Genomic DNA, 56,301 nt, shown 5'->3' on the forward strand with positions numbered 1-56,301 from the left:
CGGTGATCGCAGAGCGCACCGAATGGATCAACGCGTCGGCATTGTTGCGGGCCTGCACCAGCTCATGGAACTTCTTGTCCTCCTCGCGATGCGATTCGGCGTCCTGCACCATCCGCTGGATCTCTTCGTCCGACAGGCCCGAGCCGGCCTTGATCTCGACCTTCTGCTCCTTGCCCGTCTTCTTGTCCTTGGCATTCACATGAAGAATGCCGTTGGCGTCGATGTCGAAGGAGACTTCGATCTGCGGCATGCCGCGCGGCGCGGCGTCGATGCCGGCCAGGTCGAAGCGCGCCAGCGACTTGTTGAAGCGCGCCTGTTCGCGTTCGCCCTGCAGCACGTGCACCGTCACCGCGGACTGGTTGTCGTCCGCCGTCGAGAACACCTGCGAGGCCTTGGTGGGGATGGTCGTGTTCTTCTCGATGATCTTGGTGAACACGCCGCCCAGGGTTTCGATACCCAGGCTGAGCGGGGTCACGTCGAGCAGCAGCACGTCCTTGACGTCGCCTGCGAGCACGCCGCCCTGGATCGCCGCGCCAACGGCGACCGCTTCATCCGGGTTGACGTCCTTGCGCGGTTCCTTGCCGAAGAACTCGCCCACCGCCTGCTGCACCTTCGGCATGCGGGTCTGGCCGCCGACGAGGATGACTTCGCTGATCTCGCTGGCGCGCAGGCCGGCGTCGTTCAGCGCGATGCGGCACGGTTCGATGGTCTTCTTGACGAGGTCATCGACCAGCGCTTCGAGCTTGGCACGCGTGAGCTTGATGTTCAGGTGCTTCGGGCCCGAGGCATCCGCCGTGACGTACGGCAGGTTCACTTCGGTCTGCTGCGCCGAGGAGAGTTCGATCTTCGCGCGCTCGGCGGCATCCTTCAGGCGCTGCAGCGCGAGCGGATCCTTGCGCAGGTCGATGCCCTGGTCCTTGAGGAACTCCTCGACGAGGTAATCGATGACGCGCTTGTCGAAGTCTTCGCCGCCGAGGAAGGTGTCGCCGTTGGTCGAAAGCACTTCGACCTGCATTTCACCGTCCACCGAGGCGATCTCGATGATCGACACGTCGAACGTGCCGCCGCCGAGGTCGTACACGGCCACCTTGCGGTCGCCGCCCTTCTTGTCCATGCCGTAGGCCAGCGCGGCCGCGGTGGGCTCGTTGATGATGCGCTTGACGTCCAGGCCCGCGATGCGGCCGGCGTCCTTGGTGGCCTGGCGCTGGCTGTCGTTGAAGTACGCCGGCACCGTGATCACCGCTTCGGTGACCGTCTCGCCGAGATAGGCCTCGGCCGTCTTCTTCATCTTCTCCAGCACGCGCGCGGAGATCTCCTGCGAGGCCAGGCGCTTGCCGTCGGCGGTCGCGACCCACGCATCGCCGTTTTCATGTTCGACGATCGAATACGGCACCAGGCCGATGTCCTTCTGCACCTCGGCGTCCTTGAACTTGCGGCCGATCAGGCGCTTCACCGCGAAGAACGTGTTCTTCGGGTTGGTGACCGCCTGGCGCTTGGCCGAGGCACCCACGAGGACTTCGCCGTCCTTGGAATACGCAACGACGGACGGCGTGGTGCGATCGCCTTCGCTGTTCTCGATGACGCGCGCCTTGCCGCCTTCCATGATCGCCACGCACGAGTTGGTCGTGCCCAGGTCGATGCCGATGATCTTGCCCATGTCCTAGCTCCCTCAATCAATTTCGAATGTCGTTGGCGGTGTTCCGCCGGAATGCCTGCGATGTAAGGGCCGCCGCCGTGGCTTCAAGAGGCGGGGCGATCGCGTTCGTTCAGTCGTGTCGCGCGACGACGACCAGCGCGGGGCGCAACAAGCGTTCGTTGAGCACGTAGCCCTTCTGGAACACCTGCGCGACCGCACCCGGCGGCAAGGCGCCGGCTTCGACCATGCTCATGGCCTGGTGGCGTTCGGGGTCGAAGGCGTCGCCCGGCTGCGGGGCCACCTCGATGAGCCCGTTGGTCTCGGCGATGCGATGCAACTGGCGGAGCGTGAGCTCCATGCCCGCGCGCAGCGGGTCGGCCTTCTCGGCGGCGGCGAGGCCCGCCTCCATGCTGTCGAACAGCGGCAGCAACTCGCTGAGCAGGCGCTCGTTGGCGAACTTGCGGGCCTGCTCGACATCGCGGGCCAGGCGCTTGCGCTGGTTGTCCAGGTCGGCGCGATCGCGCAGGACCTCCGCGCGGAGCTGTTCGATCTCGCCCTTGAGCGCTTCGAGCTGGTCCTGCGGGGTGTCGCCGTCGAGCGCGGCATCGGCGCCCTCGGCGCCGGGGTCTTGGTGCTGGTGGATCATGCGTCGGTCCGGTTTACGGCGGCATCCAACCGCCTGAACCCCAGCGATGCGGGCTGCCCCGGACCCTTTCAACCCCCCGGGGGCTGATCCAGTGCGGCGCCGAGCACATCCGCAGCCGCCTGCACCACCGGGATCACGCGGTCGTAGGCCATGCGCGTGGGGCCGATCACGCCGAGGACCCCGAGCACGCGCCCGCCGGCGACGTACGGGGCCGTGACCAGCGAGACCGATTCCAGCGGGGCGATGCCCGACTCTTCCCCGATGAACACCCGCACGCCCGGCGCCCGGGCCGTGCGCTCCAGCAACTGCAGGATCTCGCGCTTGCGGGCGAAGGCTTCGAACAGGTCGCGCAGGCGGTCCAGGTCGGACAACTCCTGCAAGCCCATCAGTCGCGTCTGTCCGGCGAGCACCACGTCGTCACCGCCGCCGGGCACCAGGGCCTGCTCGGCGAGTTCGACGGTGTGCGCGAGTAGGGTTTCCATCTCGGTGCGCGCCGCGCGCAGTTCCTGCAGGAGCGTGGCGCGGATGTCGGCGAGCGGACGTCCGGCGAAATGTTGGTTGAGATAGTTGGCCACGCGCTCGAGCTCGATGGCGTCGTAGGCGCGGCGCGTGTGCAGGATGCGGTTCTGCACGTCGTTGTCGGCGAACACCAGGATGGCGAGCACGCGTTGCGCGTCCAGCGGGACGAAGTCGATGTGGCGGAAGGCGAACTGCTCGCGCTTGGGCACGCCGACCACGCCGACGAAGTGCGTCATCGCCGACAACAGTTCCGATGCGCTGCCGAGCAAGGCCTGCGTGCCCGAGCCGGTCGGCAGTTCCTGCCGCAGGCGCGCGACCTCGCCCTCAGGCAAGGGCCGCACCTGCAACAGCGAATCCACGAACACGCGATACCCCTGCGTGGTCGGGATGCGCCCGGCGGAGGTATGCGGCGAGGCGAGCAACCCGCCCTCCTCCAGGTCCGAAAGGATGTTGCGGATGGTGGCGGCGCTGATGTCCAGGCCCGCGTGGCGGGCCAGCGTCTGCGAACCGACCGGCTCGCCGTCGCGGATGTAACGCCCGATCAGCGTCCGCAACAGCTGGCGGGCGCGCGGATCGAGCTCGGCATCGGGTTTCCTGATCGCCATGAAACGGTACGCTATCACCATGCTCAGCCATCTCGCGATCAAGGACTTCGCCGTCGTCCGTTCGGCCGAACTGGACTTCGGTGCCGGCCTCACCGTCATTTCCGGCGAAACCGGCGCCGGCAAGTCCTTGCTGGTCGACGCACTCGGCTTCCTGTCCGGTGCGCGCGCCGACAGCGGCGTGGTGCGCCACGGCGCCGAACGGGCGGAACTGGTGGCCGTATTCACGCTCGACGACGCCCCCGCCGCCGCCGAATGGCTACGCGACGCGGAACTCGACGACGAGGAAGGCGCCTGCCAGCTGCGCCGCACGCTGCGTGCGGACGGTGGTTCGAAGGCGTGGATCAACGGGCGGCCCGCGACGATCGCGCAGCTCACCGAACTGTCCGGTCACCTGGTCGAGATCCACGGGCAGCACGAACACCAGGCGCTGATGTCGCGGACGAGCCAGCTGGCCTTGCTCGATGCATTCGGGCGGCATGACGCGTTGCTCGCCGACGTGCAGACCGCCGCGCGGAACTGGAATGCGCTGGTGCGCGAGCGCGCTGCCCTCGCCCAGCGCGGCGATCCGGCGGATCGGATTGCATTCCTGCAGCATCAGTTCGACGAATTGGCGCGGGATGCGATCGAACCTGCAGCGTTTGCGGAGTTGGTGGCGACGCACAAGCGGCATGCGCATGCAGCCGGGTTGATCGCGGCCTGCGATACGGCGTCCGCGCGGTTGGGCGGCGACGAAGGCCCGGCGCTGGGGCGATTGTTGCAGCAGGTGCGCAACGAGCTCGCGCGGCAGGCGGAGCATGAGCCGCGGCTGCTGGAGATCGACGCGATGCTCGACACCGCGGCGATCCAGATCGATGAAGCAGCTTCGTTGCTGGAACGCGTGCGCGCGGACCTCGACGTGGACCCGACAGCCTTCGACGAGCTCGATCGCAAGCTCGGGCGGATGCATGACCTGGCGCGCAAGCATCGGGTCACGCCGGATGGACTTGCCGCGCATCGCGATGCGTTGGCGGCGGAGCTCGAATTGCTGCGTGGTGCGGGTGAGCGTGTGCGCGTGCTCGACGGTGAGATCGAAGCGGCGCGTTCGGCGTGGGCGAAGAAGGCGCAGGTGTTGACGAAGGCGCGCAAGCAGGCAGCTGCGTCCTTGTCCGCCTCGACCACCGCGCTGATTGGTGAGCTCGGTATGGGCGGCGGCAAGTTCGACGTGGCGCTGGAAGCCAACGGCGACGGCGATCCGGATCCGCAAGGCGCCGAGCGCGTCGAATTCCTCGTGGCAGCGAATCCGGGGCAACCGGCACGTGCGCTGCGCAAGGTCGCCTCCGGCGGCGAACTCTCGCGCATCTCGCTTGCGATCGAAGTGGCCGCATTGGGACTCGATGCAGTGCCGACGATGGTGTTCGACGAAGTCGATTCCGGCATCGGCGGCGCAGTCGCCGATATCGTGGGCCAGAAGCTGCGCGCCCTCGGTGCGAAGCGACAAGCCTTGTGTGTCACCCACCTGCCGCAGGTCGCGGCGCAGGGCCACGCGCACTATCGCGTGAGCAAGGCCTCGGGCGATGGCATGACGCAGAGCGCGGTGTCGAAGCTCGGCGCGAAGGATCGCGAAGAAGAACTCGCGCGCATGCTCGGCGGCGTGGATGTCAGTAAGGAAGCGCGGGCGGCGGCGCGGCGCTTGTTGGCGGACGTCGACTGATCTTCCTGGGGCCGCGACGAATGGCATTTTCCCGTAAGCCACGCTCGACGATCGACACCATCGCGCTCGTTGCCATCATCGCCGCGCTCTCGATCGAGCTCGTCGGTTACGGGTTGGCCTGGTCCGCGACGGCGCGCTGCGCAGACGCCCTTTACGAGGAAGCCAGCGCACAGGATGTCCGCGGCCGCACCCTCCACGGCGATCGCGTGTTGCTGACACGGGACGCCGTGCACGCGCAGATCACTGGGCCGTTCGAAGTCACGGCATGGATTTCGATGCCCCGCGACCTGCATGCGACGATCTACTCGAAGCGCTTCCGCATCTGGCCGTGGGGAACGGATGCGCAGAAGACGGAAGTCTTGTACGCGGTGTGACTTGCAGCAGGGAGAACATCGATGCTCGTCGAATCCTGCATTCCCGTCGTTCCAAGCGCCGACCTCGAAAAGAGCCTTCGCTTCTGGGCCGATGGCCTCGGCCTGACCATGGATCGCCCGATGCGCAAGGACGGCCGTCTGATCGGATGCATGGTGCACAACGAGCGCCTGTCCTTCTGGCTCAACCAGCGCGCAGGCACGCCGATCAAGCCCGACGATTACCACGGACTCAGCTTGTACTGGTCGCCCGGCGACCTCCATGCGATCAGGGAGCGGCTGTTGCGGCTGGGTTTCCAGGCCTCCGGGATCGAGGATCGGGATTACGGGCAGACGGAGTTTTTCGTCGTGGATGACGACGGCTATACGCACTGCTTTGGCGTCGCTACGTCCGACCTCGTCAATACACGGCCCGCGAGACCGGCGTAACGTTGCATCCGACCCTTCCCCCCAAGGAGATCGCGATGGACAGGACCATGAAGGCCGCGGTGGTCCGCGCATTCGGCCAGCCGCTCGTGATCGAGGAGGTCCCCGTCCCGCGGCCCGGGCCCGGCGATGTGCTGGTGAAGATCGAAGCCTGCGGCGTATGCCACACCGACCTGCACGCAGCCGAGGGCGATTGGCCGGTGAAGCCGTCGCCGCCTTTCATTCCCGGCCATGAGGGCGTGGGCGCGGTGGTCGCGGTCGGCGCCGGCGTCAGCCACGTCAAGGAAGGCGACCGCGTCGGGATTCCGTGGCTCCATTCGGCTTGCGGCTACTGCGAACACTGCCTCGGCGGTTGGGAAACGCTGTGCGAGCGGCAGCAGAACACGGGCTATTCGGTCAACGGCAGCTTCGCCCAGTACGCGCTTGCGAACGCGGGCTACGTCGGCCACCTGCCGAAGGGCATTGGTTTTGTCGAGATTGCGCCGGTGTTGTGCGCCGGCGTCACGGTCTACAAAGGCCTGAAGATGACCGATACGCAGCCCGGCGATTGGGTCGTGATCTCCGGCATCGGCGGCCTGGGTCACATGGCGGTGCAGTATGCGAAGGCGATGGGCCTGAACGTGGCCGCAGTGGACGTGGACGACGACAAGCTCGCACTCGCGCGGCACCTGGGCGCCACCGTGACGGTCAACGCGCGCAGCACCGATCCGGCCGCATTCCTGAAGAAGGAAATCGGCGGCGCGCATGGCGCGCTGGTCACCGCCGTGTCGCCGAAGGCGTTCGAGCAGGCACTGGGCATGATGCGACGTCGCGGCACGGTGTCGCTGGTGGGCCTGCCGCCGGGCAGCTTCCCGCTGGACATCTTCGGCATGGTGCTCAACGGCATCACGGTGCGAGGCTCGATCGTCGGCACGCGACTGGATCTGCAGGAGTCGCTGGAGTTCGCCGCGCAGGGCAAGGTCGCCGCGACCGTTGCCGCCGAGAAGCTGGAGAACATCAACGACATCTTCGCCCGCATGCACAAGGGTGAGATCGAGGGGCGCATCGTCCTCGACATGGCGGCGTAGCCCGCGCAGCGTTGCTCATCCCGCAATGGCCGAGAGAGTGTGCCGCGCGATCATCAGCTCTTCGTCGGTGGGCACGGTCCAGGCCCGCGTGCGCGAACCGGCGGCCGAGATGCACGGGCCTCCGGCTTCGTTCGCTTCGGGATCGAGATCCACGCCCAGCCACGCCGCGTCGCGGCAAACGCGCTCGCGAATCACGGTCGAGTTCTCGCCGATGCCACCGGTGAAGACGACCGCGTCGAGTCCTCCGAGCGCGGCCGCAAGCGAGCCCAACTCGCGCCCGATGCGGTAGACATAGAGATCGACCGCGCGCTTCGCGCCCGGTTCGGCGGAGGCGAGCAGCGTTCGCATGTCGCTCGACACGCCGGAAACACCGAGCAGCCCCGACGCGTTGTAGATCATCTTCTCGATGGCGCGCGCGTCCATGCCCCGCTCGTCCATGAGGTAGAGGATCACGCCCGGGTCGATGGAGCCGCATCGCGTGCCCATGGGCAGGCCGTCGACCGCAGTGAACCCCATCGTGCTCGCCACGCTGCGCCCCGCCTGCATCGCGCACATGCTCGCGCCGTTGCCCAGGTGCAGCACGACAGTTCGGCCCGCAGCGGCGACCGGATCGACATGCGGCAGCCGCGAGGCGATGTACTCGTAGGACAGCCCGTGGAAGCCGAAACGGCGCACGCCCTCGACGTGCAGCGCGTACGGCAGCGCGAACATCTGCGCGACCTCGGGGATGGAACGATGGAAGGCCGTGTCGAAGCAGGCGACCTGCGGAAGATCGGGGCGCGCCGCGAGCAGCGAGCGAATGGCCGCCAGGTTATGCGGCTGGTGCAGCGGAGCGAGGGGGATGAACGCGTCCAGGCGCGCAAGAACGTTGGCGTCGATGCGCACCGGCGCGGCGAATTCCATTCCGCCGTGCACCACGCGATGGCCCACTGCGAGCAAGGGTTCGTCGGGGAGTTGCGCGCGCACGAAATCGACGACGTGGTGCAGCGCCCCTTCGTGGCCGAGCGCCGTGCCCTTGGGCCATGACTTCGTCCCGCGCTCCGCGCCCGCGGCATCCCGCGCCTTGAAACGAGGCTCGGTGTGGATCGACTCGATTTGCCCGCGCAGTGCGGGCTCGAGGCCCTGCGCACGATGGAAGTAGACGCAGAACTTGAGGCTCGAGGAGCCCGCGTTGACGACCGCGATCGCGCCGGTCATCCGCTCACCGCGCGCCCGGCGTCGAGGCGTCGTGCATGCGCGAGGCGTACGGCCACGGCGCAGGAGGCAAGGCGCGCGGTGACCGAGTCCGCGCGGCTGGTGAGGATGATCGGTACGCGGGCGCCCAGCACGATGCCGGCGGCGTCGGCGCCGGCGAGGAAGGTGAGGCTCTTGGCGAGCATGTTGCCCGCCTCGAGATCCGGCACGACCAGCACGTTCGCGCGGCCGGCCACGGGGGAATCGAGATTCTTGATCTTCGCCGCCTCGAGGTCGATCGCATTGTCGAGCGCGAGCGGCCCGTCGAGGATGGCGCCGGTGATCTGGCGGCGATCCGCCATCTTGCACAGCGCCGCCGCTTCCAGGGTCGAAGGCACGTCGGGGTTCACGGTCTCCATGGCCGAGAGGATCGCGACCCGTACCTCGGCGACGCCGAGCGCATGCGCGAGGTCGATCGCGTTCTGCACGATGTCCACCTTCTCCGCGAGCGTCGGCGCGATGTTCACCGCCGCATCGGTCACGATCAGCGTGTCCTCGTGCCCCGGCACGTCCATCACGAAGCAGTGGCTGATGCGCCGCGCCGTGCGAAGCCCGGTTTCGCGCTTGACCACCGCGCCCAGGAGCTCGTCGGTGTGGAGGCTCCCTTTCATCAGCGCCTCGGCGCGTCCCTCGCGCACCAGCGCGACGGCGCGCACCGCCGATTCCACGCTGTGCGGGCTGTCGACGATTTCGATGCCGTCCAGGTGGAGGCCTGCCGCCTTCGCAGCGCCGTGGATGCGTGACTGCGGACCTACGAGGATCGGCGCGATGAGGCCGAGGCGGGTTGCGTCGATCGCGGCCGAGAGCGAAGACGCGTCGCATGGATGCGCGACGGCCGTGGGCATGGGCGGGAGTGCACTGCAGCTCTCGATGAGCTGATCGTATTTGCGCTTGCGGGTCTCATTCATGTCTTCCCCTTCCGGCGAGTGGGTCACTCCTCCATCAGCGGTCCCATGCGGGAGTGGATCAAGACCAGGACCTGCCTTTGGGGCGATCCCTCGGGATAAGACTCAGCCAATGAGGCCAAGTGCTGCAGGAAGGCGGGCACCGCAGGGGAAGGCACCGTGTACGCCGCAACTGCGGTAATCGCCTCGACAAGTGCTTTGGCGACGTCGTCCAACTGTTCGGTGTGGGGCATGGTCGTTCCTCCTTGTACGGAGTGAACGCGACCACTCGCTGGGTATCGGCCAGAATCAAGCCGAACCGCGGAGCGTCGTTGCGGGCGGGAACGGAAGCGCTATCAGCGTTCAACAGCATCGTTCCCGCTGTATCGCCGCAGCGGCGATCGATCTCCCACGAACCAGATGTGCCCGAATGGGTCCACCAGACTGCCTTGGCGATGCGGGCCCCACGGCATGTCGTGCACGCGCGCCGGATACGTGCGGCCGACGGCTCCGGCGGCGATCGCGCGACTCAGAAATGTATCCGGATCGTCGCAAAAGACTTCAACCCGGACCGATGGCATTCCGAGTCTCGCGGGATAGTCCCAACCGTTATTCGCCGGCTCACCGAGAAACACCGGCGCGCCCGCGATCTCCAGGCCGACGACCGAACCGAGGTTCCATAACTCTTCCGCATCCATTGCGTGGCGATACCACGCCGAGGCTTCCGCCGCGTTCGGAACGGCGAGCATGACCGAGATGATCGCGTCGTTTGGCTGCACCGTTCGAGCCTCCCAATCAAAGCTTCAACGTCCTTCGAGAAGCAATCGACCACCACCAAGCGAACGCAGCACGCCTGCAAATCGCGGTGTAGGACCGACACGCACTCGGTTGTCGCGACTGCAGGGCGGCCATGGATGGCCACCCGGGCGGAGCTCCGGTTGCATGGATGCGGCTTGTAGGCGCTCCGACAGGCGCGATAACCGAGGGCGTGGCGGTCCGCCCCCTCCGGAGCCGAGGCTTTCACCGCTCCAGAAAAGAAGGCCACCTCACGGCGGCCTTCCAATCGTCATGGACATTCAGGCCCGTTGTACGACAGCGCCGACGGATTGGCCATCGACGAGATCCCGTTGCTCGTGTCCGTCAGTTTGATGTTGGTAAACACCACGGAAACAATGCTCGCAGACTGACCCTTCGGGCAGACCAGCGAGCTTTCCGGCGCCGGAATGGTCATGTCCCCGGTGATCTTCCCATTCTTGTCGACCGAGAAGGTGCTGCTGACGTAAACGTTGTGCAGCACGTCTTCCTTGGCGCAATGCTTCGGGCAAACCTGGCCGACTTTGACGCACTGATAGCGGGCGCCGGCCGTTGCGCTCGCGACATAAGTGATGCCGTTCCCGGTGTTGCCGAGCCCGACTTCCGACCAATTCACCACGACATGCGGCGAGCCGAGCCTCGCGCTTGGGGCGCGCAGGAAATGGGTGGCGGCCATCGCCGCGGTCGAGACGAGGGCCAGGGCGAGCAGCCATAGCGTCCGTTTGATGTGCATAGGGTTCTCCGTTTGCCGCAGGCCGGGTCAGGTCGGAGCCAGGAAACGCGACGGCTCCAACTAACCCAAACGGAGTAATCCCCCGTTCCGGCTCCCCCGAACGGGTGGGGTTAACCAGACCTCACAATCAGCGAAGCCCTTCGTCCACCACCGCATCCTCGGCCACGCGCACTTCCAGCTTCGCGTCTTCAGTGAGCCGCCCCGTCTTCCAGGACCCACGCGCGAACCAGGCAAGCGACACCAGCGCAATGGCGATGTTGGTGACGGGGAACGACCACCAGATGCCCGTCTCGTGCAGCGCCGTATGGCGCGACAACACGAAGGCCAGTGGAAACTGCAGGACCCATTGCGACACGATGGCGAGCACCATCGCCATCAGCATGTTGCCCGAGGCGCGGAAGGCGGAGACGACGCACAACTGCACGCCCATCGCGCCCCAGGCCAGGCACATGATCCGCACGAACGCGGTGCCGGCCTCGATCACGCGCGGGTCGCCCGGGATGAAGAACGCCACGACATGCGGCGCGAATGCGAAGACGAGGACGCCGGCCACCGACAACACGGCGAACGACAGGCCCGCACCCAGCAGCGTTGCGCGACTTGCCCGATCCAACTTGCCGGCGCCGATGTTCTGCCCGGCCAGCGTCGAAACGGCCATCGCGATGCCCATCGCGGGAATCGTGATCACCTGCAGGATGGTCGAGCCCACGCCGTACGCCGCGATGGTCACGGTGCCGAAGGCCGCCACGAGGAACTGCATGAGGATGAGGCCGAAGCCGCGCGTGGACAGCTCGATCGAGCCCGGAAGGCCCAGCAGGAAGGCCCGCTTGACGTAAGCCAGGTCGATGCGGAAATGCGAAGGGGCGATGTGGATCCCGTGGCGCCCCCCCAGGAAGATCACGATGCCCGCAGCCGCGGCGATGGCCTGCGTGACAAGCGTCGCGAGCGCCGCACCCACCACGCCATGGCCCTTGATCGGCCCCCAACCAAAGATGAAGAGCGGATCGAGCACGAAATTCAACGCGACGGTTGCGAGCACGATCAGCAGCGGAATGCGGACCTGCCCCACGCCGCGCATGAGCGATTGGAACATCGCGTACACGAACACGAAGATGATGCCGATGAACGACACGCGCATGAAAGCGAGCGCACCGCCGTAGACATCGGCCGCGACGCCGAGCAAACGCAGCAGGTGCGGCGACAACGCGTAACCGATCGCACCGAGCACCACGGAGGTGAGCGCCACCATGATCATCGTCTGCGCCGCGACGTGGTTGACCATGTCCTGCCGCCCTGCCCCCATGTACTGCGCGGTCAGCACCGCGCCGGCCATGGCGAGCCCGGAGCCCATGGCGATGACGAGGAAGGTGACGGGGAAGCTGACGGAAACCGCAGCGACCGCGCTCGCGCCGAGGCGGCCGACCCAGAACGCATCCGTCAGTTGGTAACCCGTCTGCGCGATGTTGCCGAAGATGATCGGAATCGCGAGGACCGTCAGCGCGCGGGTGATCGATCCTTCGAGGAACAACTGCCGGCGATCCTTGCTGCCGGCATTGGGGCCGCGCGTTTCGGTAGGCATGGGAGAGCGCTGCGATGCGCGCGACAAGGCGTGGTGCGCCAGTGTCCGCTATCGCCCAGTCGGCGTCATGCGAATAAATTCACCAGCGCGTCAGATCACAGTCCGTTGACTTCAGTTGTCGAAGAAAACGGCAAAGCCGACGCCGCCTTGCCAGGTATCGGCATTGCCGCCCAGGCGATGACGAACACCGATGTCGAGTTGCACACGCGGCGTCGCCTGCCAGGTCAGACCAGCGCCGCCCATGCTGCCATCACCGATCCCGTCAAGGTGTTGTGCCGCAAGTTCCACGTACATGCCCAGCGCCGGGGTCAATGTCCAGCCGTCGTTGACGGCCAGCAACTGACTATCGGTGTCTCCCTGCACCGCTTCCGCGTAAAGGCCGAGCGAATGATCCGCGCTGCGCTGCCAATTGACGCTGGCCCCGAGCAGGTATTGGTTTCGTTCGGCGCGAAGTGCCCGCGCTCCGTCGGTGAACTCAACGCTGCCAAGCAGTCCCCAGCTGACATCACCCGTCGCGGCCGGTGCGAACTTCATCGCCAGCGACGTATCGGAACGGCCATCCATGGTGGGGCCTGGTCCTTCGAGTCGATTCCAACCCGTGCCGAGTTGCAGTTCCAGCGAATCACCGATGCCTAGTCGAAACAGGGTATCGGCGCTGTACAGCGAGATGCCGTCAGCACGAGTCCAATCGGGCAGCCCCTGTTCCAGCGTGAAACCGCCGGGTTGAAGTACGGCAGGCGTGAACCCCAGGCCAGGACGGTCGTATCCGGGATTGTCCGCAGCCCGCGCCAGCGCGGGCGTGATCACAAAGATGCCAAGACACAGAGTCAAGGCAGAACCCAGGATTCGATTCCCCCATCCGGTCAAGCGCATGATTCCTCCGACCACGCGTATCGTTTCATGAGGCCTGACTGCTGATTGGACGGACCGCGAGGTCCGGTTATACAAGCAGGACCTGCCAAGCATCCGCTTGGGGTCGTTAGCGGTCACTCAGGGGCGCGGAAGTCGCCGAAGAGGACCGGCGGACGTTAGCTCAGACGTTAACTACCGCGATGCCCGTGCGAAGGACCAGCGTTACGCCAACCACTACAAGCGTCGCGGGTAGCATCAGGGTTTTTCAATACGTCTCAGGGCTTCCCTTGAACGGGTCTTGGCCGTAGTGCTCTTGCATGTAGCGCCGTGCACTCTCCTCGCAGTCATATCCACCGAATATCTCGCGCCATCGCTTTAGCTCGCCAAACTTGTTGGTGTGGACGGGGCCTTCAGCGTCAACCCGGAAGCGTGCCCATTTGCCGTTGACCAAGCGCAGATGGCCCTCCAACGACCAACCGGGTTTGGCGTCAGGCAACGCAATGCGCTTGTGGTCCATGTCGACTCCGCCTTAGATGGAGAGTCACTGTCGCACACCGAATGTCCGCTTTGGGTCGAAAGCGGTCACTGAGGCCGCGAGTCCAAACGCATCAACCCTTCCGCCAAACAAGGCAGCGGTTGTTCGCCGGCATTGCCACGTCGTCGACGGCGTGCAAATCGGCCTGCGTGGCGAGTGCCTGCACAGCCTCGATGTCGCGGATCCCGGAGCGAGGATCGCGCGCTTTCAACCAAGCGTCGAAGTCGCGGTTGCTCTCGCTGGTGTAGTGACCGCCCACATTGAAGGGGCCGTACACGACGAGCATGCCCGCAGCACCAAGCACCCGCCCGACGCCGGCGAAGAACGCCTCGACACCGGGCCAGCCGACGATATGCAGGATGTTGGCGATGAACACCGCTTCGTAGGGACCGGTCGGCCACGGCCCGCTCACATCAAGCGCGATCGGCGGCGGCGTGTTGGGAAGGCCTGCCTCGTCCAGCCACATCCGGATGCCGGGCAATTGCACGGCGAGATCGGCGCACTGCCAAGTCAGCCAGGGCATCGCGGCAGCGAAATACACAGCGTGCTGCCCGGTGCCGCTGCCCACCTCGAGCACGCTGCGGCGGTCGGCGAACTGCGTCCGCAGCACCGCGAGGATCGGATCACGGTTGCGCTCGCAAGCGGGCGCGAAGGGCTTGGCGTCCATGCCGAGAGCATGCCGCATCTGCGGTGATCCCGCTGGCTGCATGGCGCACCCGCTCAAGGAGGTCTACGACATCCTTCAGGACATCCGCGACCTCCTTAAGGAGGTCCGGGACATCCTGAAGGACATCGGCGACATGCTCGAGGAGGTCCGGGACATCCTTGAGGACATCGGCGACATGCTGAAGGAGGTTCGAAACATCCTTAAGGACATCGGCGACATGCTTCAGGAGGTCCACGACATCCTGAAGGACCTCCGCGACTTCCTTAAGCACATCCGCGACATCCCGAGGCATGTCCAGGACATCGCGCGGACGCTGCCTGTACAACGCGGGACTGATCGCTCGCTTCCTGCGCCACCGTCCGATATGCGTGCACGCGAGGACGGTTCACGCTGAATTTCGGAGTTTGGAAACTCCCGTTTGAGGCGATGCGGTCAACGTGTCGTCGAACCGGCGTAGATCCATTGCGTCGGGAGGGTGGCCAATACAACACCTCGCAAGGGGAAATACGCCACACCGTTCAAACGCGGTTTCCAACCTCCCGACACCTTGCATCGCCGACGGCGATGCAAGCACTTCATCGGATCACCGGAGGAAGCACATGTCAGACGCCCCCATGCCCACCCACTTCATCCTCACCGACGAATCGCACGTCAAACTGGCGCTGGTCAGCGAACACGTACGCTACATGGCGCGACTCCTGGAAGCAGGCGCCGCCACCAACCTCACCGACGACGACTTGCGCCCGGATGCGATGACATGGTGGATCGACCAGATCGGTCGCGAGCTTGGCCGCATCGTCGAATCGGCCAGATGGACCGGCCTCCCCACCGCGCGCTGAGCTCAAGCCCCGTACCGAAGAGGCCGTTAGTGAATTGCCGTGGAGGACTGGCATGCGAGGGCTTATGTCCTCGGAGCACGGCCATGGATGGCCGTGCGCACGGTGCTCTGTCCGCAGGGATGCAGCTACAGCGCACCGGCCGAGGACATAAGCCCTCGCAGGACGGTCCGCCCACCCGAAGCCGCAACTAAATCAGCGCTTCTTCCGAACGTAGAGCACCAGCGCATGCTCCTCGATCTGGTACCCGTGCCGGGCCGCCACCTGCCGCTGCAGCTCCTCGATCTCCGGGCTCTGGAACTCGATGACCTTCCCGGTGTCGATATCGACCATGTGATCGTGATGCTCCCCACGATCCAGCTCGTAAACCGCGTGCCCACCCTCGAAATTGTGCTTCAGCACCAGCCCCGCCGCCTCGAACTGCGTCAGGACCCGATAGACCGTCGCCAACCCGATCTCATCCCCATGCTCAAGCAACTGACGATAAATATCCTCCGCCGTCATATGGCGGGGACGGGTCTGCTCCAGCAGCTCCAGGATCCGCATCCGGGGATGCGTGACCTTGAGCCCGGCCTTGCGGAGATCCTGCTGTTCCATGGGCGCGGAGTGTATCATCGGCCCCTTCACGCCCCCAGCGAACCCGCCTTTTCCATGCGCAAGCTTGTCCTCGTCCTCGCCCTGACCCTCGCCACCGCGGGCTGCGGCATCCTCTACAAGCAGCCGATCTACCAGGGCAACCTGCTCGAAAAGACGAACGTCGACCAGCTCCAGGTCGGCATGGACAAGCGCCAGGTCATGACGCTCCTCGGTTCGCCCTCGGTCGCCGACCCGTTCCACCACTCGCGCTGGGACTACGTGGCTTCGCAGCGCATCGACCGCCGCGGCACCACGCAGGTCAAAACCCTGACGCTGAACTTCAACGGCGAGCAGCTCGCGAGCTGGGAAGGCGAGTACTTCGGCGAGCAGGACAAGGAACTGGCGGAAGACCTCCGCCGTCGCTTCGGCAACCTGCCGCGCGAGAAGGACAAGAACAAGCGCCACTAAGGCGCGTCGGGTTTCCGCGCCGCCGCGCGCTTGCGGCGCGCGTCCTTCGGGTCCGCCACCAGCGGACGCAGCAACTCGATCCGGTCCCCGTCGTTCAGGCGCGCGTCGCTTTCGGCACGCACGCCATGCAGCGCCAGGCCGTCGATCCCCTGCCCTTGCCGCCATTCCGCCGTGAGCCCGGCGGCGACCAGCGCGTCATCGATCGTCGCCCCCTGCGGCACCGTCACCGCCCATTCCTCGAAGCTGCGCGCACGCGCCAGGACGATACCGATGCGCATGCGCTCACTCCGCGCCGCGGTCGGCGGCGCGCACGAAGTCGTCGACCATGCGGTCGGCCAGCCCCTGGAAGCCAATGGCGAACGCCGGCCCGAGCAACTTGTTGTTCGGCTCGAAGTCGAGCGTGAGCGTCACCTTGCACGCCGACTCGTCGAGCGCATGGAACTGCCAGCGCCCGTGCAGCTTCTTGAACGGCCCGTCCTTGAGCTGCATGTCGATGTGGTGCGGCGGCTTGAGGGTGTTCTCGGTGGTGAACCAGGTGCGCAGCGCGCCGTAGCCGAGGTCCAGCCGCGCGACCAGGCGGGATTCGCCCTGCTCCAGCACCTCCGCCGATTCGCACCAGTCGAAGCGGCGTGGATAGGCGGCCACGTCGTTCACCAGCGCGAACATGCGGGCGGCGGAGTGTTCGACGAGGGCGCTTCGTTGGATCACGCTCATGTCAATGCCGTGCTCATGTAATGCGAGAATAGGACCATGAACAAGAAAGCGGCCAAGGATACGGGAAAGGCGGGCGCGAAGGCCGCGAAAGCCCCGGCGCAGAAGACCATTGCGCTCAACAAGCGGGCCAAACATGAGTACCACCTGGAGGAAAAGGTCGAGGCCGGCCTGGCCCTGCAGGGCTGGGAACTGAAGGCCATCCGGGCCGGGCGCGCCAACATCGGCGAGAGCTACGCGATCGTGAAGGACGGCGAGCTCTTCCTCTTCGGTGCGCAGATCACGCCGCTCATCTCCGCCTCCACCCATGTCATCGCCGACGCGCACCGCACGCGCAAGCTGCTGCTGCACCGTCGCGAGATCGACACGCTGGTCGGCCGCGTGCAGCGCGACGGTTACACGCTCGTGCCCACCGCGCTGTACTGGAAGGGCAACAAGATCAAGGCCGAGCTCGCGCTGGCACGCGGCAAGCAAACGCACGACAAGCGCGAGGCCAGCAAGGAACGCGACTGGAACCGCGAGAAGCAGCGCGTGATGCGCCGGCACAACAAGGACGCGTGAGGCTCAGTCCTCGTCGGGTGGCGGCACCAGCGTAAACGTGAAGACTGCACCGCGCCCCGGGCGACCCGACGCGGTGATCGTGCCGCCATGGCGTTCGACGATGCGCTTCACCGTCGCCAACCCGATCCCCTCCCCCGCATACCGCGCGTCGTCGTGCAGGCGCTGGAACGGACGGAAGAGCTTGTCGACGTAGGCCTGGTCGAAACCGGCGCCGTTGTCGTGCACGTAGAAGGTGATACCGTCGTCTTCCTGCCCGAACTCGACCAGCGCGTTGTCGCGATCGCGGGTGAACTTCCACGCATTGCCCAGCAGGTTCTGCAGCAGGCTGCGCACGAGGACGCGGTCGCCGCGCGCCAGCAGGCCCGGGGCGATGTCGACTTCCACATCGCGCTGCGGTTCCACCGTGCGCAGTTCGGCCACGATGTCCTGCGCCATCTTCGACAGGTCCAGGTCTTCCGGCACCAGGTCGCCCCGCCCCACGCGCGAGACCTTGAGCAGTGCTTCGATCAGCTCGCTCATGCGCGAGGCCGCGTTGCGCACGCGCTGCAGGTAATCGCGGCCGGTGTCGTCGAGCACGGCGGCGTAACGGTCACCGAGCACGCGGCTGAAGCCTTCGATGGAGCGCAAGGGCGCGCGCAGGTCGTGCGAGACGCTGTAGGCGAAGGACTCGAGCTCGCGGTTGGCTTCGCTCAATTCGCGCGTGCGCGTTTCCACGCGGGCTTCGAGCGAACGATTGAGGGCGCGCACGCGCGCTTCGCTGCGGCGCGCCGCGGTGCTCATGCGCGCTGCGAGTCGTTGCGCACGCATCTCGGTGGCCGCCAGCGACCACGCGATGCCGAACAACAACAAGGAGGCCAACAGGCCCACCGCGAGTGCTGTGCTCAAGGGCGCAAGCGTGGGCACCGCCTGTTCGATCGGCGCGGAGGCGAAGTCGAAGCGCCACACGCGCCCGTACACCGTCGCCACCCGCGACTGGGTGAAGGCCGCATCGGCATGTCCCGCAAACCCGGGATCCTCGTAAAGCAGCGCGGGCTGGCCGTGCGTGATGTCGAACGCGCGGAAGACGACGTTGCGCCGGATCGGACGCAGCGCGACGTCCACGAAGCGCTTCACGCGCACCGGGGCGTACACCCAACCGTTCAGGGCCGCGCGTCGCCCCACCGCGGTCGCCGGCGGTGCGCCGCCCTGGTACACGGGCACGTACATCAGGAAGGCCGCGATGTCCGGCGCCAGGTCCTGCACGAGCTTCACGCGATTGGTCACGTGCGGCACGGCATCGAGCATCGCCGACTCCATCGCGGCGTGGCGCACGGGCTCGGCGTACATGTCGTAGCCGATGACGTTGAGGTTCTCCGCCGTGCGCGGCTCCAGGTACAGGATGGGGCCGTAGTACTCGCGCACGCCGCGCGGCCAGACGCTCAACAGCCCGCGCCCCTGCGCACGCGCATCGCGCTGCAGTTCCTCCATGCCGTGGTGGCTCACGAACGCCGCGAAGCCGAGCCCCGCGATGGAGGGAAACCGTTGGCCGAGGTTGAGTCCGTCGACATAGGCGCGCCACTGCGAGGGGTTCGGCCGCGCCACGCTCGCGAACAGGGCCGCGCCGCCGCGGATGGTGAGCTCGTAGTTCACCAGCCGCTGCCGCAGCAGCTCGACCACTTCATCGCAGGAGCCGTCGAACTCCGCGTGCGCGGAATCGATCGCGTTCTGCCGCGCCGCGCGCCAGGCCATCAGCACCAGCAGCGTGGACGCCACCAGCACCAGCACGGCGAGCGCGAAGCCGCTCAGGCCGGGGGAGGCCCGGTCGTCGGCATGGCGCGGAGCACGTGGAGCGAGCGGCGGCATGGTTCAACCATATCAAGGGAGATGGGCCTATACTCCCCCGGTCAGCGACATCGATGTCTCCCGGGGGTGCACTGGCTTCGACGGGGGTTGCGAAATCGCTTGGCGCATGCCGAGGGGGTAGCTTTCCTCGTTAATCCAGCTGCAAAAACCTAGACGCGAACGACGACGTCTACGCTCTGGCCGCTTAAGGCCTAGCCCCGAACCCACTTGTGCCTGTGCTCGTGGATGTAGGGTCATCATCACAGGATCGGTTGGAGTGGCGACCCGTCAGCTCTGACTTAACCTAAAGCGGGTGTGTCCCCTGGTGTGCTTCGCACGTCGTGTTGCCAGGGGCCGAGAACGAACGGCGAGCTAAGCATGTAGTGCCGGGGATGGAGTGCCTTCGGACGGGGGTTCAATTCCCCCCACCTCCACCATTTAGTTGTCCCAGCAAGTCCAACGAAGGCCGGAATATCCAGAGAAATCAAGGGTTCCGGCCTTTTTTGTGTCCTATAAGATGCAATTCCAAGCATTGCAATCAGGCGGTAACTGGCGGTAGGTTTGACGGGAACTCCCCTATCTCGCCCATGGCCTACCGTCATGCTGACGAACGCGAAGATCAAGTCGGAGAAGCCCAGGAGCACACCGTTCAAGCTCGCGGACGGAGGTGGCTTGTACCTTTTGGTCCAACCCAGCGGCGCGCGCTGGTGGCGCTGCGACTATCGACGCCCCGGTACCGGTAAGCGCAACACCCTCAGCCTCGGCACATATCCCTCCACGACACTCGCTGACGCACGGTCGAAGAATCACGCCGCCCGCGCGCAGCTCGCAGCGGGGATCGATCCCGGGCAGCATCGCAAAGCGGAAAAGGAAGCAGGTACCGACCGCGCAGCGAATAGCTTTGAAGTTGTCGCGCGTGAATGGCTCTCGAAGCAGAGGTTCGTGCCGAAGTACGCGATCAAGGTCGCAGCGTGGTTCGACAAGAACGTGTTCCCGTATGTGGGCGCGAAACCCGTCGCCGAACTCACCGCTCCCGATGTCCTTCGTGTCCTGCGACGGATCGAAGAGCGTGGTGCGCATGAGTCCGCGCACCGCATCAAGCAGAACATCGGCCAGGTGATGCGCTATGCCATCGCGACCGGGCGCGCCGATCGCGATCCCACGGCAGACTTGAAAGGCGCGCTCATCCGGCCCGCCGAACGCCACCACGCTGCAATTACGAACCCCAAGGAAGTTGGCGGCCTGCTTCGGGCGATAAATGGATTCACCGGGACGCCGGTTGTCAAGGCGGCGCTGCAGCTCGCCCCGCTGGTGTTCGTGCGGCCAAACGAGCTGTGCTCTGCCGAGTGGTCTGAGTTCAACCTCGACGCTGGGGAATGGGATATTCCTGCTGCGCGGATGAAAACCGGCCAGCCGCACCATGTGCCTCTCCCAGCTCAAGCCGTCGCGGTTCTTCGTGATTTGCACTTGCTCACCGGCCGTGGCCGCTACGTCTTCCCCAGCGCACGAACGCCGTACCCGAACGACAAGCAACGACCGATGACCACGAACGCCTTGCTCGCTGCGCTGCAGCGCATCGGCTACACGGGCGAGCAAATGACCACCCACGGGTTTCGCGCGATGGCTCGCACCCTCCTGGACGAGGCGCTAGGGTTTCGTCCGGATTACATCGAACATCAGCTCGCGCACGCCGTTCGCGACCCCAACGGACGCGCATATAACCGCACCTCGTTCCTGCCCGAACGCCGCAAGATGGTCCAGAAATGGGCGAACTACCTCGACGAGTTGGTGATCGCCGACTAGTGGACCGTCGTCCAATCGAGTGCGGCCACGCGCAACGACGCAAGGCGGTGTTAAGTAAATCTTTCGCGCGGAGTTAAGTACAACTTTGTCGCAATCTTCAGTTCAACCTTATTGCGAACTTCAGTTCAACCTTATTGCGAACTTCAGTTCAACCTACGACGCCCGCCGCGGAGCCGTATTGCCGTCGACCCTGCCCGTCCAAAATGCGATAACTTCGTGTATCGCGTTCACCACATAGCCGATGCCGCCGCACCGGCAATTTGCACGGGATGAAGCATGACGAGCGACGATTTCCCCGAGCCGTTCGCCAAGGTCTTGAGCCTTTTTTCGCCCAGCGTCCTCATCGCCGAGGACGCGATGACGTTTTACGACGCGGTGGACTTGACGGCCCGGCTGAACGAGCCCGATCGCTCCAATGTGATCCACCGATGGGTGCTTGTCGCCTTGATGCGAGCGCCGCGTACGCGAGAGATGTTGATGGAGGTGGCTTGCACGGACATGGAGTGGCTCTATCTCGCGATCAGCATGATGCGTCCCGTCAAGAGCGCGATCGAAGCCATGCCGCGACGTAAGCCCACCCCCAACAACCGTGCAGGCGACACCAAGGCTCGAAAAATGATCGCTTCGCCCAAGCGCGCGTTCGAGCAGCTCCGCAACCGAGTCGTTCGCATGTTGCGTGTGCTCAAGAAGGACAAACTGGTGACGAACCATCAACCCGGTCTGGCTGAACTCCTGCGCAGCGCGGGATTCGTGGACTACGCGGATGCGGTCAAGTCGGTAGACCTGCAACGAAGCCTCAAGGAATTTGAACTGCTGCGCCAGATGCAGCAGCGGGGCCAAAGCCTCAGCGAGTACGTCAGGATCGACGGCCCTGCGTGCATCGAGATTCCCAGACCGGCCTATCCCCATCCAACCGTGATCGATCTGCTGGCGGCCCTCGAACGACACTTCGCTGAAGCTGAAGGTGCTCCCGTGAGCAAGCACGAACCGCGCGGCCAGTTCCTCCGCGAAATCTACGGAGTATTCGCCCGCACCGTCATCGCGGATCGGCGACGGGCATTCCTGAGCCACGTCAGTGATGCGGTTTTCGCGGAGCCCATCGACAAAGCCGACATCCGCACGCTGGTGATGGACTTGCGGGACCAGGAACGCCAGATGGGATCGATGGTTGCTCGCGAGGAGGGGGACATCGCTGCATAGAAAAAGCTGCTTGCGCCCCTCCCCGGTCGTGAGCCGTACTTCCTAGGCTGATTCCGTGTCCAACCACACAGGAATCGCCCGCAATGCACACGCTCCCTGAAACCGGCTACCTCCGTCTGGCCGACATCATCGGCCGACGCGCGACCCCCACCCGTCCCGCAGTTCCCGCAATCGTTCCGGTGAGCGCCTCCACCTGGTGGGCAGGCGTCCGCAGTGGCAGATATCCACAGCCATCGCGTGCGCTGGGTCCGCGGATTACCGCATGGCGCGCCGAGGATATTCGCGCCCTGGTCGAGGCTGCGGCGCCGAAGGCGGCGGCATGAATTTCCAGAGCCCCGATCGTCACCTCAACTTCGCCAAGTCGCTCATCGCCGCCGCACGCGACCAACTGGCACGCTACTTCTGTTGCACGGATGCGCACTCGCCCGACTGCATTGACGGTTCGCTCATCGTGAAAGCAGCCGACCTGTTAGACGCGGCGGCTGATGCGTTGAATGGAGAACAAGGATGACCAGCAACGAAAAACCCGCAGGCGGCAACCTGCGGGTCGTGAATGTCGATGCCGCCATGGGCACGGGGCGCGACACGAGTGAGGGTACTCGTGCGCCGGCAGATTACAAGCAGCACGGGCGCTTGCACGCACCTCCCACCGATCGCTCGGATGGTGACGAAACTGCACTCGCCGATAGCGTCGAATCGGAAGCCGCTCGCGATGGCGGCGTCTCCAACTGCTCGCTCGAAGTCGACCGAGACAGCCGAGACAGCCGAGACATCGAGCAAACGCAATCCGACGAGGTGCAGGACCGTGTCTTCGTGCCGCGCGGTGCCCGGTTCGAGCTGTACGAGGGTGTCCGTGGACTCCAAGACGGGGTGCACTGGATCGGCGTGGAACGCGATCGCAAGGCTGACGAGCTCGTGGAGCTCGATCCCGAGTGGGTGTGCTCGCCGCTGCGGATAGCAGCGACCACCCAGGACGGATCGGGCAACAACTGGGGCCGCTTGCTGACCTTCGTCGACCGCGCCGGCATGGAGCATCGATGGGCCATGCCGATGGAGATGCTGGCCGGGACCGGCGACGCGCTCCGCTCGGAGCTCCTCCGTCAGGGTCTCGAAATCACCAGCAATCCGCGGTTGCGAGGACGCCTGTCGGACTTCATCCAACGTGAGAACCCGAGCATCAGCGCTCGTTGCGTGACCCGGACCGGATGGGACGGTGACGTCTTCGCGCTGCCCGACCGAACCTATGGCGATTGCACGGAAGGGCCGGTCATCTTCCAGACCAGCACGCCGGACGGCATTGCGCTGTCGCAGCGGGGCACGCTCGACGAATGGCGATCGCGAATCGCCCTTCCGTGCGCCGGCAATTCGCGGTTGGTGCTGGCGCTGTCCTGCGCGTTCGCCGGACCTTGCCTTGGTCTTGCGGGCGCCGAAGGTGGGGGCCTGCACCTTCGCGGCAGTTCCAGCGTCGGCAAAACGACGGCGCTCAGCGTCGCCGCCTCGGTCTTCGGCCCTCCGCGCTTCGCCCGCACCTGGCGGCAAACGGACAACGCGATCGAAGGCGTGGCATCGATGCACAGCGATCTACTCCTGATCCTCGACGAGATTGCCCAACTCGATCCGAAGCACGCCGGTGCCTGCGCGTACTTGCTCGCGAACGGCCAAGGAAAGGGGCGCTCGCGTCGTGATGGTTCGCCGCGATCGGCCGCCGTCTTCCGGGTGCTGTTCCTTAGTTCCGGCGAGATCGGCTTGCACGAGTTGATCTCCGAGGTCGGCGGGAAGGTCCGTGCTGGCCAGGAAGTGCGCGTCATCGACGTTCCCGCCGACGCGGGGAGCGGCCTGGGTATTTTCGACCTGCTGCCGGAAGGCATCACCGCCGGCGCGTTCGCGGACCGATTGAAGGCTGCTTCGGCGGATCAGTTTGGATGGCCGTTGATCGCGTTCCTCGAAACGGTCACCGCCGACCTCGACGGTGCGCGAATGGCGATCAAGGCGACGAGCGAACGGCTCGCGCGGGCCTTGGCCGACGAGACTGCGGATGGCCAAGTTCGGCGCGTTGCGCAGCGCTTCGCTCTGATCGGGGCCGCCGGCGAACTCGCAACGGCTTTCGGACTCACGGGCTGGGAGCCCGGGGAAGCGGAGCACGCCGTGGCCGTGTGCTTCAACGACTGGCAGTCGGCGCGCGGAGGAAAGGGTAATGCCGAGCCGGCGGCAATGCTGGCCCAAGTGCGCAAGTTCCTTGAACTCCACGGCGAGTCGCGCTTCACCGTGTGGAATGACCCGTATGCCAAGACGGTGAACCGAGCGGGGTTCCGCAGGCAGACGGCCGACGGGCCGGAGTACTACATCGAGCGCGAGGTGTTCACCAGCGAGGTGCTGCGCGGCTTCGATGCGCGCGAAGCGGTGCGTGTACTGATCGCGTGCGGTGCGCTCATGCCGGACGCCGACGGCGTCGCGACGCGGACGGAACGCTTGCCCGATGATCGCCGCGTGCGCGTTTACCGGATCACGCCGGCGATCTGGCAGGTGGAGTTGTAGGGTCAGGCGCAGAGGCGCCGGGACCGTCTGGTCTCGGTGTCTCGGTGTCTCGGTGGAGAAAAAGAAAATGGCGCGTTCGTCGACCAGCGGAAATCGCGTGCGGTGCGGAGCGCGACGACATCGGGATGGACAACCGTGTGAAGCGCTGAGCGAGCCTGGCAAGCAACGCTGTCGATTCCATGGCGGGCGCTCGACCGGGCCGCGAACGCCAGCCGGCAAAGCGCGCTCGCTTGCCAACTTGCGGCAGTTCCGCTTCACGTCACTTGGGAAACCTCGCGCGTAGGCGCGCGCGTATGAGTTCGGTAAGCGCGAACCAGTCCGATAGCAGCGTGGCCTGACGTTGTGGGTCGCGTCGAACAGAAAATAGGCAAGCATTGCCTAACGACGACGAGCCGATGGGGCCCCAGATCGCCGTGCCCCGGGGACGTATAGCTTGAACCGTTAGCGAACCCGGGGGCTTTTTCAGGGGGTGCCCTAAGCACATGCGCGACAGTGCCCCCGCCAAGTTGAAGCGGGGGGCGGCTTACCTTCATGCCGCACGGGAAGTTTTGGCCCGTCTATGCACCCAGCGAATCCAGGTGGGCTCCCGGAATGCGGCGCTGGTTCTAACCGCGCGGTCTGCCGTCCAGCGTTGCGTTGTCAATGACGAAGCGGTACTTCACGTCGCCGCGTTGCATGCGGTCGTATGCCTGCTCGATCTGCTGGATTGGGATCAGCTCGATGTCGGCAACGATGCCTCGTTCGGCGCAGAAGTCGAGCATCTCCTGTGTCTCCGCGATGCCGCCAATCAGCGAACCGGCGATTGATCGACGCCCGAAGATGAGCTGGCCGACGTTTGGGCTTGGATGGGCGTGCTCGGGAACGCCCACGAGGCACATCGTGCCGTCGCGCTTGAGCAGGCCAACGAAAGGATCGAGGTCGTGGCTGGCTGCGACGGTGTTGAGGATCAGGTCGAAGCTGCCTGCGTGTTGCTGCATTTCGTTGTCGTTCCTGGAAACGACCACTTCATCCGCGCCCAGCGCCTTCGCATCCTCGCGTTTCCCCTCGGACGTGGTGAAGGCGACGACATGGGCGCCGAGCGCGTCTGCCAACTTGATCCCCATGTGGCCGAGACCACCGATGCCGACGATACCGACTTTCTTGCCAGGGCCAGCCTTCCAGTGCCGAAGCGGCGAATACGTCGTGATGCCCGCGCACAGGAGCGGCGCCACCGCCGCGAGTTGCTGCGGCGGATGCTTGATACGCAGAACGAAATCCTCGTTGACGACGATCTGCCCTGAGTAGCCGCCCAGCGTATGCCCGGGTGCGTCCTCGGTCGGGAAGTTGTACGTACCGACGAACCCCTTCTCGCAATACTGTTCTAGCCCTTCGTCGCAACTGCCGCAGTGTTGGCAACTGCCGACGAGGCAACCGACGCCGACCGTGTCTCCAACTCGAAACTTCGTGACGCCCGGTCCGAGCGCCGTCACCCGCCCGACGATTTCATGGCCTGGCACGCAGGGGAAGAGCGTGCCAGCCCACTCGGAGCGCACGGTGTGCAAGTCGGAATGGCATACGCCGCAATACGCGATGTCGATCTGGACATCGTGGGTCCGCGGGTCGCGACGGAAGATGTCCATCGGTTCGACCTGTTTGTCGGCGGCGTGCGCGCCGTAGGCTCTGACGATCATTTCCACTCCTGGTTCAGTCGTTCTGTCGGTACTGGACATCGCTTACATGTTCGAGCCAATCGACGACCTTGCCGTCGAGGGCTTCCTGCAACGCGACGTGCGTGAGGGACGTGGTAGTCGAGGCGCCATGCCAATGCTTGACGCCCGCGGGAATGCGGACGACATCGCCACGCGACATGCGCTGGGCGGGTTGCCCGAACTGCTGCACGAAGCCTTCGCCATCGGTCACGATCAGCGTCTGGCCAAGCGGATGCGTGTGCCACGCGGTGCGCGCGCCCGGCTGGAACGTCACGCTCGCGCCCGACATCCGCGAATCTCCCTCCGCCGCGAACATCGGGGTCACACGCACATTCCCGGTGAACCAGTCGGACGGTCCAGAGATCGAACTGCGGGCATCGCCAGGTGTGACAGTGATGGTCGGTGTCGCGGCGGCTTCAGTCGCGATGGCCGGCGGCGCCGCGATGGCCGCAGAGAGCAGCGCGGCCGGTGCGGCAAAGCTGCGAAGGTTGGACTTCATGTTCTGGGGCATGGGTACATTCACTCCTGATTGGATTGGGGCCGCCGCATCAAGAGGCCCAGCGAGAGCGAACGCTGCGCTTCCGCGTCGCGGGGGCCGGATTGCTCCCACCACTTCGCAAACGACTGTGTCGGTTCGTCCAGCCACGCCAGGTCGCCGATTCGCGGCGTCATCAACGTGAACGGCTTGTCGCGGCTGGCAAGCTCCACGCGGCGATAGGGGTCATCCCACGCGTGATTTGCCAAGGAGAAGCGCCCGGAATGCCCGGGCAACAGCGCGCGCGCCTTCAAGTCCGAAGTCGCCTTGGACACTTCTTCAGGCGCCATGTGAATTTGCGCCCAGCGCGGGTCGTACTGGCCGTTGTCCATGATGGCCAGATCGATCGGCCCGAACTTGCGGCCTGTGTCGGCGAAATGCGGGCCGTATCCGCTGTCACCGCTGTAGAAGATCTTGCGTTGCGTCGAGGCGAGCAGGTATCCCGCCCATAACGACTTGTTCCTCGTCAGCGCACGGCCGGAGAAATGCCGCGCTGGAAGCACATGGATCGCAAATCCAGGCCCGAGCTCGAATTTCTGATTCCAATCTGCTTCGGTGACGACGGATGACGCGAAGCCCCAACGCTCCAAGTGCGCGCCCACGCCCAACGGGCAAATGATCCGCTTGATTCGAGGTTGCAGTCCGAGAAGCGTCGGCCGGTCCAGATGATCCCAATGGTCATGGGAGATCAGCAGGACATCGATCTCTGGAATGTCAGCAACCGAATACGGGTAATCGCCGTCGAACGCCGAGAAGACAAGAGGTATCGGTGAGAGGTGTTCGCTGAAGACCGGGTCAATCAGGATTCGCTTGCCACCAAGCTGGATGAAATAGGACGAGTGACCGAGCCAGACGACCAGGTCGCGGTTGCGATCCAGCGCGTGCAGGTCTGTCTTGATCATGGGCAGCGGACGTGAGGGCTTGAGCCGCGCTTCCGGTTCCGGGTCCGCAGACTTATCGACGATCACTGACGTCGGAACCTGGTTTCGGAACTCACCGAGGTGGTAGTTCGGCGATCGTTCAATGCGTCTTAGGCGATCGCCTTCCGGCAGGCTGCCGATGCTCGGCGCCAGAAAAGCGAATCCACTGACTGCGATAGCGCCAGCGACCAGACACGGCAACATCAACCAATACAGCAGCCTTCTCTTCCGGGCCAAGGTCTTCACGGTGCGGATTCCTCCCGGGCGAGGAGTCGATGTCCATTTCCCGCTGCAAGGGACGCCAGCACCAGGAGCACAGCGCCACCGATCCACGTCGCGGAAAGGGAAACGTGATCGAGGAGCAGTCCGCCCAGCGCCGCGCCCGCCATGATCGCGAGTTGAATCGCCGCGACCATCAGGCCGCCACCACTCTCCGGGTCATCCTTGATGCCTTCACTAAGCCACGTTGACCACGCGACTGGGATTGCGGAGTTCAACGTTCCCCACAACACCATGACGGCGGCGAGGAGCCAAAGCAGGTGGCCCGTTCCCAGCATCGCGAGCGTCACGGCGGCCAACGCCAATGGCAGCCATGCGAGCAGTCGACGGAGATGTCGACCAACGAGCTTGCTGGCCGCATACGTGCCGATGAAGCCCGCCAATCCGAGGCCGAGTAACAGCATCGAAAGCTGAGGCAGGGTGACGCCGGCGCGCGCTTCCAAGAACGGGCGCAGATAGGTGAACGTTGAAAACGCACCCGCGAACGCGAGCATGACGGCAAGCATCGCAATCGCGACGTTGCGCCGCTTCATCAGCGCGACCAAGTTCGACACCGAACTGGAGCCGGTGGACGGCATCGTGGGCAGACTGATCCACTGCCACGCGAGGTTGATCAGCACCAGCGGTGCCATGACCCAGAACACGCCGCGCCAACCGATGTGCCCGCCGAGATAGCTGCCGATCGGGGCGGCGAATGCTGTGGCGACGGCGTTGCCCGTGAAGAGAATGCCGAGTGCCTTGGGCACGGATTCGGCTGGCACGAGGCGCATGACCGTCGCCGTTGAGAGCGCCCAAAAGCCGCCAACTGTCACGCCCAAGAATGCACGCGCGATCATCAATACGAAAAAGTTCGGCGCCATTGCGATCAACACGAGCGATGCGAGCATGACGCCAGTCAAGCCGAGCAGGAGATGGCGTCGATCAATGCGGCCTCCGATCGGCGAGATCAGGATGCTGGTCGCCACTGCGAAGAGACCCGACACAGAGATCGCCTGGCCAGCCATGCCCTCGGTCGCGTGCAGGTCGCTGGCGATTGGCGTCAGCAGGCTGACAGGCATGAACTCGGATGCGATCAGTAGGGCGACACACATAGCCATCGAGCCGACGGCGCCCCATGGGGATGCCTTGACGGCGTCCCCCGCGAGAGTTGTCGTGGTCATGGAAACTCCTTACTTCGCGCGCAAGTTCTGGGTGAAGAAGGTCGCGAGCTTGTCGAACGGGATGAGGTCGACGCGGTCGTAAAGATCGACGTGCCCGGCGCCGGGAATGATCACCAGTTCCTTGGGCTGTCCCGCGAGGCGATAAGCGTCTTCGCTGAACTCCCGGGAGTGGGCGTTCTCACCCGCGATGAAGAGCATCGGGCGCGGGGAAATCGTCTCGATGTCCGCGAACGGATAGAAGTTCATGAACTTCACGTTGCTGGTCAGTGTGGGATGCGTCGTAACTTGCGGAGAAGAGCCAGCGGGGGTGTATTCACCGCGCGGCGTGCGGTAGAAGTCATAGAACTCACGCTCGATCTCGGTGGAGTTCGCGTTCAATTCGTTCACGGTGCCGCTGGTGTATTTGGTTTCGCCGCCCTGGAACTCGACGTAGCGCTGCTCCGCCGCGTCCGCGATGATCGCTTTGCGCTGTTCCAGCGTCAGGGAATGCTTGAGCGCATTGCGGTTGGCCGCGCCCATGTCGTACATGCTGACCGTCGCGATCGCGCTGATTCGCGGGTCGATCTTGGCGGCGCTGATTACAAAGCTGCCGCTGCCGCAGATGCCAAGCGCACCGATGCGGTTCCTGTCGACGAACGGCTGTGTGCCAAGGAAATCCACCGCGGCGCTGAAGTCCTCGGCGTAGAGGTCAGGCGAGACGGCATTGCGCGGCTGGCCCTCGCTCTCGCCCCAGAAGGACAGGTCGATGGACAAAGTCACGAATCCTTGTTCCGCCAGCTTCTGGGCGTACAGATTCGAGCTTTGCTCCTTCACCGCGCCCATGGGGTGGCCGACGACGATTGCGGGATTTCGAGCGCTGCTGTTCGCGCCCCTCGGAATGAAGAGATTTCCGGCGACGCGCATGTTGTATTGATTCTTGAAGGTCACCTTTTGAGTGGTCACCTTCTCGCTCTTGTAGAAATTGTCAGCACCATTCGACATGTCGGCACCTGTTGCGGAAAACGCGATGGTCAAGAGTCCAAGTAAAGCGATGAGTTTCTTCATGGATCTGGTCTCTGTGATTGGCCGGTCTGCGACGTCTCTCGGATGTCGGGCAAGATGTGCCCGTCCCGCCGATCGGCAGGTCGACAAACGTCATGATTCATGGGAAGTCGAATGACGCGCGGAAGTCTCAGCGCGTCGGTACTTCGATGTCCCTCTGGCTATGCCGCGATCAGTCCTTACCGATCTGCGACATCTGCAATTCGTTCATGCGACCTCCATGCACTGTGAGCTTCGCGAACGCGGTCTCGATTTGGCGGAGGTCGTCGGGACTAAGCTCCACGTTCACCGATCCTAGGTTCTCCGACAGATGCGCCAGGCTGCGTGTGCCCGGAATCGGCACGATCCACGGCTTCTGCGCCATTAGCCATGCCAGGGCAATCTGCGCAGGCGACGCGCCTGTCTTAGCACCGAACGCTTGGAGAAAGCTGATGATCGGCTGGTTGGCCGTCATCACGTCTGCGCTGAACCGCGGGAACCCGGAACGCAGATCAGTTTTCGGATCGAACGCCGAGCGAGCATTGAGCTTACCGGCAAGGAAGCCTTGGCCCAGTGGGCCCCACGGAACGAAACCGATGCCAAGGTCCTCGCACGCCTGAAGGACGCCGTTGCGTTCCGGGCTCCGCTCCATCAGGGAATACTCCGTCTGGATTGCAGCAACGCGTTGCACGGCATGCGCACGCCGAATGGTCCGTGCGCTCGGCTCCGAGAGACCGAAGTGCAGCACTTTCCCTTCTTGGATCAGGTCCTTGACCGTCCCTGCGACATCTTCAATCGGAACGGTGAGGTCGACGCGATGCTGGTAGTAGAGATCGATGCGATCGGTCCCCAGCCGCTTGAGCGACTCTTCGACGACGCGCCGGATGCGTTCCGGGCGACTGTCTAACCCGTTCGTACCATCGATGGCAAAGCCGAATTTGGTGGCGATGGCGACCTTGTCGCGAACGGGTGCAAGCGCTTCGCCAACGAGTTCCTCGTTGATGTACGGGCCGTAGACTTCGGCGGTATCAAAGAACGTAACGCCACGCTCGAAGGCATCTCGAATTACGCGAATACCTTGGGCGCGGTCTGCCGGCGGCCCATAGTTGGCAGTGATGCTCATGCAGCCGAAGCCGAGTTCGGAAACTTCGAGGCCGCCCAGCTTGCGGGTTTTCATGGCGCGATCTCCTTCAATCCGTTCCGTAGTTCCCGATGTCGTCGAACTGGCCCAGGAAAGCGTTCCAAACGGCAGCACGGCTCCGGCGACGGCGCCTCCCGCTATTTGCAGGAACTGACGCCGTCCGGTGGTCACGACAGATTCGCCGTTTGTGTTCTGTTGGCTGTTGGCTAGGTCGGTGTTCATGACAGGTGTCCTGCGGTGACTTGAGGGGTTGAGGACCGGCGGGCGGTCATTTTTCAATGCGCTCGATCCTGACGTTCAGCGGGCCTGGACGCTGCAAGGCCTGTAGTCCCGATTCCACTCGTCCCAGACGCACCAAGCCGTGCGCGTGCTTGCCGTCTCCAACGAAGATCGCCAGATTCCCCCAGGGCGCGTAATAGGTCAGATCACCCGCGCGACCTGCCACGCCATCGGGAGCGCCTTCGATGGACAACTTCTTCGGAAGGTCAGAGATGCGCTCGATCTGAGCGTAGTCGGTCAGAGTGAGCGACAACGGCAGCAATGCTGCGAAATCGCGACCAGCGGCGCTGTTTTCCAGCGTGGCAATAACTTCATGTCCATAGACGTCCATGCGAATTTTCACGGGGGTGGACTCCGGCAGTTCTTGGGAAGGCGCTGCGGTCGCGGCGTTGGAGGTTGCGGGGCTGCACGCAGTTGCGAAAAGCGCCATTACGACCAGGAAAGGAAGGATCAAACGTCGCGTTGAGAGCCTTGAATATGCGGTGGCATTCATCTGTGGTCTCCGGAGTGCGGCCAGTCTGCACCTTGCGCGAGACTTTGATTAGATGATTAATGCTTAAATGGTCTATTAGGTAAACTAATTAATCGTTCTGCGAGACTGGGGCCATGGCCAAGCGAAACCTCAACGATCTGCTCGCGTTCGTGACCGTAGCTCGCGAAGGCAGCTTTACCCGGGCCGCCGCACATTTGGGCGTCTCCCAATCAGCGCTCAGTCAAGCGATTCGTGGGTTGGAAACGCGACTACGCATCCGATTGCTGACCAGAACCACGCGCAGTGTTTCCCCGACCGCGGCCGGCGAACGTTTGGTGCAGGCGATCGGGCATCGCTTCGACGAAATCGAAGCCGAACTTGATGCGCTGACCGAGCTACGCGACAAGCCGGCAGGAACGGTGCGCATCACATGCGGTGACCACGTTCTGCGGACGACTCTGTGGCCGAAACTCGCGCCGCTCCTGGGCGACTATCCTGATATCAACATGGAGTTCGACGTCAGCTACGGGCTGCGCGACATCGTCGCGGATCGTTTCGATGCCGGCGTGCGGATGGGCGAGCAAGTACAGAAGGACATGATCGCGATCCCGATCGGCCCGAAGCTGCGAATGGCTGCCGTCGCCTCGCCTTCCTACTTTGCGAGTCACCCGCCACCGAAGGCACCACGGGATTTGATGGAGCATCGTTGCATCAACTTGCGATTCCCGACGCACGGTGGCTTGTACGCCTGGGAGTTCGAGCGCCACGGTCGCGAACTCAACGTGCGCGTCGACGGGCAACTCGTCTTCAATAATTCGCACCACATCGTCGCGGCAGCGCTCGATGGATTCGGCGTCGCATTCTTACCGGAAGAAGAGTTCGCTCCCCATATCCAAGAGGGACGCTTGTTGCGCGTGCTCGAAGATTGGTGTCCGCCGTTTCCTGGCTATCACCTTTACTATCCCAGTCGCCGACAGCCGTCGCCAGCCTTCTCTCTCGTAGTCGATGCGCTTCGCATCAGCGATAGCGTTCCGAAAAAACGGAAGAGGCGACCTTAAGGCGATCTTGGCTCATAGCGAGCACGTAAGGAGGGGGCACCAGGCACCACTGCCCGGGGTGCTGGTGAGCTGCGATGCGGAGCGGCTTCTATCGGGGTGCCCTGAGCTCGTGTTCGAGCTGCGCCCGCGAATGCGGGCCTCCAACGCAAAGGGGGTAGCGGCTACCTTCATGCCCTGCGGAAAAATTATGGCTCGGTATGCGCCCGTCGCCGCGTTGACCGACCTGGGTTATTCGATGTTAGTCCCGTTCAACAACCGAACCAGCCACTCCTCGACGACGTTGATGGCCGCGTCCTCGGACTCGCACCAAATTCGCGCGCGGTCGTCGCATGAGCGGTGAAGGCCGATGACCGCGATGCGCGCCTTTCCCTTGCGCGCGCCGATCTTGGCGAAGGTGACGCCCGAAGCGCCGCCACGGCGGAGGTGCAGCTCGGAATGCTCGCCATCTGCCGAGCCCATGAGGTGCCATCCAAACTCCGACAAGTTCATGTCACCTCCCCCTGATCGTTGACGCGCAGGATGGCGGCATCGACCGCGCGTGCCTATTGTCCTTGGGGGCAGGTGCACGCGCGCTTCAGCCACTCGCATGATGGTGTTTTGCGCTCGGATCTCTTGCGTCCCTCGTGCGCAATGCCCGCGCGGCGCGTATTGTCCCCGCTCACTGCGCGGCCCATTGGGCGCCGCAGCGGTCACGGCACCTGCCCGCGACGCGACTACGGGACCAACGCGGATAGCCCTCTCATCCATTCGCTGCTTGCAATTGATGAAGTCCCGCCTACCAGTCAGCGCCGAAAGTCACGCACCTACGAGTTGCCGTGGCCAAATGCGATTATTGTCCTCTCCTTGAACCTGACGCCAAAGGCGAAGCGATGGATGACGGGCTTGCATTTCTTAGAGAGATCGAAGCGAAAGCTGAGGTCTTGGCGGACGTAGTTGCGCCGATTTTCGGAGACTCACCCAAAACTTACGTCCACGCCGCCGGCTTCGGCAGCGGCTTCATAGCCAGCCGAGGTACAACGTTCTTCTTCATAACGGCCGATCACGTTGTCGACGATTTCTCGAAATTCAAGGTCGCCGTCGCAAACATCGCTGGCAGATCGTTCGATCTCAGTTTGCTGCGATTTTCTCGCAACGAATCTCGCGACTGCGCTGTTGCGACCCTTCCGCACCAGCTACTAGCGCCGACCGATTTCAAGCACTACGAGCTTGACTGGGATTGGTCGAACTGGACGTCAACCGGAGTGTTCGTCGCGATAGGGTATCCAAGCACGAGAAACGAATTGAAACCAGGCTTCGGGAAGGCCGATCGAAACGAAGTCCGTGTTTTTGCCACGCCGAGCAACGAGAGACCTCGCAAGACGAAGCTTATCGACTACTTCGCGCTGAGCTATGACCCAGAAAACATTAAGAGATCAGACGGCAGCCCCGTGGAACTGCCGGATCTGCACGGCATGAGCGGCGGTCCGTGCCTAGAAATCATGAGATCGCCTACCGCGGAATATTCTTTCAAATTTGCGGGAGTTGTTTCTGAGTTTCATCCCGCTGAAAAAGCACTGCTGATAGCAATTGTTGACGCGGCGCAATACGTTGACGCGACGTCGCTGATACCGCAGCACACCCCGCCACCACGTCAGTAGAAGCTCGTACAACGAGGGGAGCCCTTGCCTGAGGCCCCCTTCGCCGAAATCTCATTTGAGCAGTCGATCAATTATTTTGACCCGAGCCTGCATGCCATCCGCGCGATCGTTGATCAACGATTGGCGAACGCGCTTCAAATACCCCCGCCCTCGCGATGATTCAGCGAGACTCTCGGCGAGCGATATAAATAGCTTTCCATCCCGAACCAACCGACCAAACGTTTCAGGCGACAGGTCTCGTCGCACAAATAGCTCGACAACCCCCATCCTCATTCGCTCGGCGCGATTCTCTTGAAACCAAAAGATAGGGAACGGCAAGCGGCTATCAAGCAGTCGCCAGGCACTATCCGACAATTGATTCCGCTCTACAGCCTCGTAGGCACTTTCAAAACCAAGTTGCGCCAACTCCGCCGAGAAGCGCGATCGATAGGTCAAAGCCCTGCTAAAGAAGAACGCAGCCGCATAGAGCGAATCGTCGCCACTCAAGGCCCCGCGAGAACGTCGCCAAGCGCTAAGCAAAGGATCGTCGTCAATCTCACCCGTCAGGGCATCCGGTCTCAACTGCCGCATCAAGGCAACCAAGAACTCTTTATCAACGCTAGCGGCTGTTCGCAGATAAGATGCGACTGCGGACTCATCCAACGGAGCGGAACGGAGCCATTTTACGACGGTTTCGCGTGCGTCATGGAATGACTTCTCCATCGCCGACAACAAATATTTGTAGCCGAACTCGCGCCCCGCCCTGCCGAAAAGATCGCTTCTTCCCGCTTCGATCATTGCCTCCATTGCTTGCATTTCATGGCCGGACAATCGCGCGGCAGCGAAACCTTGCTCGACGTCACCAACGCTCCGCCAAAACTCAGGCTCCGAAGCAAGTTCTGGCCGAATCGAGAGAACTTGCGGCAAGAGATCCGGCACGCGCCACACCCCTTCTAGCAGTTCCTCTGTTGCGAGTGTCGCGAGTGTTGGAGCCACTACTAGGCGAACGAGCCTTTCGTCGTGTCGAATGTTGGCAAGTAGCTGCGGCTCTCGCCTCCACGCGGCTCTGCCTAACCTGGTTGCAGCATCGGCAAGGTCAGTCTCGTCGATCGAATGAAGCCCAGACCACAAAATTTCAAACGTTTGATCGTCAACCTGATCGACGCGCTCAATGGCAGCCTTTGCAACTAGCGAACGAGCCGTTCCCGCCTCAGCCCCGAGACTACTTTGGATCAAGTTGTACGCCCTTCCAAACGCAGCAGGATCACTGCTGAAGGAGTGCATCGTTACGTGCAATTGGCAAAGCGCCTTGAAAGCCTCGCGACCGGTCAGGACGTCCGAGCCCAGCCTGCGAAAGAATGAGCGCAGGCCTTCTCGATCTGGCTCGCGGAGGTCTTCAATTGCATCGTCGACCCATGCTTCGTACAGCGGAGCAATGCTCTCCACATCAATAGCCCCGGCAAATCGCATGCGAGCAGAGCGATCCAAGCTAGGAAGTATCTGCAGGTCAAACGGCGTGCTTTCGACTGATCGATCTGCCGCAGAAAATGTGCAAAACCGGAAGCCCCTCCTAAGCCGTGGCCACTGCTGCGACCACAACTCCAAAATTAGTTCTTCTATATCGGGCCAAGCCCGACCAATCACGAGGCGGTTCTTCGGCTGGCCGTACACCGCCGAAATAAGTTGCCTTACCCACGGATCGGGCCAACTAGCTGCGCGTTCGCCGCTATTGGAGTGCATCGCGAGAGGACTTCTGTAGATGCTGAGATCGCCACTGTCATTCGGGCGCTTGAACATCGTGTTGAGCGCAGTCAACGATTGGCAGACGGCCAGATCGGCGAAGTCCACCAGCAACGTATGCGTCCAAACACAGCCTGGGCGCGACATCTCGGGTGCCGGCCAGGTTCGTGCGAGCGCATAAACACCAGAATCGACTAATGGATAGCCTGTCAGGTAGCCGTGCGGGTCGAGCCGAGCCCCGGCGCCAGAAATATCGCTAAGCGCCAAAAGGGTCTTCTGATCGCGCGAACTTAGCTGTTTGGAGAAAGCAAGTTGCCTATGGCCTTCGGCATATCCGTGAAGGGCTTGGTGCACGACGAGTCTATTTGTTACCCCATGAGCCATTGGAGCGGCTCCGTCAGGTCATGCGACTCGCCCGTGGCGCTCACAAGCTGCACCCGGACTGACGCGCAATCCAAATTCCGAAGTCTCTCCGCCTCAGGAACAGGCGCCGCATCATCGCTGACCTGCTCGTAGTCACCGCCCTGCGCGCTTACGCCAAACACTCTCCAATCCCAGCCGTCAGCGTTGCGGCGCAGGTACTGAGCGAGTAGCGGCATCTTCTGCTCAAGGTACTCAATCGGAGTGAGCCTCTCGCCTTTCGCTTTATCCCACGCTGAAAACATGACAGCCAAGCGACGTGCACCCTGATCAAGAGGCGGCACACGTAAGAGCTGCAACAAATCAACAAGTTGCACTTGCGTCGGCGAAAGTCTCGGGTGCCACTCAACGATTTCATCGTCGCCGGCAACTAAACCAAGCTTCTTGGCAAGCGCGACCTCATCCACAACCCAGCTAGGAGCCTGAATCGTGTCCGCGTGGACGAAGAGCAGGACGCCTCCTGCGCGAAGCGTTTCGGCCACTTCAGGTTCGCAGTCTCGATCCTCCCACATGCGCCGGTACGCTTCGCCGGGAAGATCTGGGAACGTCACTCGGACAGTCTCGTCCTCAGAATCAAGCAACGTCATGCTCACCAGACGGTTGCCAACTAGCGCGGTGCGATCCTGAACCCTTGCATCTCGCCACCGAGCAGCGATTTCGTTTAGGTATGAAACGTCGCCGTTACGAAGGCCCCCGAATCTCAGCAGCGTTTCCACATCCCTGGCGGTAATTACGTGCCACAGAGCTGCCAGGAACGTGGTTTTTCCGGATGCCGGCAAGCCAATAACGACTACCGAGCGATCATTACTCATGACCGCTCTCCCGTAACCGCAACAGCGCCTGTGAGACGACCGAATGCCCGGCGCGCAACGGGCAACTCTGCGGCGACTTCGAGATCAGGTTTGCGTGGCCCAAGCCAAAACTGGAGGAGATCACCGACCCCTACACCTCTAATCACAGCCTCCGATTTCGGCGAAGCAGCCACCTGAAATGTCCGGACGCCTTCAAGGCTATGGGGGAAAATCTTTTGCGCATCCGCCACTAGTGACTCAAAGAATTGGATCGCCTGGTCGCCCTTCGGGGAGGAGCGCACCTCATCGAGCTTGGTGAGAACGAACCCAAACTGACAGCCGTGGCGCACGACGTTCGCGTCATGCATCCCCTGAAGAATCATTAGAATCTCGCTGCGCAAATTATGGCGCCCGCCAGTTAGGAGGCGATGTCCATCAACCAAGACGCAAATTGTGTCCGCTGCTTCGACTTCAAAGAACCCTTTGGCATTGGACGCATCATCAGCAGCTTCGCGATACTCCTCGCCAGCACGATCGCCGAGCAATAACGAGAGACCTTCGCCGGCCAAACCACCCGCTACTTCGAGGTGATAGAAGCGAACTTCGCCACGCGGAGTTCTAGCCATGTGGGGAACACTTCGACGCGATGCAGCCCTGGCATCGTGGCAAGCCTGCTCAAAAGCATGCAGGCTTTCAGAGCGACAAAACTCCACATCCGAAACCGAGCCTTCTTGGAATAGATCATAAAGACTCGCAATCAAACTTGTCTTCCCAGAGTCGCTTGAGCCAATGATGGCAACGACGCGACCGGGCCCCCTGCGCAGAACGCGGGATGCATCATTGGCTTCCAACGCTCTGGCCGACCGCAAACCGACGTTTCGTTCGTCTCGCTCCTCAATTAGAGCCTGCTCCCCCAGCGCTGACTGCACTGGCGCCCGCCCATAATGCGGACAAGCTTCTAACGATAGGCCTTCAACGCACCGACCTGTCTCAGCGATACGGCAATCAATATTGGCGCACAGAACCGGTTCCGAAACCGCATCCGACCCTTGTTCCATGATTCACCTCAGGAGAAGCATCAAGCGCTCGCGGTAAAACAGCTCGGCCAGTGTTAGCGGGTTCATCTTGCGGGACGCATCGATTTCTGTGGCAGCCGCCCAGCCCGCAATCCATGCATCCCCAGGCCCCGTCTCTATCAGACGTTTAATGGCAAAGTGCAGCGGCTCCGTCAGCGCGGAGGGGTCCATGTCCCGGACCTGCTCGGCCAACCACTCTACGCGGATACCGTTGAGGGCTGCCGGAACAGTCATGGGTTTTTGCTTGTCCAGACCAGCGCGACTTAGCAGCGCGCTAATCGAACGAGGCCCGGGCAGCGCCCAAGTTGCGCGAGCGAGCTCACCCGCAAGTACGAACGGTCTTGCGTCCAAAGGAACTGCGTCAAAGGAGCAGTTGTAATCTTCGCTACGCAGTCCGGTGAGCCACCACAGCATCTCCAACTCTTCATCTTGAATGCTGATGAAGCGCTCAAAGGCGCGAAAAGCCTTAGAGCTTCGCTGAGCCGAAGTTCGCATTGCGATTCGCGAGGCCTCAGCGGCCAACTCAAAGGCCTGCGCAACACCATCCCAATTCGGCTGCTCACGAACCTTCGTGGCGGCCTTCTCAAAATCGAGCTTCGGTGGATCACTCGACATGAGCGTATCCAATACAGGTCGCTCGCGCCTCTCATCGGAAAGCCGAACGATTGCGTTCTCCGCAATGGATACCAGGTTCATCGGAAGCTCTGGCTTCCTAGCCTCGCTAAACGAAGCGGTGGAAATCGCAAGCGCCGCGAGCGACGCCAAATCTGCGTCGAGCGTCACGTCCTCCATAAGCACAACCAGCGTCACCGCAGAGAGTATTTGAAGCTCTCGATCGTTGCCGCTCATTTCAAACGTATCGTCCTTGCTCCGAATCGATTGCCGTATGGTCTGAACTGATTGCGGGGAAGGAAGGGCACGACCACCGAAAGCCAGGCGCACGAGCGCCTCCACCAATTTGGCGTCCGTCTCTTCAACTACGGCCATCACTCCATTCCAGCGGGCAGTTCGTCGCGAGGAGTCATCCCCTAAATTAACTGCCGAGTACCATCGCGCAAAGTCTTGATGCATCTCGTCGCCCCCTTGCACCGTCATTGGCTTTCCTTTTGCGCCACTTGTCGCGCTAGTTCGTCAAGCTTCCCGCGCTCGCTGGCCCTGATCAAAGCGCGCCCATAGCGCTCAGGCTCGGGAACTCGCATCTCGTCCTCTGTAATCAGGTCAAGGCCCAAAGCAATTTCGCGACGTTGACTTGACTGCAATTTCCAGAATCGAAAAACGAGGTTGCGCGTAATGGGGTCACCCATAGCCGCCTCACTATCCGCATCGGCCGAATCCGCCGGTTGGTAAAGGCTTTCGGAGCCTCCGATTCCAGCATCGTCAACCACACTAACACCCGAGAGCGTCGAACTTGGAATCCTGATTTCATGGCGGAACACGTCCTCTCCACCGGCATCCAAAACGGCCCTGAACTGATCAGGATTTGATTGCCATTGCCGAAGGTGCGCCTCAATGCGCAAGACGCGATCCTTGCCCTCGCCGGCAACGCGGACATCCACCAAGTTATACCCAGGCAGCCAGCCCGGCTCTTGGCGGTCCGGATTTACTGCGCCAGCGCTGAACCGGATGTACTGCGGATCTCGTTGTATGCGTTGACGATGCTTGTGGCCAAACATGTGGATTGAGGCACGACCACAAATGGCATCATTCGCGTCATCTTGGTCCATCAACCAGTCGGGCGGATGATGGCACAGCACAAGATTGACGACGTCGTCTACGGGATCGAGCACAGTTTGCAGCGGACTAAGGTAAAGGCTTTCTCTAGTGTCGTTGCCGTCCGTGCCTGACAGCAGGCTCGACGTAAGCCCATGAACTCGCAACGTCACGCCGTGATCGAGTTCCAGGTCCTGCTTCCAGTACAAGCGCTCGGGAAAATAAACTTGGCAGTTCAGATCTTTCGCAAACTCGTTGTAGGCGCCGATCGGGGCCAACAGCGCGCGACCCGTGTCAGAGTCCATGATCTGAGCGCGCAGTTCCCGATCTCGTCTCTCAGCACCTGCTTGGGAAATTGCAGCGCGGACATTGCGAGTTGCTGGCCGCTGAGCGATTGCCCGATCGACATCGTGGTTGCCAGGCACTACAAACACCCTTTCGATGGGGCACCCAGCAACAGCAGCTAACTCCCGCAACCAAGTCATCGCGACTTGGTATTCGTCGGCAGCACCTTTGAATGCGATGTCTCCGCCGACGAGAATTGCGCCCACAGGCCCTAGTTCGGCCACCCTGGCTCTCACGTCTTGCAGAAGCCGCGTTCGATATGGGCGCTCAGGATCCAAGTTGGAATCGAGGCAATCCGGGGATCGAAAGTGAATGTCCGAAACGTGCAGTAGCAGCATGAATTGGTCCAAGTCCTTTTGTATGACGAGGATAGCAGCGCCACCCGTCCCACCCGACCGCTCAGGGTGCCCCACCATTAGACACCCTAGTGTTTGGCCTATGGCCTATGACGGTAGGTTTGACGGTAACTTTACAAATGCAGACCACCTCTATCGCGGAATAGAGCCATTGCAGCGCCCTTTTCAGTAGCCCCCACCTCCACCAGTTGAAGCAAAGGCCCGCCTCGAGCGGGCCTTTGCTTTTTGCGGTCTACGCGCGCCCTGCCCGCAGGCCCGCGAACAACTGCAGCACCGCAAACACGATGTGCATGCCCGTCGACACATACCCCAGCACCATCGCATCGCCGACGGTGAAGATGTGCCAGAGCGCGATGTTCGCGCTGCCGAGCAGCGTGTGTACCGCGGACGCAGTGAAATGCCACGCGCGTTCGGGCGGCGTGCGGCTCACGCGGAGGAACCAGAAGGCCAGGATGGCGGCGAGGCCGTGCGCTTCGAGGAAGCCGAGGCCGGACACGGGCTGCGCGCCGACCACGTGCGAGAGCGGCCCCGCACCGAACCAGATGCCGCGGATGTCGAGCATGAAGAACGACACGACGGCGAACATGCCGAGGAACACGGAATTCACGAACATCAAGCGTTGACGCAGGTGCATGGTGGTATCCATTGGTTGGAGTCCCCCCGAAGGGGCGTCCTGCCCCCTGTTCAACAGCATGCCCTACTTCGCGGCCCCGGCGCGACGCAGCGGATGCGCCTCGGTGTTGAGCACCACCTTGTCGAGGTCCAGGGTCTCCGGCGGCGCAAACAACAGGTAGAAATACTTGAACGTCTCCGCCAGCACGAAGCTTTCCATGTCGTCCGCCTGCTTCATCGTCGTCACGTCGTCGATGGCGGCATACCCCGCCTCGGTGCGGCAATGGCGAACGAAGTCCTCGAACAGTTTGCGGCCCATGACGCGGTACTGCGGGTCGCCCGTGAGGCGGTACAGGTACCAGGTGGACTCGACGATCTCCGGACGCAGCGGATAGCCGGGCGCGGTGATCGCGTGCTTGCGATAGTCGTAGGCCTCGGGCTCGATGCCATGCAGGTTCCACATCGCGAACGAGGACGCCTGCAGCCGTCGCGCGTGATCGATGTCGCCGGAATACGCGAGCAACCCGGGATAAAACGCGTCGAGTGCACCGTACTCGTGGCCCGTGCGCTTGCCGGTGCGCATCTCCACCTGGCCGAACCACAACGCGCCGTCGACGTCTTCGGCCAGCCAGCGGTTGGCGGCCGCCACGCTCGGCGTCCACATGGCGAGGCAGTCCTTGTCGTCGAACAGTTTCCAGCACTTCCACAGGTACTCGTAATACGAGTCGATGCGCGCGCCGATGTGGCTGCTGGTGTTCGTCCATTTGCCGGTGACCACGTCGAAGCGTTCGCCGACCAGGTCGAGCTTCGAGCGGCGCTTGTAGGTTTCCACCAGTGCGCGCTTCGCCTTGTCGTAATACACGGGGTTGCCGGTGAGCTTGCTCAGCGTGCCGTACTCCAGCAGCAAGGTGCCCGCCTCCGCCGGATTGCTGTCGACGCCCTGCCCTTTGCCCGTGCGCAGGTTGACGTTCACGTACGGCAGGCGGGTGGGCGTGTCGAAGGCCGGGAGCAGGCGCTTGCCGAGATCCTCGGCCAGCTTGAGCAGGCGTTCGTCGCCGGTGAGCTGGTAGCCGGAGAGCAGCCCGCCGAGCAGGCGGATGACGACTTCGAAATGCTTGACGTCCATGTCCTTGTCGAAGGACAGCTTTGTCGCGATCAGTTCGCGCGTGTCCTTCGCTTCATCGTCCAGCCCCATGACCACCATCGTGTCGAGCGCATCGACCGGCGTCATCAGTAGCGATTGCGCGTACCAGTCCTGCGGCGCCTTGCTCAGTGGCTTGAGCGCGTCGTGCCCCCACGCATATTGCTTGTAGCCTCCCCAGGCATGCAGGAACTCCGCCTTGACCTGGTTGGCCAGGCGCGCGGATTCGGCATCGTCGACGACGGCCGGCTTCTCCGCGGCGACGCCGAGCATGGGCATCAACAGGAGGGACAACAACAGCGCACGCGCTTTCGACATGGGGGTTGCCTCAGGTGGAGTGGCGCAACAGGTGCAGCACGTCGTGGCATGCACCCATCGTGTGGTAGTCGGTCTTGCCGGCGGGACTCTTTTCGTCGCTGTACTTGCGGTTGCGGCGATCGAGGATGCGATACCAAGCCCCATGCTCGTGGTCGACGAAATGCCGCCACGCGTAATCCCACAGGCGGTCGTACCAGTCCCACGACCCCAGCCGCGCCGCCGCTGCGATCGATTCGGCCTGCACCCAGAAATACTTGTCGTCGTCGCAGACGCTGCCGTCCGGTGCGAAGCCGTAGCACAGGCCGCCGAACTCCGGATCCCACGCGCGCACCATCGCGATGTCGAACAGGTGCCGCGCAGTGGGCAGCGCCCACGCGACAGGCGTGCCGCGCGCGCGCAGGTGTCCGTCGAGGATGGCGAGCAGCTTCGCCCATTCGGTCTGGTGCCCCGGCTGGAAGCCCCATGGGCGGAACAGGTGTTTCGGATCGTCGCGGTGGTAATCCCAATCGACGTTCCATTGGCAATCGTAGTGTTCCCAGACCAGGCCATCGGCTTTTGCGGCCTGGCGTCGCGTCATGTTGTCGGCCAGCGTGGCTGCGCGTTCGAGATAGCGCGCCTCCCCGCTCGCTTCGTACGCGGCCAGCATCGCTTCGCATATGTGCATGTTGGCGTTCTGGCCGCGGTAGTCGCTGAAGTGCCAGACAGAATCGGCTTCGTCGCGATACAAGCCGGCCTCTGCGTCCCAGAAGCGCGCCTCGAGCAGCGCCCAGGTCTCGTCCATCCATGCGGCGGTTTCTGCGATCCCCGCTTTCCGTGCAGTCGCATAAGCCAGCAGCACGAAGGCCACGCCGTAGCAGTGGTTGGTCGCGTCTTCCACGCGGCTGTCGCGAAGCGTCCACGCGTAGCCGCCGGTGGTCGGATTGCGGTGCACGTCGCGCAGGTAGGTCAGGCCATGCCGGACGGCATCGAGGTATTGCGCGCGCAAGGCGCCGTCTTCGCCGAACTCGTTCGCGGCCATCGCGTAGTTGAAAACGAAGCGCGTGCTGCTGACGAGGTGCCGATGGCTGCGGTCGTAGACCGTGCCATCGTCCTTGAAGTAATGGAAAAACCCGCCGTCGGGATCGATGCAACGCGGGTGGTAGAAGGCCATCGTGCGTGCGATGTGCGCGCGCAGGAACTCGGGCGAGCGGAAATCCGGCGTGGTCATGGATCGTTACCCAGCAAGGCAGTGACTTCAGCGTGGGCGGGCATCGCGGCGAACGCGCCCTGGCGCGTCACCGCCAGTGCACCGACGGCCGCACCGAATCGCAGCGCCTCCGTGATGGCGGCGGCATCGGCGGCGAACTGCGGAAAACTTGCGCCATCGATGCCGCGTTGCGCGAGGTGGAACAACACGCCGCCGACGAACGCATCGCCCGCCGCTGTCGTGTCCACGGCGCGCACCTTGAATGCGGGCACTTCGCCGCGACCCTTGCGCGTGTGCCATTGCAGCGTGGCGGCGCCGTCGGTCACGACCAGCAGGCGCGCATGGCCTTCCAGGATGCGCTGCACCACCGCCTCTTCACCGCCGGGCGTGGCATCGGCAAGATAGTCGAGTTCGTTGCGGGCGAGCTTCACTATGTCCGCTTCCATGAGCGCACTCCACAAGCGCGGTCGCGGGTCTGCGTGCTCCGGCCACAACGCGGGGCGCAGGTTGAGATCCAGGCTGACGACCGCGCCCGCGCCGCGCGCGCGCGCCATGCCTTGCAGCGTGGCCTGCGCGATGTCGGCTTCGGTCATGCTGTTGGAGCACACATGGAAGACGGCCGTCTGCGTGAACGACGCCTCGTGGAAATGCGCATCGCGGAACAACAGATCGGCCGCAGGCGGACGATAGAAACTGAAATGGCGTTCGCCGTCCGCGTCCAGTTGGACGAAGGCCAGCGCGGTGCGCGCCGCGTCGGTGCGGACGAGGTGCGAGGTGTCCACGCCCGCATCGCGCAGGCTTTCCAGCAGGAAGTCGCCGAACATGTCGGCGCCGAGCATGCCGACGAACTGCGCCTGCGCACCAAGCCGCGCGACCGCGACGGCCACGTTGGCCGGCGCACCGCCCGCATGCTGCAGGAACGCACGCGGCGCATCGGGCGCGCCGCCGGGCTGGGCCAGGAAGTCGATCAGCGCTTCGCCGAAGCAAACGATCTTCATGCAGCGCCTGCCATCCGCACGCGCGAACCACGCAAGCCATACCACACGATGTACGCGTAGCAGAGCGCCGACACGACGAACGCGAGCTGCAGCGCCCGGGTTTCGCCGTGTGCCCCCTGGAGCGCATCGACCACCAGGCCCTGCAGCGGCGGAATCACCGCACCGCCGACGATGGCCATGACCAACAGGCTCGCCGCCTTTTCCGTCATCGACCCCAGGCGTTCGATCGCGAGGGTGAAGATCGTCGGGAACATGATCGAGTTGAACAGCCCGACCGCCACGACGCTCCAGGTCGCCAAGCTCCCCGTGGTGTTCATCGTCACCAGCAGCAGGCCGATGTTGATCGCGGCAGCAGCGGGCAGCATGCGGCGCGGATTGGCGCGCAACAGCAACAACGCGCCGATGAACCGGCCGATCATGGCGGACAGGTGGTAGAAGGACAGGTACGCCGAAGCCGATTCCGGCGACATGTTGCCGATCTCCGGCCGCGACACGTAATTGACCATGAAGTGCGCGACGGTCACTTCCACGCCGACGTAGAAGAAGATCGCGAGCACGCCCCAGCGCACATGCGGCAACGCGAGCAGTTCAGCGAACGTGTGGTGGCGGACCTCGGCACGCTCCGTCGCTTCGGTGAGCGGCGGCATGCGGAACAGATGGACGGCCAGCGCCAGCAGGATCAGCGCAATCGCCACGCCCACGTACAGGGGCTCGACCGTGGACGCACGTTCGGAGGCCGGCAGCGCCGCCAGCTGTTCGGCGCTGAGCAGCGTGGCGCTGAAGATGAGCACGCCCGCGACGTACGGCCCGATGGTGTGTCCCAGCGAGTTCACCGCCTGCGCGAAGTTGAGGCGGCTCGCCGCGCGTTCCGGGGCGCCGAGCAGGCTGACATAAGGATTGGCCGACACCTGCAACAACACGATGCCGGTGGCCAGGATGAACAAGGCCGGCAGGAACAGTTCGAAGGATCCCATCCGCGCCGCAGGCAGGATCAGCAGCGCACCGGCGCCTGCGACGAGCAGGCCGACCACGATGCCCATCTTGAATCCCAACCGGCCCACCACCTTGCCCGCGGGCACGGCCATCACGAAGTACGCACCGAAGAACGCCGAGTCCAGCAACATCGAACGCGCGTGCGTCAGTTCGAACACCGACTGCAGGTGCGGGATCAGCACGCCGTTGAGCTCGGTGATGAAGCCCCACATGAAGAAGATCGCCGTCATCGCCACCAGCGCGACGCGCGTGTTGACGACAGGTGCGGCGCGCGATGCGGCCAACGGTGTGCTCATGGGGTGTCCTCTTGCGAATGGGAATGCGTGGTCGGCCCGCTGCTGCCGCGCACGACGAGCTGCACCGGCGCCACCACGTTGCAGGGGGCAGCGTCCGGCGATCGCACGCGTTGCAGCAGCAGTTCGGCGGCCTGGCGGCCGCGTGCGCGCGGGTCGACGGACAAGGTGGTCAGCGACGGCGTGGACAATGCGGCTTCGGGGATGTCGTCGAAGCCGGTGATGGCGAAATCGATGCCCGGACGCGTGCCGCGCGCCTGCAGGCCGAGCATCAGTCCGAGCGCGACGGTGTCGTTGTAGCAGACGGCCGCGGTGAGATTCGGATCGCCTTCGAACAGCAAACGCGTTGCGTGCGCGGCGGCCACGCGGGTCGGTGCACATTCGATGAGCCAGCGCGACTCAGGCGGCATGCCGGCCGCCGACATCGCCTGCGTGTAGCCCTGACGGCGGTGTCGCCAGGAACTGGAATCGCCATGTCCCCCGAAGAAGGCAATGCGCCGGTGGCCGAGCGACAACAAGTGCTCGGTGGCCAGTCGCGCGCCGCGTTCGTTCTCCAGCGCAAGGAAATCCCAGTCGCCGCCGGCGAGCGCGCGATTGAACAGCAACACCGGTGTGATGCCGACCGCGCGACGCACCGCGGCACCGTCGCTGTGCGCGGCCGGCGACAGGATGATCCCGGCCGGTCCGTGTTCCAGCAACGAATCGAGCACTGCTTGCTGGCGCTCGGGGGACTCGTTCGTGCTGCCCAGCAAGGTGACGTAGCCGTCGACCCCCAGCGCTTCGTCCACGCCCGCGGCGAACTCCGCGAAGAACGGATTCGACAGATCGTTGATCACCAGGGCCACGCTGGATGATGTGCGACGCCGCAGGTTCGCCGCGGCACGGTTGTAGACGTAGCCCTGGCGCTTGAGCTCGGCTTCCACGCGCGCACGCGTATCGACGTTGACCAAGGGGCTGCGACGCAACACCAGCGACACGGTGGCGCGCGAGACATCGCAGGCGCGCGCGATGTCGTTGACGGTGACGGGCTTCTGGCGCGTCATGGCGATCGCGCCTGCAGTGCGCACGCGGGCGGCGGAAGATCGTCGGGCTGCGTGCCCCACGTCCCCGGCGCATCGCCCAGCGCGAAGCGCAGGGAGCCGCCCGCGCGGATTGCATCCCAATCGAGCCAGACATGTTGCGAGGACGCGCCGTTAAACGCCACGTCCTGGATGTAGCGCACCCCGCCCCTGCCCGGCGCTTCGATGCGCAGGGTCTTTCCGCTGCCGAGATCCAGCGCGACGCGTTCGAAGCGTGGCGGATGCAAAAGCAGTCGCCCCGTGCCCGGCATCGCCGGATACAGCCCGATCGCGCTGAACAGATACCACGCCGACATCGTGCCCAGGTCGTCGTTGCCCGTGACACCGTTGGGCGCGTTGGTGAACAGCGCTTGCGCAGCGCGCAGGACGACAGCGGTCTTCGCCGGCTCCCCGATCAGCGTGTACATCCACGGCGCGTGGAGGTCGGGCTCGTTGTTGGGGTTGTAACGGAACTGGTTGTAGTAATCGTAGGAGCCGACGACCCATTGCTTGCGCGCGGCATCGGCGGGATTCGCCCGCAAGGCGTCGTACGCGAAGAACGCATCGAGGCGTTTGCCGGCGTTCTCCTTCCCGCCCATGGCCGCGACGAGCCCGGGCACGTCCTGCTGCACCAGCCATTGGTACTGCCACGCGGTGCCTTCGTGGAATCCGTGCTGCGAACGCGGGTCGTAATCGCCCCGCGGCGTCGCATACCACGTGCCGTCTTCGGTACGTGGGCGAGGAAACCCGTGGAATCCGGTGTCCTTGTCCACGACGGCGTCGTCCCAGACATTGCGCCAGTTGCCGCCGCGCGCGCCCAGCGTCGCAGCGGCAGCGTGCTCGCCGAGGGCCGTCGCCATCTGCGCGAGCGCGCAGTCGGCCATTGCGTATTCGAGCGTGGCCGAACCACCGTGGTGCGGATCCACGTCCATGCCTTTCGAAGGAAATGCGCGGTCGTAGGCCACGAACCCGCGTGCAAGGTAACTGTCGTTGCCGGCACGGCCCTGCGCACGCGACATCGCGGGCGGACGGCCGTTGGCGTTCTGCCACAAGGCCTGCCATGCCTCCCATTCGCGACCCGCGAGTGCGCCGAACTTCCACAGATCCACCAGGAAGGGCGTCACCGGATCGCCGGTCATGATGTTGGTGTCGAAGTTGGCGTAGCCCCAGCGCGGCAGCCACCCCATCTGTTCGTGGATCGCAAGCATCGACTGCGCGATGTCGCGCGCACGTTGCGGCCGGAACATCGCCAGCCACTGGTTCTGCGCGCGGTAGGTATCCCACAGCGAAAAGTATTCGTGGTAGGTCCATCCACGCGCGACATGGATCGCGTCGTCGTAGCCGCGATAGCGGCCGTCGGCGTCGCTCCCCGTCAGCGGCTGCAGCAAGGCGTGGTAGAGCGCCGTGTAGAACACCGTTCGGTCGTCGGCGTTACCGCCCTCGATCTGCACCGACGACAGTTCCCTGCGCCATTGCGCTTGCGCCGCCTCGCGCATCGCATCGAACCCCAGGAGTCGCCCACCGCGCTTGCCTTCGTCCTCGAGGTTGCGGCGCGCGCCGTCGGCGTCGACGTGCGAAATCGCACTGGTCACCGTCATGCTGCGGGATGCGCCGAGGTCGAAGGTCAACCACGCGCCGTTCGCCACTTCCCACTGCGCGCCCATGCTCGTGCGCGAGCCCGGCACGCTGCCGTCCTTGTCCCAGGTGCCGAAGGCCTTGAAGGGCCGATCGAACTCAAGCCGGAACCAGGTGGTGTATTGCGTTCCGCCGCAGAAGCTCTTCGTCACCAGCTTGCCTTCGACGACGCGGTCGCCGACGACATGCACCACGCTGCCGACTACTTCGTGCTTTTCGTTCGCCTGGCCGAGGTTCACCAGCACCTGGCCGGTCTTCTCGCGCGCGTCGAAGGTGTAACGCTCCGCGGCGGCGCGCGTCAGTGCGGTCGCTTCGGCATCGATGCCGCCGTAATCCGTCAGCCGCACGCGGTAGTAACCGGCCTGGCCGACTTCGCCTTCATGCGTGTAGGTCGAGGCGTAGTCGCGATAGTCGTAGGACTTCAACGTTCCGGTCACGGGGAGCACGGTGACCTGCCCGCCCTGTTCCCAGCACCCGGCACCCGAAATGAAGGAATGCCCGAAGCCGCGGATCTTCGTGTTGTCGTAGCGCCAGCCCGCGTAGTGCTCGCCCACCGGCGAGACCTGGATGAGTCCGAACGGCGCCGACGCGCCCGGGAACGTATTGCCCTCGTCCCGGGTGCCGATGAACGTGTTGACCGAGGCCTCGAGGTGCGCGTTGTCCGACGCCGCCTGCGCGGCCGCCGAGAACGCCAGCAATACCCCAGCGGCCGCCAACACCACGTGCATCGTTACCCCGCCCAGGACTAGATCGATCTAAACAGACCACACCCGGTGCCAAAGTACATGCGGCAGTGCAGCATGATGGCCGCACGAACAGTGCTAATTTGCCGGCTTGGAACGATCCAAACGGTGCAGAGATGACGAGACGGACGAAGGCGGGCCTGGCAAGAACCACCTTGACGGCGGCGGCCCTGGCAGCGGCCGCCGCGGGCGCGATCGGGAGCGAGGCCATGGCCGCGGACCGTGGCGCGAATGCCTGGGCCGCCGTGGATCCCTTCATCGGCACGGGTGGCGAAGGCCACACCTTCCCGGGCGCGGTCGTCCCCTTCGGCATGATCCAGCTCAGCCCGGACACGCAGATCAAGCCCCGCAAGGAGGCCTATGGCTGGGCGGCCGGCTATCGCTACGACGACAAGACCATCGTCGGCTTCTCGCACACGCACTTCTCCGGCACGGGCCATTCGGACCTGGGCGACGTGCTGGTGATGCCGATCACGGGCGAAGTGAAGCTCGAGCGCGGCGACGTCGACAAGCCCGGCAGCGGATACACCTCGCGCTTCTCGCACAAGGGCGAAGTCGCGCAGCCCGGCTACTACGCAGTGACGCTCGACGACTACGGCATCCGCGCCGAACTCACGGCAGGAGCGCGCGTGGGTGTGCATCGCTACACCTTCCCCAAGGGCACGCCCGCGCATGTGCTCGTCGATCTGCGCACGAGCATGTACGACTATCCCGGCAAGGTGATGTGGTCGCGCCTGCGCCTGCATCCGGATGGCACGCTCACGGGGTTCCGCGAAACGCGCGGTTGGGCGCCCGGCCGCCAGGTGTACTTCGCGATGCGCTTCTCGTTGCCGGTCAGCGGACATCAGTTCAACGACACGGAACAGGACGTGCCCTACAAGGGCTTCCCACCGCCGGGCAAGGACGATCCGCGCCAGCGCGCGCAGATCGAAGGGCGCCAATTGGTCGGTGCCCTCGACTTCGCCGATGCACCGGGACAGCAGTTGGTGGTGAAGGTGGCGATCTCGCCGGTGGGCGAAGACAGCGCGCTGGCGAATCTCGACGCCGGCATGCCCGACTGGAATTTCGATCGCGTGCGTGCGGAGGCGAAGGCGCAATGGAGCCAGGCGCTCGGCGCCATCGACATCGATGCGCCCGAGCCGATGCGGCGCAGTTTCTACACCGCGCTCTACCACGCGTTCATGGGACCGAGCCTGTTCATGGACAGCGACGGTCGTTACCGCGGCCCCGACAACGCCGTGCACCAGGCGAAGGGGTTCACGAACTACTCGACGTTCTCGTTGTGGGACACCTACCGCGCCTTGCATCCGCTGCTCACGCTGGTGCAACCGGCGCAGCGCAACAACGACTTCATCCGCTCGCTGTTGGCCGCACAAAGCGCGAGCCCCTACGGCGTGCTTCCGGTCTGGGCGTTCCATGGCCAGGAGACGTGGTGCATGATCGGCTACCACGCGGTGCCGGTGATCGCCGACGCGTACATGAAGGGCATCCGCGACTACGACGCCGACGCCGCGCTCAAGGCCATGGTGGCGAGCGCCAGTTACGGGCCCTATGACGGCCTCGCGCAATACATGGAACTCGGTTACGTCCCGATCGACGAAGAAGACGAGGCCGCCTCGAAGACGCTCGAGTACGCCTTCGACGACTGGACCATCGCGCGCATGGCCGAAGCCATGGGCCGCCAGGACGTCGCAGCGCAGTTCCGGAAGCGTGCGACGAACTGGAAGCACGCCTTCGATCCCGCCACCGGCTTCATGCGCGCGCGCAAGCGCGATGGCAGCTTCCGCGAGCCCTTCGACGCGACCGCCAGCGGCTACGGCTCCGATTACACCGAAGGCAACGCCTGGCAATACTCGTGGTACGTGCCACAGGACGTGGCGGGCCTGGCACAGGCGCATGGTGGCGCCGACAAACTGCTGGCGAAACTCGACGAAGTGTTCGACGCGAAGGTCGATCCGAAAACCTTCGCGCACATGGAAGACATCACCGGCCTGATCGGCTGGTACGCACACGGCAACGAACCCAGCCACCACGTCGCCTACCTGTATGCCGCGGCCGGCCAGCCCTGGCGCACGCAGCAACGCCTGGGGCCGATCATGGCGAGCCAGTACTCGCCGCGGCCGGATGGCTTGTCCGGCAACGACGACCTCGGCCAGATGTCGGCGTGGTTCGTGTTCACCGCGCTGGGCTTCTATCCGATCGCGCCGGGCAGCAACGAGTACATCATCGGCCGTCCCTTCCTGCCGCGCGCGACGCTCGACCTGCCCAACGGCAAGCGCTTCACCGTGATCGCCGACGGGCTGGACGATGCGCATGCCTACATCGCCAGCGCCACGCTCAACGGAAAGCCGCTGGATCGCGCCTTCCTTCGCCACGAGGAGATCGTGGCGGGCGGCGAGTTGCGCTTCACGATGCAGGCGCAGCCCAACCGGGCGTGGCCGGGGGCGAATGCGGTGAAGCCTTTTTCGATGTCTGCCTCGATGCAGTAAGCCCTACCTGGCCATCGCGCTTCGGTGCGGGCCCGCATGCACATGCGTGCTCGCATCGCTGACTTCCCCGCCGTCGTCGGTCACGCGCACGGTGACGATGCGGTGCTCCGTTTCCGGAACCTTGACGGTCACTTCGAACGGCGGCTCGCTGCGCGAGCCCACGGGGACGAACTTCGCTTCGAACAGATCGCTGTCGGCCATGAAGAATTCGACGTTGCGGATCTTGCCGTCGGCGTCGGTGGCTTCGGCGGTCAGGATCACGGTGCCCGGGGTGTCGCCGGCGCGGGCCTGCAGGCTCACGACAGGGGGCAGGTCTTTGACACCGACCACCTCGCGGTCGTCCACGCTCGTGCGTCCTGCGTCGTCTTCGGCGACGGCTCGCAGGCGCTGCGGACCGACGGCCGGGGTCCATTCGAAGGTGGACGCGCCCGGCTGCGATTCCACCGGTTTGTCGTCGACGAACAGCGCGATCTTGCGGACCTTGCCGTTCGGGGCGACCGCGTCGACGTTCAACTTCATGGGCTGGCCCGCGTGGACGAGCGCGTCGTCGAGCGCCATGCGCACGCTCGGCGGTTCGGAAGTATCGGCGCGGTTCGCCGCGAGCGATGCGTCGAAGATCAGGTCGTCCTGCGCGTTGTCTTCGAACTGATGCACTTCGACGGCGAGCACGTTGGTGCCTGCGCGCAACGCCTCCGGTGACAGGCGCACGGGGAAAAACGCGAGTTCCTCCGCCCCCGAGCGCGGCTTCAACACTTGCTTGTCGAAGTTCTCGCGATGCATCTCGCGCCCGTTGAGGTAGACGATCGCGCCATCGTCGACGCGCAGGCGCAGCGTGAGATCGCGCAGCAGTTGCGGGTCCTGGACGTCGAAGCGCTGGCGGAAATACGCGACCTTCGTGCCCGGGGCGACGCCGGTCATCGCTTCGAGCTTCGGCGCGAAGCCCAGCGGCGCAGGCGCTTCGGACCAACCCGCATCGTCGAAGTCGGGCGCGGTCCAGCCGGTCGGTGCCTGGTCGCTCACCCGCCACGTGCTGCCCGCCTTGACCAGGTTGCGTTGCGAGACGTCGAGCTCGAACCGCACGCCACCGACGACATCGCGCGCCTTTCCATCCGTGCGCTGCTGCACGACATCGAACAGTAGCGGCTCCTTCGCCGGTTTGAAATCGGGACGCAGGTGAAACACGAGCTGCAACGGGAATCGCTCTCCGGGTTTCAGCACGATGCCGTCCAATACATCGTCGAAACCGCGCAAACGCAGCACGACTGTGTCCTGCTGCATCCGCTGCGCCTGTTTCAGCGGCTCCCTCCCCTGCCCCGCGATCCGACGGAACAGCTCCGCCGGCATGCCCACATCGATCGCTTCCACGACCTCCCCGAGCGGCGCAAACCCCTTCACTTCGCGGAACTGCAGCGCTGTCGTCATCGGTGCGTCGGTGTCGTTCGCCATCATCATCGCCATCGCGGCCTGTGCGCCGCTGAAGGCATCGACCACCTGGATGTTCCGCCATGCCAGGTTGTTGCCATTGCGCACGTTGGTGGTGACGTTCGTTCCCTCGGTGGTCGATATCGGCGTGATGCGCGCCAGCAGGCCGTACTGGCTGTCTCCGAGGCAGGAATAGTTCGCCGGATTCGGCGGGTACCACGGGACTTCGAGGATCGTCGCCTGACCCGGCGCAAGCACGGGAATGGTGAGCGGCGCGGCGTCGTAGATCGGCGGCGAGAGCACCGAACGATCCATGCTGTTCTTCGTCACGATGAAACCACCCGCCGAGCTCCACGGATCGATCGGCGATCCCGTCGGCACCACACCGCTCCACGGGCGCAGGCCGTTGACCATCACCGCGCTCGTCGCGGAAGACCCGTACGCGGTGGCAGCTTCGAAGCGCGTCGTGTTCCCGCGTTGCCAACGCGACCACAGTTGGTCGACCTTGGTATGCAGCAGGAAGAAGAACGGATCGCGCGCCGCGGACGCAACGACCGCCATCGAACCACCCGTCCCACCGATGTAGCCGTGGTTCGCGTCATGGTTGGGCGTGGTTTCGAGCTGCACGCTGAAGTTTTCCGCCGCATTCGTGCCGCGGTAGTTGGCCCAGCCCATCATCGTCGTATCCGACACCGACGCGGGCGAGCCGGTGCGCAGGTTGCGCACGACGCTCGCGCCTTCCGACGCGATGGGTTCCAGCGCAGGCGACAGCGGCGCCCCCATGCTCGTACCGCCGGTCCCGCGACCGGAGTTGCCCATGAACGTCGACGTGAACAGATTCACCCCGCCCGTGCTGTTGGTCGGATCCGTCGTCCATTGCCAGTACATCAATTTGACCCGCGGATCGGCTTCCTGCAGCAGGAGCTCCAGGCGATTGAGGAACTCGCGATGCCACGGCAGGAATGCGGGGTTGTGGTGCTCCGGCGCACGCACGTGGATCTGCTGTTGCTTCGTCCAGTAGTCGTAGCCGGTGAGCAGCGCGAAGGAAGGTGTCGTGGCGATCGCGATGTAGGCATCGCGCAAGCGCGTGCGTTGCGTGTCCGTCGCAGCAGCCGCGTTGACGCGCGGCTTGGTGATCTCCGCGCCCGTGAGTCGATTGGCGCCGCATACGACGGGATAGGCATCGACCCACCCCGACGACCAGGCCGGTCCCGCCGCACCTTTCGACCAGTACACATGCAGTTGCTCGGTGCCCGCCGATGACGACGTCCCACGATTGCGCACGCGCACGTAGACGTAGTTCGGCAAGGCAAACCGTGGATTGCGATACTCGGGACTCTGGTGCGCCGCAGGCGTCCAAGGGGGCGACGCCGGGTTGAACGGCGTCGGGCGCCAATTGGGGTCGGGGCTGTTGCGGACCCAGATGTCCTGCGAGACCCACATCGGCCCGCTGTCGGGATTGGGCTGCACGCCGGTATCGGCGGGTGTGTCGCGAATGTACAGATCAGCTTGGGCGAAGGCCGCGTTCGCTGCGCACAGCGCGAACGCGGCGACGACGAGTTGCTTCACCCTCAAGCGCTTGCACATGGCAGCTCTCCTTGCGCCCCTGCCTTAAGGAAGGACGCAAGGCATCGCCCGAATGGGTCACGTCGTGCGATGCCAAGGGTGCCAGTCGCATTCATGTCGAGAGCTTTCGTAGCAGCGACGCGGCGATCTCCGCGCGCGTCGGTGGGAGCGGTCCTCCTAAAGTGCCTCCCCCGTCCATGGGGACGGCGGAGCAAGGGAATCCAATGATCAAACAATTGATGGCGGCCATGCTGGCGGCTGCGTGCCTGTACGTGTCCACGGTGTCCGCACAGGAAAGCGATCCCATCGACGAGTTGCCTTGGCAGCCCGGCCCGACGACGGGGAAGATCGGCAACCACGCCACGGTCGAAGTGCCCGTGGGCTACAAGTTCCTCGGCCCGGTCGGCGCGAAGGAATTCAACCGCCTCACCCAGAACCCGGACCCGGGCATGGATGAGTACCTGCTCGCCAAGC

53 protein-coding genes and 1 other RNA gene (2 of these 54 only partly in view) are annotated in these 56,301 nt (G+C 64.0%); 17 read left to right on the forward strand and 37 right to left on the reverse strand.

Annotated elements, in window-relative coordinates; genetic code table 11:
• The 3 genes from dnaK to hrcA all read right to left on the reverse strand — a co-directional run.
• Positions 1-1,657 carry the 5' portion of a molecular chaperone DnaK gene (gene dnaK / locus LVB87_RS12445; protein WP_232898273.1) on the reverse strand. Its footprint begins 257 nt before the window's first position, so 1,657 of the gene's 1,914 nt are visible here — the first part of the coding sequence; the start codon lies at positions 1,655-1,657; the stop codon falls past the left edge of the window.
• Between the two features lie 109 nt (positions 1,658-1,766).
• Positions 1,767-2,282 carry a nucleotide exchange factor GrpE gene (grpE, locus tag LVB87_RS12450; RefSeq protein WP_232898274.1) on the reverse strand — a complete coding sequence of 172 codons (516 nt, stop codon included), beginning with the start codon at positions 2,280-2,282 and terminating at the stop codon, positions 1,767-1,769.
• Positions 2,283-2,350: 68 nt separating this feature from the next.
• On the reverse strand, positions 2,351-3,406 hold the full coding sequence (gene hrcA / locus LVB87_RS12455; protein ID WP_232898275.1) for a heat-inducible transcriptional repressor HrcA: 1,056 nt from the start codon (positions 3,404-3,406) through the stop codon (positions 2,351-2,353).
• A gap of 19 nt (positions 3,407-3,425) precedes the next feature.
• On the opposite strand from hrcA, the gene recN reads away from it, so the two are divergent.
• Genes recN through adhP form a run of 4 tightly spaced genes read left to right on the forward strand, consistent with a single transcriptional unit; the run spans position 3,426 to position 6,960 of the window.
• Positions 3,426-5,096 carry a DNA repair protein RecN gene (gene recN, locus LVB87_RS12460; protein ID WP_232898276.1) on the forward strand — a complete coding sequence of 557 codons (1,671 nt, stop codon included), beginning with the start codon at positions 3,426-3,428 and terminating at the stop codon, positions 5,094-5,096.
• Between the two features lie 20 nt (positions 5,097-5,116).
• A complete protein-coding gene (locus LVB87_RS12465; protein WP_232898277.1) occupies positions 5,117-5,470 on the forward strand; it encodes a hypothetical protein in 354 nt (117 codons plus the stop codon).
• Between the two features lie 21 nt (positions 5,471-5,491).
• Positions 5,492-5,896, forward strand: a complete 405-nt coding sequence (locus tag LVB87_RS12470) for a VOC family protein (protein WP_232898278.1) — start codon at positions 5,492-5,494, stop codon at positions 5,894-5,896.
• Between the two features lie 35 nt (positions 5,897-5,931).
• A complete protein-coding gene (gene adhP / locus LVB87_RS12475; RefSeq protein WP_232898279.1) occupies positions 5,932-6,960 on the forward strand; it encodes an alcohol dehydrogenase AdhP in 1,029 nt (342 codons plus the stop codon).
• A gap of 15 nt (positions 6,961-6,975) precedes the next feature.
• Here adhP and LVB87_RS12480 read toward each other — a convergent pair whose 3' ends face one another.
• The 9 genes from LVB87_RS12480 to LVB87_RS12520 form a co-directional block, all read right to left on the reverse strand.
• Entirely contained in the window at positions 6,976-8,157 is a 1,182-nt protein-coding gene (locus LVB87_RS12480; protein ID WP_232898280.1) for an acetate/propionate family kinase, read from the reverse strand.
• On the reverse strand, positions 8,154-9,101 hold the full coding sequence (locus LVB87_RS12485; RefSeq protein ID WP_232898281.1) for a phosphate acetyltransferase: 948 nt from the start codon (positions 9,099-9,101) through the stop codon (positions 8,154-8,156). Before LVB87_RS12485 ends, LVB87_RS12480 begins: the two co-directional genes overlap by 4 nt.
• Positions 9,102-9,124: 23 nt before the next feature.
• The gene (locus tag LVB87_RS12490) at positions 9,125-9,331 is read right to left on the reverse strand and encodes a hypothetical protein (protein WP_232898282.1); all 207 of its coding nucleotides are present in this window, start codon (positions 9,329-9,331) and stop codon (positions 9,125-9,127) included.
• A gap of 102 nt (positions 9,332-9,433) precedes the next feature.
• A complete protein-coding gene (locus tag LVB87_RS12495; RefSeq protein ID WP_232898283.1) occupies positions 9,434-9,856 on the reverse strand; it encodes a hypothetical protein in 423 nt (140 codons plus the stop codon).
• A 287-nt stretch (positions 9,857-10,143) separates the two neighbouring features.
• Positions 10,144-10,623 (reverse strand): hypothetical protein, encoded by a 480-nt coding sequence (locus LVB87_RS12500; protein WP_232898284.1) that lies wholly within the window; start codon positions 10,621-10,623, stop codon positions 10,144-10,146.
• A 127-nt stretch (positions 10,624-10,750) separates the two neighbouring features.
• The gene (locus tag LVB87_RS12505) at positions 10,751-12,202 is read right to left on the reverse strand and encodes an MATE family efflux transporter (protein WP_232898285.1); all 1,452 of its coding nucleotides are present in this window, start codon (positions 12,200-12,202) and stop codon (positions 10,751-10,753) included.
• 111 nt (positions 12,203-12,313) lie between these two features.
• Positions 12,314-13,075, reverse strand: a complete 762-nt coding sequence (locus LVB87_RS12510) for a transporter (protein ID WP_232898286.1) — start codon at positions 13,073-13,075, stop codon at positions 12,314-12,316.
• A 244-nt stretch (positions 13,076-13,319) separates the two neighbouring features.
• On the reverse strand, positions 13,320-13,571 hold the full coding sequence (locus tag LVB87_RS12515; RefSeq protein WP_232898287.1) for a hypothetical protein: 252 nt from the start codon (positions 13,569-13,571) through the stop codon (positions 13,320-13,322).
• A 91-nt stretch (positions 13,572-13,662) separates the two neighbouring features.
• Entirely contained in the window at positions 13,663-14,256 is a 594-nt protein-coding gene (locus LVB87_RS12520; protein ID WP_232898288.1) for a DUF938 domain-containing protein, read from the reverse strand.
• Between the two features lie 40 nt (positions 14,257-14,296).
• Between LVB87_RS12520 and LVB87_RS12525 the strand changes: the two genes are divergently transcribed.
• Together LVB87_RS12525 and LVB87_RS12530 are read left to right on the forward strand one after the other, a co-directional pair.
• Positions 14,297-14,650 carry a hypothetical protein gene (locus LVB87_RS12525; protein ID WP_232898289.1) on the forward strand — a complete coding sequence of 118 codons (354 nt, stop codon included), beginning with the start codon at positions 14,297-14,299 and terminating at the stop codon, positions 14,648-14,650.
• 205 nt (positions 14,651-14,855) lie between these two features.
• Entirely contained in the window at positions 14,856-15,095 is a 240-nt protein-coding gene (locus tag LVB87_RS12530) for a hypothetical protein (RefSeq protein ID WP_232898290.1), read from the forward strand.
• A gap of 192 nt (positions 15,096-15,287) precedes the next feature.
• On the opposite strand, the gene fur is transcribed toward LVB87_RS12530, so the two are convergent.
• Entirely contained in the window at positions 15,288-15,689 is a 402-nt protein-coding gene (gene fur / locus LVB87_RS12535; RefSeq protein WP_232898291.1) for a ferric iron uptake transcriptional regulator, read from the reverse strand.
• A gap of 54 nt (positions 15,690-15,743) precedes the next feature.
• Between fur and bamE the strand changes: the two genes are divergently transcribed.
• Positions 15,744-16,136: an outer membrane protein assembly factor BamE gene (gene bamE, locus LVB87_RS12540; protein ID WP_232898292.1), complete on the forward strand. Its 393-nt coding sequence runs from the start codon at positions 15,744-15,746 to the stop codon at positions 16,134-16,136.
• Here the strand turns inward: bamE and LVB87_RS12545 are convergent.
• Both LVB87_RS12545 and LVB87_RS12550 read right to left on the reverse strand, forming a co-directional pair.
• On the reverse strand, positions 16,133-16,414 hold the full coding sequence (locus LVB87_RS12545; protein ID WP_232898293.1) for an RnfH family protein: 282 nt from the start codon (positions 16,412-16,414) through the stop codon (positions 16,133-16,135). The two genes, bamE and LVB87_RS12545, sit on opposite strands and share 4 nt — an antisense overlap.
• Positions 16,415-16,418: 4 nt before the next feature.
• A complete protein-coding gene (locus LVB87_RS12550; RefSeq protein ID WP_232898294.1) occupies positions 16,419-16,850 on the reverse strand; it encodes a type II toxin-antitoxin system RatA family toxin in 432 nt (143 codons plus the stop codon).
• 36 nt (positions 16,851-16,886) lie between these two features.
• On the opposite strand from LVB87_RS12550, the gene smpB reads away from it, so the two are divergent.
• Complete coding sequence (gene smpB, locus LVB87_RS12555; protein ID WP_232898295.1) at positions 16,887-17,408, forward strand: SsrA-binding protein SmpB; 522 nt, start codon at positions 16,887-16,889, stop codon at positions 17,406-17,408.
• Positions 17,409-17,411: 3 nt separating this feature from the next.
• On the opposite strand, the gene LVB87_RS12560 is transcribed toward smpB, so the two are convergent.
• Positions 17,412-19,250 (reverse strand): CHASE domain-containing protein, encoded by a 1,839-nt coding sequence (locus LVB87_RS12560; protein ID WP_232898296.1) that lies wholly within the window; start codon positions 19,248-19,250, stop codon positions 17,412-17,414.
• Between the two features lie 62 nt (positions 19,251-19,312).
• Between LVB87_RS12560 and ssrA the strand changes: the two genes are divergently transcribed.
• The 5 genes from ssrA to LVB87_RS12585 all read left to right on the forward strand — a co-directional run bounded on the left by ssrA (position 19,313) and on the right by LVB87_RS12585 (position 24,767).
• Positions 19,313-19,666, forward strand: a transfer-messenger RNA (tmRNA) gene (gene ssrA, locus LVB87_RS12565).
• 163 nt (positions 19,667-19,829) lie between these two features.
• Positions 19,830-21,032, forward strand: coding sequence for an integrase arm-type DNA-binding domain-containing protein (locus tag LVB87_RS12570; RefSeq protein ID WP_232898297.1), 1,203 nt, complete (start codon positions 19,830-19,832; stop codon positions 21,030-21,032).
• Positions 21,033-21,308: 276 nt separating this feature from the next.
• On the forward strand, positions 21,309-22,232 hold the full coding sequence (locus tag LVB87_RS12575; protein ID WP_232898298.1) for a hypothetical protein: 924 nt from the start codon (positions 21,309-21,311) through the stop codon (positions 22,230-22,232).
• Positions 22,233-22,551: 319 nt separating this feature from the next.
• On the forward strand, positions 22,552-22,743 hold the full coding sequence (locus LVB87_RS12580; RefSeq protein ID WP_232898299.1) for a hypothetical protein: 192 nt from the start codon (positions 22,552-22,554) through the stop codon (positions 22,741-22,743).
• Positions 22,740-24,767 (forward strand): DUF927 domain-containing protein, encoded by a 2,028-nt coding sequence (locus LVB87_RS12585; protein ID WP_232898300.1) that lies wholly within the window; start codon positions 22,740-22,742, stop codon positions 24,765-24,767. Before LVB87_RS12580 ends, LVB87_RS12585 begins: the two co-directional genes overlap by 4 nt.
• A 605-nt stretch (positions 24,768-25,372) precedes the next feature.
• On the opposite strand, the gene LVB87_RS12590 is transcribed toward LVB87_RS12585, so the two are convergent.
• From LVB87_RS12590 to LVB87_RS12620, 7 genes are all read right to left on the reverse strand, one after another.
• Positions 25,373-26,437: an NAD(P)-dependent alcohol dehydrogenase gene (locus tag LVB87_RS12590; protein ID WP_232898301.1), complete on the reverse strand. Its 1,065-nt coding sequence runs from the start codon at positions 26,435-26,437 to the stop codon at positions 25,373-25,375.
• A gap of 13 nt (positions 26,438-26,450) precedes the next feature.
• Positions 26,451-26,966: a cupin domain-containing protein gene (locus tag LVB87_RS12595; protein WP_232898302.1), complete on the reverse strand. Its 516-nt coding sequence runs from the start codon at positions 26,964-26,966 to the stop codon at positions 26,451-26,453.
• Positions 26,967-26,974: 8 nt separating this feature from the next.
• Positions 26,975-28,156, reverse strand: coding sequence for an MBL fold metallo-hydrolase (locus tag LVB87_RS12600; RefSeq protein WP_232898303.1), 1,182 nt, complete (start codon positions 28,154-28,156; stop codon positions 26,975-26,977).
• Positions 28,153-29,349: an MFS transporter gene (locus tag LVB87_RS12605; protein WP_232898304.1), complete on the reverse strand. Its 1,197-nt coding sequence runs from the start codon at positions 29,347-29,349 to the stop codon at positions 28,153-28,155. Before LVB87_RS12605 ends, LVB87_RS12600 begins: the two co-directional genes overlap by 4 nt.
• A 9-nt stretch (positions 29,350-29,358) precedes the next feature.
• Positions 29,359-30,393 (reverse strand): alpha/beta hydrolase, encoded by a 1,035-nt coding sequence (locus LVB87_RS12610; RefSeq protein WP_232898305.1) that lies wholly within the window; start codon positions 30,391-30,393, stop codon positions 29,359-29,361.
• Between the two features lie 169 nt (positions 30,394-30,562).
• Positions 30,563-31,546, reverse strand: a complete 984-nt coding sequence (locus LVB87_RS12615) for an aldo/keto reductase (protein ID WP_232900556.1) — start codon at positions 31,544-31,546, stop codon at positions 30,563-30,565.
• A gap of 232 nt (positions 31,547-31,778) precedes the next feature.
• Entirely contained in the window at positions 31,779-32,282 is a 504-nt protein-coding gene (locus LVB87_RS12620; protein WP_232898306.1) for a cyclophilin-like fold protein, read from the reverse strand.
• Positions 32,283-32,395: 113 nt separating this feature from the next.
• Between LVB87_RS12620 and LVB87_RS12625 the strand changes: the two genes are divergently transcribed.
• Entirely contained in the window at positions 32,396-33,319 is a 924-nt protein-coding gene (locus tag LVB87_RS12625; RefSeq protein WP_232898307.1) for a LysR family transcriptional regulator, read from the forward strand.
• A 228-nt stretch (positions 33,320-33,547) separates the two neighbouring features.
• Here LVB87_RS12625 and LVB87_RS12630 read toward each other — a convergent pair whose 3' ends face one another.
• Complete coding sequence (locus tag LVB87_RS12630) at positions 33,548-33,808, reverse strand: hypothetical protein (RefSeq protein WP_232898308.1); 261 nt, start codon at positions 33,806-33,808, stop codon at positions 33,548-33,550.
• Between the two features lie 326 nt (positions 33,809-34,134).
• Here LVB87_RS12630 and LVB87_RS12635 point away from each other — a divergent pair, with 326 nt between their 5' ends.
• The gene (locus LVB87_RS12635; RefSeq protein ID WP_232898309.1) at positions 34,135-34,956 is read left to right on the forward strand and encodes a serine protease; all 822 of its coding nucleotides are present in this window, start codon (positions 34,135-34,137) and stop codon (positions 34,954-34,956) included.
• Between the two features lie 51 nt (positions 34,957-35,007).
• On the opposite strand, the gene LVB87_RS12640 is transcribed toward LVB87_RS12635, so the two are convergent.
• The 12 genes from LVB87_RS12640 to LVB87_RS12695 form a co-directional block, all read right to left on the reverse strand.
• Positions 35,008-37,029, reverse strand: coding sequence for a hypothetical protein (locus LVB87_RS12640; protein ID WP_232898310.1), 2,022 nt, complete (start codon positions 37,027-37,029; stop codon positions 35,008-35,010).
• A 14-nt stretch (positions 37,030-37,043) separates the two neighbouring features.
• The gene (locus tag LVB87_RS12645; protein WP_232898311.1) at positions 37,044-37,907 is read right to left on the reverse strand and encodes a hypothetical protein; all 864 of its coding nucleotides are present in this window, start codon (positions 37,905-37,907) and stop codon (positions 37,044-37,046) included.
• Positions 37,904-38,944, reverse strand: coding sequence for a hypothetical protein (locus LVB87_RS12650; protein ID WP_232898312.1), 1,041 nt, complete (start codon positions 38,942-38,944; stop codon positions 37,904-37,906). The genes LVB87_RS12645 and LVB87_RS12650 overlap by 4 nt, the downstream gene beginning before the upstream one ends.
• Positions 38,945-38,947: 3 nt before the next feature.
• Positions 38,948-40,057 (reverse strand): GTPase-associated system all-helical protein GASH, encoded by a 1,110-nt coding sequence (locus tag LVB87_RS12655; protein ID WP_343223394.1) that lies wholly within the window; start codon positions 40,055-40,057, stop codon positions 38,948-38,950.
• Positions 40,054-41,433, reverse strand: a complete 1,380-nt coding sequence (locus tag LVB87_RS12660) for a metallophosphoesterase (protein ID WP_343223395.1) — start codon at positions 41,431-41,433, stop codon at positions 40,054-40,056. Before LVB87_RS12660 ends, LVB87_RS12655 begins: the two co-directional genes overlap by 4 nt.
• A 172-nt stretch (positions 41,434-41,605) precedes the next feature.
• Entirely contained in the window at positions 41,606-42,019 is a 414-nt protein-coding gene (locus tag LVB87_RS12665; RefSeq protein ID WP_232898314.1) for a hypothetical protein, read from the reverse strand.
• A gap of 51 nt (positions 42,020-42,070) precedes the next feature.
• The gene (locus LVB87_RS12670; RefSeq protein WP_232898315.1) at positions 42,071-43,444 is read right to left on the reverse strand and encodes a glycoside hydrolase family 47 protein; all 1,374 of its coding nucleotides are present in this window, start codon (positions 43,442-43,444) and stop codon (positions 42,071-42,073) included.
• Positions 43,445-43,454: 10 nt separating this feature from the next.
• Positions 43,455-44,651: an AGE family epimerase/isomerase gene (locus tag LVB87_RS12675; RefSeq protein WP_232898316.1), complete on the reverse strand. Its 1,197-nt coding sequence runs from the start codon at positions 44,649-44,651 to the stop codon at positions 43,455-43,457.
• Positions 44,648-45,628 carry a carbohydrate kinase gene (locus LVB87_RS12680; protein ID WP_232898317.1) on the reverse strand — a complete coding sequence of 327 codons (981 nt, stop codon included), beginning with the start codon at positions 45,626-45,628 and terminating at the stop codon, positions 44,648-44,650. The genes LVB87_RS12675 and LVB87_RS12680 overlap by 4 nt, the downstream gene beginning before the upstream one ends.
• The gene (locus LVB87_RS12685) at positions 45,625-46,917 is read right to left on the reverse strand and encodes a sugar MFS transporter (protein WP_232898318.1); all 1,293 of its coding nucleotides are present in this window, start codon (positions 46,915-46,917) and stop codon (positions 45,625-45,627) included. Before LVB87_RS12685 ends, LVB87_RS12680 begins: the two co-directional genes overlap by 4 nt.
• A complete protein-coding gene (locus LVB87_RS12690; protein ID WP_232898319.1) occupies positions 46,914-47,957 on the reverse strand; it encodes a LacI family DNA-binding transcriptional regulator in 1,044 nt (347 codons plus the stop codon). The genes LVB87_RS12685 and LVB87_RS12690 overlap by 4 nt, the downstream gene beginning before the upstream one ends.
• The gene (locus LVB87_RS12695) at positions 47,954-50,335 is read right to left on the reverse strand and encodes a GH92 family glycosyl hydrolase (RefSeq protein ID WP_232898320.1); all 2,382 of its coding nucleotides are present in this window, start codon (positions 50,333-50,335) and stop codon (positions 47,954-47,956) included. Before LVB87_RS12695 ends, LVB87_RS12690 begins: the two co-directional genes overlap by 4 nt.
• Before the next feature lie 224 nt (positions 50,336-50,559).
• On the opposite strand from LVB87_RS12695, the gene LVB87_RS12700 reads away from it, so the two are divergent.
• Positions 50,560-52,839, forward strand: a complete 2,280-nt coding sequence (locus tag LVB87_RS12700; RefSeq protein ID WP_232898321.1) for a GH92 family glycosyl hydrolase — start codon at positions 50,560-50,562, stop codon at positions 52,837-52,839.
• A 3-nt stretch (positions 52,840-52,842) separates the two neighbouring features.
• Here LVB87_RS12700 and LVB87_RS12705 read toward each other — a convergent pair whose 3' ends face one another.
• Positions 52,843-55,848 carry a tyrosinase family protein gene (locus LVB87_RS12705; RefSeq protein ID WP_232898322.1) on the reverse strand — a complete coding sequence of 1,002 codons (3,006 nt, stop codon included), beginning with the start codon at positions 55,846-55,848 and terminating at the stop codon, positions 52,843-52,845.
• A gap of 203 nt (positions 55,849-56,051) precedes the next feature.
• On the opposite strand from LVB87_RS12705, the gene LVB87_RS12710 reads away from it, so the two are divergent.
• On the forward strand, positions 56,052-56,301 hold the beginning of the coding sequence (locus LVB87_RS12710; protein ID WP_232898323.1) for a DUF2167 domain-containing protein. 605 nt of this gene lie beyond the right edge of the window; only the first 250 of its 855 coding nucleotides appear in the window; the start codon lies at positions 56,052-56,054; its stop codon lies off the right edge, out of view.

This window comes from Lysobacter sp. KIS68-7 (assembly GCF_021284745.1).
Lineage (GTDB): Bacteria > Pseudomonadota > Gammaproteobacteria > Xanthomonadales > Xanthomonadaceae > Noviluteimonas.

What these genes read in the sequence shown, in the direction of transcription:
- grpE (WP_232898274.1), bottom strand. Translation starts at nt 2,282, where the DNA reads ATGATCCACCAGCACCAAGACCCCGGCGCCGAGGGCGCCGATGCCGCG.
- hrcA (WP_232898275.1), bottom strand. Translation starts at nt 3,406, where the DNA reads ATGGCGATCAGGAAACCCGATGCCGAGCTCGATCCGCGCGCCCGCCAG.
- recN (WP_232898276.1), top strand. Translation starts at nt 3,426, where the DNA reads ATGCTCAGCCATCTCGCGATCAAGGACTTCGCCGTCGTCCGTTCGGCC.
- LVB87_RS12465 (WP_232898277.1), top strand. Translation starts at nt 5,117, where the DNA reads ATGGCATTTTCCCGTAAGCCACGCTCGACGATCGACACCATCGCGCTC.
- LVB87_RS12470 (WP_232898278.1), top strand. Translation starts at nt 5,492, where the DNA reads ATGCTCGTCGAATCCTGCATTCCCGTCGTTCCAAGCGCCGACCTCGAA.
- adhP (WP_232898279.1), top strand. Translation starts at nt 5,932, where the DNA reads ATGGACAGGACCATGAAGGCCGCGGTGGTCCGCGCATTCGGCCAGCCG.
- LVB87_RS12480 (WP_232898280.1), bottom strand. Translation starts at nt 8,157, where the DNA reads ATGACCGGCGCGATCGCGGTCGTCAACGCGGGCTCCTCGAGCCTCAAG.
- LVB87_RS12485 (WP_232898281.1), bottom strand. Translation starts at nt 9,101, where the DNA reads ATGAATGAGACCCGCAAGCGCAAATACGATCAGCTCATCGAGAGCTGC.
- LVB87_RS12490 (WP_232898282.1), bottom strand. Translation starts at nt 9,331, where the DNA reads ATGCCCCACACCGAACAGTTGGACGACGTCGCCAAAGCACTTGTCGAG.
- LVB87_RS12500 (WP_232898284.1), bottom strand. Translation starts at nt 10,623, where the DNA reads ATGCACATCAAACGGACGCTATGGCTGCTCGCCCTGGCCCTCGTCTCG.
- LVB87_RS12505 (WP_232898285.1), bottom strand. Translation starts at nt 12,202, where the DNA reads ATGCCTACCGAAACGCGCGGCCCCAATGCCGGCAGCAAGGATCGCCGG.
- LVB87_RS12510 (WP_232898286.1), bottom strand. Translation starts at nt 13,075, where the DNA reads ATGCGCTTGACCGGATGGGGGAATCGAATCCTGGGTTCTGCCTTGACT.
- LVB87_RS12515 (WP_232898287.1), bottom strand. Translation starts at nt 13,571, where the DNA reads ATGGACCACAAGCGCATTGCGTTGCCTGACGCCAAACCCGGTTGGTCG.
- LVB87_RS12520 (WP_232898288.1), bottom strand. Translation starts at nt 14,256, where the DNA reads ATGGACGCCAAGCCCTTCGCGCCCGCTTGCGAGCGCAACCGTGATCCG.
- LVB87_RS12525 (WP_232898289.1), top strand. Translation starts at nt 14,297, where the DNA reads ATGGCGCACCCGCTCAAGGAGGTCTACGACATCCTTCAGGACATCCGC.
- LVB87_RS12530 (WP_232898290.1), top strand. Translation starts at nt 14,856, where the DNA reads ATGTCAGACGCCCCCATGCCCACCCACTTCATCCTCACCGACGAATCG.
- fur (WP_232898291.1), bottom strand. Translation starts at nt 15,689, where the DNA reads ATGGAACAGCAGGATCTCCGCAAGGCCGGGCTCAAGGTCACGCATCCC.
- bamE (WP_232898292.1), top strand. Translation starts at nt 15,744, where the DNA reads ATGCGCAAGCTTGTCCTCGTCCTCGCCCTGACCCTCGCCACCGCGGGC.
- LVB87_RS12545 (WP_232898293.1), bottom strand. Translation starts at nt 16,414, where the DNA reads ATGCGCATCGGTATCGTCCTGGCGCGTGCGCGCAGCTTCGAGGAATGG.
- LVB87_RS12550 (WP_232898294.1), bottom strand. Translation starts at nt 16,850, where the DNA reads ATGAGCGTGATCCAACGAAGCGCCCTCGTCGAACACTCCGCCGCCCGC.
- smpB (WP_232898295.1), top strand. Translation starts at nt 16,887, where the DNA reads ATGAACAAGAAAGCGGCCAAGGATACGGGAAAGGCGGGCGCGAAGGCC.
- LVB87_RS12560 (WP_232898296.1), bottom strand. Translation starts at nt 19,250, where the DNA reads ATGCCGCCGCTCGCTCCACGTGCTCCGCGCCATGCCGACGACCGGGCC.
- LVB87_RS12570 (WP_232898297.1), top strand. Translation starts at nt 19,830, where the DNA reads ATGCTGACGAACGCGAAGATCAAGTCGGAGAAGCCCAGGAGCACACCG.
- LVB87_RS12575 (WP_232898298.1), top strand. Translation starts at nt 21,309, where the DNA reads ATGACGAGCGACGATTTCCCCGAGCCGTTCGCCAAGGTCTTGAGCCTT.
- LVB87_RS12580 (WP_232898299.1), top strand. Translation starts at nt 22,552, where the DNA reads ATGAATTTCCAGAGCCCCGATCGTCACCTCAACTTCGCCAAGTCGCTC.
- LVB87_RS12585 (WP_232898300.1), top strand. Translation starts at nt 22,740, where the DNA reads ATGACCAGCAACGAAAAACCCGCAGGCGGCAACCTGCGGGTCGTGAAT.
- LVB87_RS12590 (WP_232898301.1), bottom strand. Translation starts at nt 26,437, where the DNA reads ATGATCGTCAGAGCCTACGGCGCGCACGCCGCCGACAAACAGGTCGAA.
- LVB87_RS12595 (WP_232898302.1), bottom strand. Translation starts at nt 26,966, where the DNA reads ATGCCCCAGAACATGAAGTCCAACCTTCGCAGCTTTGCCGCACCGGCC.
- LVB87_RS12605 (WP_232898304.1), bottom strand. Translation starts at nt 29,349, where the DNA reads ATGACCACGACAACTCTCGCGGGGGACGCCGTCAAGGCATCCCCATGG.
- LVB87_RS12610 (WP_232898305.1), bottom strand. Translation starts at nt 30,393, where the DNA reads ATGAAGAAACTCATCGCTTTACTTGGACTCTTGACCATCGCGTTTTCC.
- LVB87_RS12615 (WP_232900556.1), bottom strand. Translation starts at nt 31,546, where the DNA reads ATGAAAACCCGCAAGCTGGGCGGCCTCGAAGTTTCCGAACTCGGCTTC.
- LVB87_RS12620 (WP_232898306.1), bottom strand. Translation starts at nt 32,282, where the DNA reads ATGAATGCCACCGCATATTCAAGGCTCTCAACGCGACGTTTGATCCTT.
- LVB87_RS12625 (WP_232898307.1), top strand. Translation starts at nt 32,396, where the DNA reads ATGGCCAAGCGAAACCTCAACGATCTGCTCGCGTTCGTGACCGTAGCT.
- LVB87_RS12630 (WP_232898308.1), bottom strand. Translation starts at nt 33,808, where the DNA reads ATGAACTTGTCGGAGTTTGGATGGCACCTCATGGGCTCGGCAGATGGC.
- LVB87_RS12645 (WP_232898311.1), bottom strand. Translation starts at nt 37,907, where the DNA reads ATGAGTAATGATCGCTCGGTAGTCGTTATTGGCTTGCCGGCATCCGGA.
- LVB87_RS12650 (WP_232898312.1), bottom strand. Translation starts at nt 38,944, where the DNA reads ATGGAACAAGGGTCGGATGCGGTTTCGGAACCGGTTCTGTGCGCCAAT.
- LVB87_RS12655 (WP_343223394.1), bottom strand. Translation starts at nt 40,057, where the DNA reads ATGACGGTGCAAGGGGGCGACGAGATGCATCAAGACTTTGCGCGATGG.
- LVB87_RS12660 (WP_343223395.1), bottom strand. Translation starts at nt 41,433, where the DNA reads ATGGTGGGGCACCCTGAGCGGTCGGGTGGGACGGGTGGCGCTGCTATC.
- LVB87_RS12665 (WP_232898314.1), bottom strand. Translation starts at nt 42,019, where the DNA reads ATGGATACCACCATGCACCTGCGTCAACGCTTGATGTTCGTGAATTCC.
- LVB87_RS12670 (WP_232898315.1), bottom strand. Translation starts at nt 43,444, where the DNA reads ATGTCGAAAGCGCGTGCGCTGTTGTTGTCCCTCCTGTTGATGCCCATG.
- LVB87_RS12675 (WP_232898316.1), bottom strand. Translation starts at nt 44,651, where the DNA reads ATGACCACGCCGGATTTCCGCTCGCCCGAGTTCCTGCGCGCGCACATC.
- LVB87_RS12680 (WP_232898317.1), bottom strand. Translation starts at nt 45,628, where the DNA reads ATGAAGATCGTTTGCTTCGGCGAAGCGCTGATCGACTTCCTGGCCCAG.
- LVB87_RS12685 (WP_232898318.1), bottom strand. Translation starts at nt 46,917, where the DNA reads ATGAGCACACCGTTGGCCGCATCGCGCGCCGCACCTGTCGTCAACACG.
- LVB87_RS12690 (WP_232898319.1), bottom strand. Translation starts at nt 47,957, where the DNA reads ATGACGCGCCAGAAGCCCGTCACCGTCAACGACATCGCGCGCGCCTGC.
- LVB87_RS12695 (WP_232898320.1), bottom strand. Translation starts at nt 50,335, where the DNA reads ATGCACGTGGTGTTGGCGGCCGCTGGGGTATTGCTGGCGTTCTCGGCG.
- LVB87_RS12700 (WP_232898321.1), top strand. Translation starts at nt 50,560, where the DNA reads ATGGCCGCGGACCGTGGCGCGAATGCCTGGGCCGCCGTGGATCCCTTC.
- LVB87_RS12705 (WP_232898322.1), bottom strand. Translation starts at nt 55,848, where the DNA reads ATGTGCAAGCGCTTGAGGGTGAAGCAACTCGTCGTCGCCGCGTTCGCG.